General features: G+C 68.4%; 50 protein-coding genes and 2 pseudogenes (2 of these 52 only partly in view). 20 read left to right on the top strand and 32 right to left on the bottom strand.

The features are described from left to right. From E6G92_09205 to E6G92_09175, 7 genes are all read left to right on the top strand, one after another. Positions 1–667, top strand: the 3' portion of a protein-coding gene (locus tag E6G92_09205; GenBank protein TMJ20775.1) for a TonB-dependent receptor. Its footprint begins 2,345 nt before the window's first position; only the last 667 of its 3,012 coding nucleotides appear in the window; its start codon lies off the left edge, out of view; the stop codon is at positions 665–667. 62 nt (positions 668–729) lie between these two features. Continuing rightward, the gene (gene lysA / locus E6G92_09200) at positions 730–2,004 is read left to right on the top strand and encodes a diaminopimelate decarboxylase (protein ID TMJ19919.1); all 1,275 of its coding nucleotides are present in this window, start codon (positions 730–732) and stop codon (positions 2,002–2,004) included. After that, complete coding sequence (locus tag E6G92_09195; GenBank protein ID TMJ19918.1) at positions 2,001–3,134, top strand: DSD1 family PLP-dependent enzyme; 1,134 nt, start codon at positions 2,001–2,003, stop codon at positions 3,132–3,134. The genes lysA and E6G92_09195 overlap by 4 nt, the downstream gene beginning before the upstream one ends. Next, complete coding sequence (locus tag E6G92_09190; protein ID TMJ19917.1) at positions 3,131–5,494, top strand: penicillin acylase family protein; 2,364 nt, start codon at positions 3,131–3,133, stop codon at positions 5,492–5,494. The genes E6G92_09195 and E6G92_09190 overlap by 4 nt, the downstream gene beginning before the upstream one ends. Positions 5,495–5,592: 98 nt before the next feature. Then, a complete protein-coding gene (locus E6G92_09185) occupies positions 5,593–7,656 on the top strand; it encodes a malate synthase G (protein TMJ19916.1) in 2,064 nt (687 codons plus the stop codon). A gap of 8 nt (positions 7,657–7,664) precedes the next feature. Beyond that, the gene (moaA, locus tag E6G92_09180) at positions 7,665–8,636 is read left to right on the top strand and encodes a GTP 3',8-cyclase MoaA (GenBank protein ID TMJ20774.1); all 972 of its coding nucleotides are present in this window, start codon (positions 7,665–7,667) and stop codon (positions 8,634–8,636) included. Continuing rightward, positions 8,636–9,376 (top strand): sulfite exporter TauE/SafE family protein, encoded by a 741-nt coding sequence (locus E6G92_09175; GenBank protein TMJ19915.1) that lies wholly within the window; start codon positions 8,636–8,638, stop codon positions 9,374–9,376. The genes moaA and E6G92_09175 overlap by 1 nt, the downstream gene beginning before the upstream one ends. On the opposite strand, the gene E6G92_09170 is transcribed toward E6G92_09175, so the two are convergent. From E6G92_09170 to puuE, 14 genes are read right to left on the bottom strand one after another with little or no spacing between them, the layout of a single operon-like run. Next, entirely contained in the window at positions 9,373–10,524 is a 1,152-nt protein-coding gene (locus E6G92_09170) for a molybdopterin molybdotransferase MoeA (protein ID TMJ19914.1), read from the bottom strand. The two genes, E6G92_09175 and E6G92_09170, sit on opposite strands and share 4 nt — an antisense overlap. Beyond that, positions 10,521–10,994, bottom strand: coding sequence for a cyclic pyranopterin monophosphate synthase MoaC (gene moaC, locus E6G92_09165; GenBank protein TMJ19913.1), 474 nt, complete (start codon positions 10,992–10,994; stop codon positions 10,521–10,523). The genes E6G92_09170 and moaC overlap by 4 nt, the downstream gene beginning before the upstream one ends. Next, positions 10,991–11,524: a molybdenum cofactor biosynthesis protein gene (locus E6G92_09160; GenBank protein ID TMJ19912.1), complete on the bottom strand. Its 534-nt coding sequence runs from the start codon at positions 11,522–11,524 to the stop codon at positions 10,991–10,993. The genes moaC and E6G92_09160 overlap by 4 nt, the downstream gene beginning before the upstream one ends. Further along, positions 11,524–11,985, bottom strand: coding sequence for a molybdenum cofactor biosynthesis protein MoaE (locus tag E6G92_09155; GenBank protein TMJ19911.1), 462 nt, complete (start codon positions 11,983–11,985; stop codon positions 11,524–11,526). Before E6G92_09155 ends, E6G92_09160 begins: the two co-directional genes overlap by 1 nt. Position 11,986: 1 nt before the next feature. Further along, complete coding sequence (locus E6G92_09150; GenBank protein TMJ19910.1) at positions 11,987–12,211, bottom strand: MoaD/ThiS family protein; 225 nt, start codon at positions 12,209–12,211, stop codon at positions 11,987–11,989. After that, positions 12,208–13,494: a guanine deaminase gene (guaD, locus tag E6G92_09145; GenBank protein ID TMJ19909.1), complete on the bottom strand. Its 1,287-nt coding sequence runs from the start codon at positions 13,492–13,494 to the stop codon at positions 12,208–12,210. The genes E6G92_09150 and guaD overlap by 4 nt, the downstream gene beginning before the upstream one ends. Then, positions 13,491–14,420, bottom strand: a complete 930-nt coding sequence (gene xdhC, locus E6G92_09140) for a xanthine dehydrogenase accessory protein XdhC (protein TMJ19908.1) — start codon at positions 14,418–14,420, stop codon at positions 13,491–13,493. Before xdhC ends, guaD begins: the two co-directional genes overlap by 4 nt. Next, complete coding sequence (gene xdhB / locus E6G92_09135) at positions 14,413–16,647, bottom strand: xanthine dehydrogenase molybdopterin binding subunit (GenBank protein TMJ19907.1); 2,235 nt, start codon at positions 16,645–16,647, stop codon at positions 14,413–14,415. The genes xdhC and xdhB overlap by 8 nt, the downstream gene beginning before the upstream one ends. Then, positions 16,640–18,007 carry a xanthine dehydrogenase small subunit gene (gene xdhA / locus E6G92_09130; protein ID TMJ19906.1) on the bottom strand — a complete coding sequence of 456 codons (1,368 nt, stop codon included), beginning with the start codon at positions 18,005–18,007 and terminating at the stop codon, positions 16,640–16,642. The genes xdhB and xdhA overlap by 8 nt, the downstream gene beginning before the upstream one ends. Then, the gene (locus E6G92_09125; protein TMJ19905.1) at positions 18,004–19,164 is read right to left on the bottom strand and encodes a urate hydroxylase PuuD; all 1,161 of its coding nucleotides are present in this window, start codon (positions 19,162–19,164) and stop codon (positions 18,004–18,006) included. The genes xdhA and E6G92_09125 overlap by 4 nt, the downstream gene beginning before the upstream one ends. 3 nt (positions 19,165–19,167) lie before the next feature. Next, positions 19,168–19,503, bottom strand: a complete 336-nt coding sequence (uraH, locus tag E6G92_09120) for a hydroxyisourate hydrolase (GenBank protein TMJ19904.1) — start codon at positions 19,501–19,503, stop codon at positions 19,168–19,170. Continuing rightward, the gene (uraD, locus tag E6G92_09115) at positions 19,500–19,940 is read right to left on the bottom strand and encodes a 2-oxo-4-hydroxy-4-carboxy-5-ureidoimidazoline decarboxylase (GenBank protein TMJ19903.1); all 441 of its coding nucleotides are present in this window, start codon (positions 19,938–19,940) and stop codon (positions 19,500–19,502) included. Before uraD ends, uraH begins: the two co-directional genes overlap by 4 nt. Further along, entirely contained in the window at positions 19,937–20,923 is a 987-nt protein-coding gene (gene alc / locus E6G92_09110) for an allantoicase (GenBank protein ID TMJ20773.1), read from the bottom strand. The genes uraD and alc overlap by 4 nt, the downstream gene beginning before the upstream one ends. Positions 20,924–20,942: 19 nt before the next feature. Then, positions 20,943–21,809 carry an allantoinase PuuE gene (puuE, locus tag E6G92_09105; protein ID TMJ20772.1) on the bottom strand — a complete coding sequence of 289 codons (867 nt, stop codon included), beginning with the start codon at positions 21,807–21,809 and terminating at the stop codon, positions 20,943–20,945. Between the two features lie 106 nt (positions 21,810–21,915). Here puuE and E6G92_09100 point away from each other — a divergent pair, with 106 nt between their 5' ends. Beyond that, positions 21,916–22,410: an ureidoglycolate lyase gene (locus E6G92_09100; protein TMJ19902.1), complete on the top strand. Its 495-nt coding sequence runs from the start codon at positions 21,916–21,918 to the stop codon at positions 22,408–22,410. A 54-nt stretch (positions 22,411–22,464) separates the two neighbouring features. Here E6G92_09100 and E6G92_09095 read toward each other — a convergent pair whose 3' ends face one another. Then, complete coding sequence (locus E6G92_09095; protein ID TMJ19901.1) at positions 22,465–26,133, bottom strand: calcium-binding protein; 3,669 nt, start codon at positions 26,131–26,133, stop codon at positions 22,465–22,467. Positions 26,134–26,439: 306 nt separating this feature from the next. On the opposite strand from E6G92_09095, the gene E6G92_09090 reads away from it, so the two are divergent. Next, positions 26,440–29,001, top strand: a complete 2,562-nt coding sequence (locus tag E6G92_09090; GenBank protein TMJ19900.1) for a TonB-dependent receptor — start codon at positions 26,440–26,442, stop codon at positions 28,999–29,001. Positions 29,002–29,317: 316 nt separating this feature from the next. Here the strand turns inward: E6G92_09090 and E6G92_09085 are convergent, their stop codons facing one another. Genes E6G92_09085 through E6G92_09060 form a run of 6 tightly spaced genes read right to left on the bottom strand, consistent with a single transcriptional unit; the run spans position 29,318 to position 35,147 of the window. Continuing rightward, positions 29,318–29,890, bottom strand: a complete 573-nt coding sequence (locus E6G92_09085; protein ID TMJ19899.1) for an alpha/beta hydrolase — start codon at positions 29,888–29,890, stop codon at positions 29,318–29,320. Positions 29,891–29,907: 17 nt separating this feature from the next. Beyond that, entirely contained in the window at positions 29,908–30,912 is a 1,005-nt protein-coding gene (locus E6G92_09080) for a putative sulfate exporter family transporter (GenBank protein TMJ19898.1), read from the bottom strand. Beyond that, positions 30,912–32,207, bottom strand: coding sequence for an MFS transporter (locus E6G92_09075; protein ID TMJ19897.1), 1,296 nt, complete (start codon positions 32,205–32,207; stop codon positions 30,912–30,914). Before E6G92_09075 ends, E6G92_09080 begins: the two co-directional genes overlap by 1 nt. 6 nt (positions 32,208–32,213) lie before the next feature. Beyond that, positions 32,214–33,272 (bottom strand): 3-keto-5-aminohexanoate cleavage protein, encoded by a 1,059-nt coding sequence (locus E6G92_09070; GenBank protein TMJ19896.1) that lies wholly within the window; start codon positions 33,270–33,272, stop codon positions 32,214–32,216. A gap of 34 nt (positions 33,273–33,306) precedes the next feature. Then, positions 33,307–34,155: a taurine dioxygenase gene (locus E6G92_09065; GenBank protein TMJ19895.1), complete on the bottom strand. Its 849-nt coding sequence runs from the start codon at positions 34,153–34,155 to the stop codon at positions 33,307–33,309. Between the two features lie 14 nt (positions 34,156–34,169). Further along, a complete protein-coding gene (locus E6G92_09060; GenBank protein ID TMJ19894.1) occupies positions 34,170–35,147 on the bottom strand; it encodes a quinone oxidoreductase in 978 nt (325 codons plus the stop codon). Between the two features lie 117 nt (positions 35,148–35,264). On the opposite strand from E6G92_09060, the gene E6G92_09055 reads away from it, so the two are divergent. Beyond that, positions 35,265–36,269, top strand: a complete 1,005-nt coding sequence (locus E6G92_09055) for an AraC family transcriptional regulator (protein TMJ19893.1) — start codon at positions 35,265–35,267, stop codon at positions 36,267–36,269. Positions 36,270–36,480: 211 nt separating this feature from the next. On the opposite strand, the gene E6G92_09050 is transcribed toward E6G92_09055, so the two are convergent. Beyond that, positions 36,481–37,143, bottom strand: a complete 663-nt coding sequence (locus E6G92_09050) for a response regulator transcription factor (protein TMJ19892.1) — start codon at positions 37,141–37,143, stop codon at positions 36,481–36,483. 434 nt (positions 37,144–37,577) lie between these two features. Between E6G92_09050 and E6G92_09045 the strand changes: the two genes are divergently transcribed. After that, entirely contained in the window at positions 37,578–38,327 is a 750-nt protein-coding gene (locus E6G92_09045) for a sensor histidine kinase (protein TMJ19891.1), read from the top strand. 128 nt (positions 38,328–38,455) lie between these two features. Continuing rightward, entirely contained in the window at positions 38,456–39,250 is a 795-nt protein-coding gene (locus E6G92_09040; protein ID TMJ19890.1) for a DUF2092 domain-containing protein, read from the top strand. A gap of 82 nt (positions 39,251–39,332) precedes the next feature. On the opposite strand, the pseudogene E6G92_09035 reads toward E6G92_09040, so the two are convergent. Both E6G92_09035 and E6G92_09030 read right to left on the bottom strand, forming a co-directional pair. Further along, positions 39,333–39,440: pseudogene (locus tag E6G92_09035) on the bottom strand (DUF2497 domain-containing protein). Between the two features lie 1,148 nt (positions 39,441–40,588). Continuing rightward, a pseudogene (locus E6G92_09030) lies at positions 40,589–40,672 on the bottom strand (lipoprotein Hlp). A gap of 1,131 nt (positions 40,673–41,803) precedes the next feature. On the opposite strand from E6G92_09030, the gene glsA reads away from it, so the two are divergent. From glsA to E6G92_09010, 4 genes are all read left to right on the top strand, one after another. After that, positions 41,804–42,964: a glutaminase A gene (gene glsA, locus E6G92_09025; GenBank protein ID TMJ19889.1), complete on the top strand. Its 1,161-nt coding sequence runs from the start codon at positions 41,804–41,806 to the stop codon at positions 42,962–42,964. Positions 42,965–43,134: 170 nt separating this feature from the next. Beyond that, positions 43,135–44,094 carry an amidohydrolase gene (locus E6G92_09020; protein ID TMJ20771.1) on the top strand — a complete coding sequence of 320 codons (960 nt, stop codon included), beginning with the start codon at positions 43,135–43,137 and terminating at the stop codon, positions 44,092–44,094. A gap of 452 nt (positions 44,095–44,546) precedes the next feature. Further along, positions 44,547–45,674: a hypothetical protein gene (locus E6G92_09015; GenBank protein TMJ20770.1), complete on the top strand. Its 1,128-nt coding sequence runs from the start codon at positions 44,547–44,549 to the stop codon at positions 45,672–45,674. 10 nt (positions 45,675–45,684) lie between these two features. Further along, positions 45,685–46,203, top strand: a complete 519-nt coding sequence (locus tag E6G92_09010) for a TIGR00645 family protein (protein ID TMJ19888.1) — start codon at positions 45,685–45,687, stop codon at positions 46,201–46,203. Here the strand turns inward: E6G92_09010 and E6G92_09005 are convergent. The 5 genes from E6G92_09005 to E6G92_08985 form a co-directional block, all read right to left on the bottom strand. Next, a complete protein-coding gene (locus tag E6G92_09005) occupies positions 46,156–46,824 on the bottom strand; it encodes a hypothetical protein (GenBank protein TMJ19887.1) in 669 nt (222 codons plus the stop codon). The two genes, E6G92_09010 and E6G92_09005, sit on opposite strands and share 48 nt — an antisense overlap. Next, positions 46,821–47,753, bottom strand: a complete 933-nt coding sequence (locus tag E6G92_09000; GenBank protein ID TMJ19886.1) for an MCE family protein — start codon at positions 47,751–47,753, stop codon at positions 46,821–46,823. Before E6G92_09000 ends, E6G92_09005 begins: the two co-directional genes overlap by 4 nt. Then, entirely contained in the window at positions 47,753–48,544 is a 792-nt protein-coding gene (locus tag E6G92_08995; GenBank protein ID TMJ19885.1) for an ABC transporter ATP-binding protein, read from the bottom strand. Before E6G92_08995 ends, E6G92_09000 begins: the two co-directional genes overlap by 1 nt. After that, positions 48,541–49,656 (bottom strand): ABC transporter permease, encoded by a 1,116-nt coding sequence (locus tag E6G92_08990; protein ID TMJ19884.1) that lies wholly within the window; start codon positions 49,654–49,656, stop codon positions 48,541–48,543. Before E6G92_08990 ends, E6G92_08995 begins: the two co-directional genes overlap by 4 nt. 175 nt (positions 49,657–49,831) lie before the next feature. Further along, the gene (locus E6G92_08985; protein ID TMJ19883.1) at positions 49,832–50,584 is read right to left on the bottom strand and encodes a sulfite exporter TauE/SafE family protein; all 753 of its coding nucleotides are present in this window, start codon (positions 50,582–50,584) and stop codon (positions 49,832–49,834) included. Between the two features lie 32 nt (positions 50,585–50,616). Between E6G92_08985 and E6G92_08980 the strand changes: the two genes are divergently transcribed. Next, positions 50,617–50,805 carry a hypothetical protein gene (locus E6G92_08980; protein TMJ19882.1) on the top strand — a complete coding sequence of 63 codons (189 nt, stop codon included), beginning with the start codon at positions 50,617–50,619 and terminating at the stop codon, positions 50,803–50,805. Here E6G92_08980 and E6G92_08975 read toward each other — a convergent pair. The 3 genes from E6G92_08975 to E6G92_08965 form a co-directional block, all read right to left on the bottom strand. Then, positions 50,739–52,025, bottom strand: a complete 1,287-nt coding sequence (locus tag E6G92_08975; GenBank protein ID TMJ19881.1) for an MFS transporter — start codon at positions 52,023–52,025, stop codon at positions 50,739–50,741. The two genes, E6G92_08980 and E6G92_08975, sit on opposite strands and share 67 nt — an antisense overlap. 14 nt (positions 52,026–52,039) lie before the next feature. Further along, the gene (locus tag E6G92_08970) at positions 52,040–52,837 is read right to left on the bottom strand and encodes a 2-keto-4-pentenoate hydratase (protein TMJ20769.1); all 798 of its coding nucleotides are present in this window, start codon (positions 52,835–52,837) and stop codon (positions 52,040–52,042) included. Between the two features lie 77 nt (positions 52,838–52,914). Further along, entirely contained in the window at positions 52,915–54,414 is a 1,500-nt protein-coding gene (locus tag E6G92_08965) for an altronate dehydratase (protein TMJ19880.1), read from the bottom strand. Positions 54,415–54,491: 77 nt separating this feature from the next. Here E6G92_08965 and E6G92_08960 point away from each other — a divergent pair, with 77 nt between their 5' ends. From E6G92_08960 to kduD, 3 genes are all read left to right on the top strand, one after another. Continuing rightward, complete coding sequence (locus E6G92_08960; protein TMJ19879.1) at positions 54,492–55,541, top strand: LacI family DNA-binding transcriptional regulator; 1,050 nt, start codon at positions 54,492–54,494, stop codon at positions 55,539–55,541. 61 nt (positions 55,542–55,602) lie between these two features. Continuing rightward, positions 55,603–56,445, top strand: coding sequence for a 5-dehydro-4-deoxy-D-glucuronate isomerase (gene kduI, locus E6G92_08955; protein ID TMJ19878.1), 843 nt, complete (start codon positions 55,603–55,605; stop codon positions 56,443–56,445). Between the two features lie 129 nt (positions 56,446–56,574). Next, positions 56,575–57,188 carry the 5' portion of a 2-dehydro-3-deoxy-D-gluconate 5-dehydrogenase KduD gene (kduD, locus tag E6G92_08950; GenBank protein TMJ19877.1) on the top strand. It continues 142 nt past the right edge of the window, so the window shows 614 of its 756 coding nt (coding positions 1–614); the start codon lies at positions 56,575–56,577; its stop codon lies off the right edge, out of view.

The raw sequence follows: 57,188 nt of genomic DNA, 5'->3' as shown, positions 1-57,188 counted from the left end.
ACGCGAGGACGTCTGCACCGCCATCACCCAGGATCCGGCCAACGCGACCCGCGTCCTGATCAAGACCCAGCCGTTCAACTTCCAGCGCAGGCTGGTGCGCGGCATCGATTTCGAGGCGACCTACCGGCTGCCGCTGAACCGGGTCTGGGCGGAAGCCCAAGGCAGCTTTACCCTGCGCGGCATGGCGACCCACTATCTCGAGAACATCATCGACACCGGCATCGTCGGCGCGGCCGTGCTCGACACGACCGGGGTGAACGGGGGCCAGTTCAGCACGCCGAGCTGGATTTACCGGGTCAGCGCCGGCTATGATTCACCGCAGGGCTCGATCACCGTCGTCGGGCGCGGCGTGAGCTCCGGCCGCTATGCCGCCAACGGCATCGAATGCGCGCCCGGCACCTGCCCCGCCGGACGAACGGCCGCGGAGGCTTCGGCCTTCCCGACCTACGACAACAATCATGTATCGGGGACATTCTACGTCGATCTCAACGCGACGGTGAATTTCGATGCCCTGGGCCGCGGTAACGGACAGTTTTTCGTCAACGTGACGAATTTGTTCGACGCCGATCCGATCGTGCTGCCCGAGACCGGACTGGCGGCTAACCCCACCTTCAGCGACATGCTCGGAACCGCGTTCCGCGTTGGCGTTCGCTTCGACATCCGTTAGCGGGCACATCTCCGGCGGCGCGGTTCCTTCCCGGAGCCGCGCCGCTTTTTTCGGGTAGAGCGATGAGCCATTTCCACCTTCGCGCCGGGGTCACCCATTGCGAGGACGTCGCCCTGCCGGACATCGCGGCGGCTGCCGGCACGCCCGTCTTCGTCTATTCCGCCAACGCGATGCGGAGCCAGGCGCGCGCCTTGCGCGCCACCTTGTCCCCGCTCGAGGACCCGCTCGTCGCCTTTGCCGTCAAGGCCAACCCGAATATCGCCGTCCTCGCGACGCTGGCGGCGGAAGGGCTGGGCGCCGATGTCGTGTCCGGCGGCGAATATCGCCGCGCTCGGGCGGCCGGGATCGCGCCCGACAGGATCGTCTTCTCGGGCGTCGGCAAGACCGCCGAGGAGATGAGGGCCGCGCTTGGCGAGGGGCTTTGCCAGTTCAACCTCGAATCCTTCCCCGAGGCCGAAATGCTGTCGCAGGTCGCGCTGTCCATGGGCCGGACGGCGCCGGTCGCCTTTCGCGTCAACCCTGACGTCGACGCCGGCTCCCACGCGAAGATCTCGACCGGGGCCGCGCACAACAAGTTCGGTATTCCGGTCGACGAGACGCTCGCCGCCTGCGCGGCGCTCCGGGGGCTGCCGGGCCTGGAGCTCAGGGGCCTTGCGGTGCACATCGGCAGCCAGCTCACCAGCCTCGCCCCGCTGGAGAAGGCGTTCGCCAAGCTGGGCGCGGCGATCGCCGAGCTCAGGTCGAGTGGCCATGAAGTGTCCACGGCCGACCTCGGCGGCGGCCTCGGCGTTCAATACGATCCCTCCGCCCCGCCGCCGCCCAGTGTGAAAGATTATGGCGCGATGGTGGCGCGCGCGACTCGCGGCTGGGACGTGCGGCTGATTTTCGAGCCGGGGCGGCTCATCGCCGGCAATGCCGGCGTGCTTCTGACCGAGGTCGTGCGCGTCAAGCCCGGGGTCCACAATCCCTTCGTCATCGTCGATGCCGCGATGAACGATCTGATGCGGCCGAGCCTCTACGACGCCTGGCACGATATCGGCGCGGTCTCGCCCAGCGGCGATGACATGATCGCGGACGTGGTCGGCCCCGTCTGCGAGAGCGGCGACGTGTTCGCCGTGGCGCGTCGGATGGACCGGGTGGATGCGGGCGACCTCGTGGTGATCCGCACCGCGGGCGCCTATGCAGCCACCATGGCGGGGACCTACAATTCGCGCCCGCTCGCCCCCGAGGTGCTCGTCGACGGCGCCAATTGGGCGGTGGTCCGGCCGAGGCGCGAAACCGACGCCTATCTCGCCGAGGAACATGTGCCCACGTGGCTCGAAGGAGCCGCACGATGACCGATGCCGGGGTCAATGCGCATCTCGTCGGTGTGCCGGGCGGGCGATGGCGGCTCAATACGCCGAGCGTGATCGTCGACCTCGACCTGCTCGAGGCGAATATCGCGAAGATGGCGCGCCTTTGCGCGGAGAGCGGAATTGCGTTGCGGCCGCACGCCAAGACCCACAAGTCGATCGAGATCGCCAGGCGCCAGCTGGGCGCCGGCGCGATCGGCATCTGCTGCGCGAAGCTGGGCGAGGCCGAGATCCTGGCCGGCGGGGGGATCGAATCCATCTTGCTCACCTCGCCGGTGGTGAGCGCGGAGGGCTGCCGGCGTCTCGCAGCGCTCAACCGGCGCTGCCCGGAGCTGATGGTCGTCGCCGATTGCGCCCCCAACGTGGCGATGCTCGCCGACGCGGCCGCGGACTCCGGCAAGCCGCTCAAGGTGATCCTCGACCTGGACGTCGGGCAGCACCGCACCGGAATCGCGCCGGGTGACGGCGCGGTCGCGCTCGCCGCGAGGATCGCGGCCGCGCCGGGCCTCGGCCTCGCCGGCATCCAGGGCTATGCCGGGCATCTGATGCACGTTCACGACCGCCGGGAGCGCGAGGCGGCGACGCTGGCCGTAATGGCCGCCTTGGCCGACATGCGGGATGCGCTGGAGGCGCGCGGCCTTGCCTGTCCGATCGTGACCGGCGGCGGAACCGGGACCTTCGACCTGGACCCGTCCGCCGCGGTGCTCACCGAGCTGCAGGCAGGGTCCTACGTCTTCATGGACGCCGAATATGAGGATGTGTGGGAGGGCGAGCGCGCGCCGTTCGAAACGGCGCTGTTCGTGCAGACGACGGTGATCAGCGCCAACCTGCCGGGCCGAGCGACGACCGATGCCGGGCTCAAGGCCTTCGCCACCGACGCGGGACCGCCGCGGATCGTGCGTGGGGCGCCCGAGGGCGCGCGCTACGTCTTCTCCGGCGACGAGCAGGGCAGGCTGGAATTCAGCGAAGGGGGCGCAATGGAGGTCGGTGCGATCGTCACTTGCGCCGTGCCGCACTGCGATCCGACGGTAAACCTCTATGACCATTACCACATCGTCCGCGGCGACACGGTGATCGACATCTGGCCGGTCGACGCCCGGGGACGCTCGCAATGACGCTCGACCGCCGCTCATTCCTGCTCGGCTCGGCCGCGACGGTTGCACTTTTGCCGGCCGGCCAACTCGCCGCCGCGGCGGCCGTCTCGCGCACGCGCCAGGTGGCGGCCGCGGGCCTGTCGGCGCCGGTCGAGATCGTCGACGACCCCTACGGCGTCCCCCATATCCGCGCCCGATCGATCCCCGACGCCTTTTTCGGCCAGGGCTATGCCGTCGCGCGCGACCGCCTGTTCCAGCTCGACCTCGCGCACCGGCGCGAGCTCGGGCGGCTGGCGGAGGCGTTCGGGGCCGAGTTCGCCGCCCATGACGCCGCGGCGCGGCTGTTCCTCTTTCGCGGCGACCTGGACTCGGAGCTGGCTGCGGTGCCGGCACATCTCGTCGCCTGCGCCCGCGCTTATGCGGCGGGGATCAACGCCCGGATCGACGAGGTTATGGCCGATCCGGCGCTGCTGCCCCTCGAATATTCCATCCTGGGCGTGAGCCCGCTCCGGTGGGACGTGCGCGACATGGTGCTGGCACGCGGCGGCTCGTTCAGCGTCGAGGCCGAGGTGCGGCGCGCGCGGCTCGCCGCCATGGGGCTGCTCGGGCTGGACGCGGTGATCGCTCCGCTGCAACCGGCGTGGGACCTCGCCGTGCCCGAAGGGCTCGACGCCGCCGCAGTGTCCGAGGCCGATCTGGGGGTGCTGCGCCTGGGCGGCCTTCCGTGGAACGCGCTGGTCCCGGCTCCCGAGGCTTCGGCCTCGTCGGCCGCGAACGCCGGAAGCAACGCCTGGACCGTCGGCCCGGGGCGCAGCGCGACGCGCCGGCCGATCCTGGCCAACGATCCGCATCTTGGCATCGGCGGCTTCGATCCGCGCCACGTCGCCCATCTGACCGCTCCCGGGCTCGACGTGATCGGCGGCGGCTCCCCGGGCCTGCCGGGGATCATGCAGGGCCACACCGATCGCTTCGCCTTCGGCCGAACCAATTTCCATATCGACCAGGAGGACCTGTTCGTCCTTGAGCTTCACCCCGACGATCCGGAGCGGTACCGCCACGGCGAGGGGTGGCGTCCGTTCGAGCGCGTCGAAATCTCGATCCCGGTCAAGAACGGGCCGCCAAGGCAGGCGACTTTGCGCTATGCCGCCCAGGGGCCGGTGGTCTCGCACGATCCGGCCCGGCGCCGCGCCACCGCCCTCGCCGCCGTCGAGCTGCAGCCGGGCGCCAGCGGCGCCTTCGCGATGATCGCGATCAACCTCGCGCGGGACTGGTCCGAGCTTCGCGAATCCGCCTTCCGCTTCCACCCGTCGCCGACCAACTTCCATTACGCCGATGTCGACGGCAACCATGGCTGGCAGGTGATCGGCTACGTGCCCGTTCGGCGCAAGGGCGACGGGCTGATGCCGGTGCCCGGCGACGGGCGCTACGACTGGACCGCCATGCGCGATTTCCGCGCGCTGCCGAGCGAATATAATCCGGCCAAGGGCTGGTTCGCCTCGGCCAACCAGAACAACCTTCCCCAAGGCTGGCCGCGCGACCGCATTCCAGCCTTTTCCTTTCGCGATCCCTATCGCTACCAGCGCATCGCCGATGTCCTGTCCGCGCAGCCGAGGCACCGCCTCGCCGACAGCGTCGCCCTGATGCACGATACGCTCTCCACCCCGGCGCGGCAGCTCGTCGCGCTGCTGCCGGCGAGCGGATCGGCGGGCGCGGCGCCGGCGCTGGCGATGCTGCGCGGCTGGGACGGGCGGCTGGAGGCCGACAGCGCCCCGGCGGCCCTCTACGAGATCCTCTGGCGGGAGCTGGGCAACCGGATGCTCGCGGCGATCGTGCCGGAGCGGGCGCGTGAGCTGGTCAAGGAGATCGCGCCATCGGTGCTGCTCGGGCTGCTCGCCCACCCCGACCAGCGGCTCGGGCCGGACCCGGCCGCAGCCCGCGACGCTCTTTTCGGCGCCGCGCTCGCCTCCGCCTGGGCGCAGGGCCTCGAGCAACTGGGGCCGGATCCCGCCGCCTGGCGCTGGGGCACCTTGCACCAGGTACAGATCCGGCATCCGCTATACCGCATTCCGGCCATCGCCGCGGCCTTTCCGGCGATCGAGGGCGAGGGGTCGGGGGGCGATTCCTACACCGTCATGGCGCGCTGGCTGCGGAGCGCTCCCGCCTGGCAGGTCAGCGGCGGAGCGAGCTATTTGCAGGTGATCGACGTCGGCGCCTGGGACAATTCTCTGATGCTCAATTTCCCGGGCCAGTCGGGCGATCCCCGTTCGCCTCACTATCGCGATCACTATGCGCCCTGGATCAACGGCGCGATGCAGCCGATGCTGTTCAGCCGCGCAGCCGTCGACGCGAGGGCCGCGGGCCGCACCATCCTTCATCCCTGACGCCCGGCGCTGAACGAGCGTCGCGCGTTCGCCATTTGCCGGACTCGCCCCGAACCGCCGGTTGACGAAGGTCGGCGCCGCGCCGAAACAGCAAGGCGATGGCCGACAGGATCGAAAAGGCGGGGCTTCGGGTCGCCGCGACTTTGGCGCGCTTCCTCGAGGAGGAGGCGCTGCCGGGAACGGGAATCGAAGCGGACGCCTTCTGGCGCGGCGCGGCGGATATCTATGCCCGCTTCGCGCCGGAGAACCGCGCGCTGCTCGAGACTCGCGATGCGCTACAGGCGAGGATCGACTCCTGGCACGAAGCGCAGCCGGGGCAGCCGGACCCCGTCGCTTATCGGGAATTCCTGCGCGAGATCGGCTACCTCGCCGACGAGCCGGGCCCGTTCACGATCGACCCCGAAAATGTCGACGACGAAGTGGCGCGCCTCGCCGGCCCCCAATTGGTCGTCCCGGTGCTCAACGCGCGCTTCCTGCTCAACGCCGCCAACGCCCGCTGGGGGAGCCTTTACGATGCGCTCTACGGCACCGATGCCCTGCCGGGCACGCCCCGCGGGCCGGGATACGATCCGGAACGCGGCGCACAGGTGGTCGCCCGGGCGCGGGCCTTTCTCGACGAGACCCTGCCGCGATGGGAGGCTGCGGTCGAGGGCGGAGAGCATCCGGCGCTGATTGCGCGCGCACCGGGCGCGGTGCTGTTCCGCCACAACGGGCTCCATATCGAGATCGTCGTCGACCCCGCCCATCCGATCGGCCGGGACGATCCGCTCGGTATCGCCGACATATTGCTGGAAGCGGCGCTGACCACGATCGTCGATCTGGAAGACAGCATCGCGGCGGTGGACGCCGAGGACAAGGTGGCCGCCTATTGCAACTGGCTCGGACTGATGAAGGGCGATCTGGAGGCCAGATTCGACAAAGGCGGGACAACCATGGGCCGGTCGCTCGCTGGCGACCGGACTTATGGCGACTTGACCCTTCCGGGCCGCAGCCTCCTCTTCGTGCGCAACGTCGGGCATTTGATGACCACGCCGGCCATCCTGCTCGCCGACGGAAGCGAGGCGCCGGAGGGCATTCTCGACGCGATCGTGACCAGCCTGATCGGCGTTCACGACCTCAGAGGCCTCGGCCGCTTCCGCAACAGCCGCGCGGGTTCGATCTATATCGTGAAGCCCAAGATGCACGGGCCGGACGAAGCAGCCTTCGCCAATGCCTTGTTCGATGCGGTCGAGGACCTGCTCGGCCTCGCCCGCTACACGATCAAAGTCGGCCTGATGGACGAGGAGCGGCGCACCTCCGCCAACCTCGCCGCGTGCATTCACGCGCTGCGACACCGCATCGTCTTCATCAACACCGGCTTCCTCGACCGCACGGGCGACGAGATTCACACATCGATGCGCGCCGGGCCGATGATCCCCAAGGCGAAGATGAAGGGGAGCGCCTGGATCAAGGCCTATGAGGACCGCAACGTCCGCATCGGCCTTGCCGCCGGCTTTTCCGGCAAGGCGCAGATCGGCAAGGGGATGTGGGCGGCGCCGGACCTGATGGGCGACATGCTCGCGCAGAAGATCGCCCATCCCGAGGCCGGGGCGAGCACCGCGTGGGTGCCGAGCCCGACCGCGGCCACGCTCCACGCGCTTCATTACCACCAGGTCGACGTGTTCGAGCGCCAGCGCGCGCTTGCCGGGGAGGCGGTACCGCCGCTCGACGACTTGCTCAGCATCCCTTTGGCGATCGGACGCAACTGGTCTTCGGAGGAGATCAGCCGGGAGCTCGACAACAATGCCCAGGGAATCCTCGGCTATGTCGTGCGCTGGATCGATCAGGGCGTCGGCTGCTCCAAGGTGCCCGACATCCACGACGTCGGCCTGATGGAGGATCGCGCCACGCTCCGAATCTCCTCCCAGCACATGGCCAACTGGCTGCTGCACGGCGTGTGCACCGTCGAGGAGGTCGATGCCGCGCTGAGGCGGATGGCGGCGAAGGTCGATGCGCAGAATGCGGGCGATCCGCTCTACCGGCCGATGAGCGGCAACGAGGAAACCAGCCTCGCCTTCCAGGCGGCGCGCGCTTTGGTGTTCGAGGGCGTCGCCCAACCCAACGGCTATACCGAGCCGCTTTTGCACAGCTTCAGGCGCCGGCTGAAGGAGGGGACGGCGTGATGCCTGCCATGATCGATTCGTTCGGCCGCCGAATCAGCTACGTGCGCATGTCGGTCACCGACCGCTGCGATTTGCGCTGCCGCTACTGCATGGCCGAACGGATGCGCTTCCTGCCCAAGAGCGACATCCTCTCGCTGGAAGAGATCGCGGCGCTTGCCGACATCTTTATCGCCCGCGGAGTCACCCGGATCCGGCTGACCGGCGGCGAGCCGCTGGTGCGGCGGGGAATAATCGCGCTGGCGGAGATGCTCGGCGCGCGGATCGGGCGCGGGCTCGACGAGCTGACCATGACGACCAACGGGACGCGGCTCGCCGCTCATGCGCGGCAGCTCCGCGAGGCGGGAATCGAGCGCATCAACGTGAGCCTCGACAGCCGGCGCGCGGAGCGCTTCCGGCACATCACCCGGCATGGGGATTTGGACCAGGTGCTCGCCGGGATCGACGCCGCGGCGGCGGCGGGCCTCGCGATCAAGATCAACATGGTCGCGCTCAAGGGGCTCAACGAGGACGAGATCGGGGACATGCTCGTCTGGTGTGCGGGCCGCGGCTTCGACCTCACGCTGATCGAGACCATGCCGCTGGGCGCGGTGGAGGAGGACCGGACCGCTTATTATCTGCCGCTGAGCGAGGTCAGACAGCGGCTCGAAACGCGCTTCGGCCTGATTCCCTCGCTCCACCGCACCGGCGGGCCGGCGCGCTATTACGAAGTGGAGGGCATCCGGCTCGGGCTCATCACCCCGCTGACCGGCAATTTCTGCGCCGGCTGCAACCGCATCCGCGTCGCCGCCACGGGGACGGTCTATGGCTGCCTCGGCCAGGATCAGAAGGTGGAGCTGCGGGAGCTGCTTCGCGCGGGCGGGTCGGACGCGGTGAACGGCGCGCTCGACCGGCTGATCGCCGGCAAGCCCAAGGGACACGACTTCGCGATCAACGCGCCGCGGCCCGCCGTCCAGCGACACATGAGCGTCACCGGCGGCTGATGGACGGCGCGACCCTCGCCTGGATCGCCCTGTCGATGGCGGTCGCGGCGGCGCTCTATTCCTCGGTCGGGCATGGCGGCGCTTCGGCCTATCTCGCGATCATGGCTTTGTTCGCGATCGCGCCCGAGACGATGCGGCCGACCGCGCTCGCCCTCAATCTCGTCGTCGCGGGCTTCGGTGCGCTGCGCTACGGGCTCGAGGGGCAGACCAATTTGCGGCTGCTCCTGGCTTTCGCCGTCACCGCGACGCCGGCCGCGTTCATCGGCGGCGCCATTCACCTTCCGGGCGAATATTACCGGCCGCTCGTGGGTCTGCTGCTCTGGGCTGCCGCCGCGCGCCTGTTCTGGCAGCCGAAGACGCTGGCCTACCAGGAGGTCAGGACGCCCTCGCTCGCGATCGCCCTTCCCGCGGGCGCGGGCCTCGGCCTGCTCGCCGGGCTGACGGGGACCGGCGGCGGCATCTTCCTCTCGCCCCTGATCATCCTGTTCGGCTGGGAGACGCCCCGGCACACCTCGGGCGTGGCGGCGGGCTTCATCGTCCTCAACTCCGCCGCCGGGCTCGCCGGCAATCTCGCCGCGGTGCGCGGCCTGCCGGCGGAGCTGCCCTGGCTCGCCGGAGCGGTATTGGCTGGGGCCTTGATCGGCACCTGGCTGGGCGTCGAGCGGCTTCCGCGGGAGAGGTTGCTGCAGGCGCTCGCCCTGGTGCTCGCGGTCGCGGGCGCCAAGCTGCTCTTCGCCTAGAAATCCAGGATTTCGACCACCTCACCCTTCGCGGCCGCCGGAGCGCCAAGCCGCCGCCGGATCAGCAGGTCGGCGTCAGCCAGCATCTTCTGCGCGCCCGAATCCTGATTGCGGAGCGGACGCGCCGTCTCGCCGTCATAGCGTGCGCGGACGAAGGTTTCCCGATCGCCGCAGGGGCCGAGCCCTTCTGCCAGCGGCGCCGAGCGCCAGCGCAGCGCCTCGGCCGGCGCGCGCCCGGTGAGCCCTGCAAGCAATGGCGCGAGCAGCAGACGCGCGGTCACCATCGCGGACGTGGGATTGCCGGGCAGGCCGATGACCAGCCTGCCGCCGGCCCGGCCGAGCCAGGCCGGCTTGCCGGGCTTGATCGCGACCTTCGAGAAGATCAGGTCGAGCCCGTCGAACATCGCCCTGGCGAAGTCGCGCTCGCCGACCGAGGCGCCGCCGGTGACGACGAGGAGATCGGCCGGCTCGCCCGCGGCCCGGCGCATCTCGCCCGGATCGTCGCGGAGCCGCCGCCGAGCGCTCACTTCACCGCCCCAATCGGCGAGCAGCGCCGCGACGCCGGGCGAAACGCTGTCCGGCAGCCCGCCGCCCTCGCCCGGTTCCACCAGTTCGTCGCCGGTGGCGAGCAGCGCGACTAGGGGCCTGCGGAAGACCTCGACCTCGCCAATGTCCGCGGCCGCGACGACGACCAGGGCCCGCGCATCGAGGCGGCGGCCGGGCTCGAGCAGGAGATCGCGGGCCGCGAAGTCCGAGCCGCGGCGGCGGATGTGACGCGCCTCGCCCGCTGGCGCGGCGAAGCCGGCGAACTCACCCTCGCGGCTCACGTCCTCCTGGATCACGACCCGGCCGGCGCCGGGGGGCAGCGGAGCGCCGGTGAAAATGCGTACGCATTCGCCGGCGTGCATGGTTCCGGCAAAGCCGCGCCCGGGGAAAGACTCTCCCGCCACGCGCAGGCGCCCGGGAAGATCGGCTTCGCGCACTGCATAACCATCCATCGCCGAGACGTCGGCCGAAGGCGCATCGCGGCGCGCCCGCATGTGTCCGGCCAGAACCCGCCCGTGCGCCTCGTCCAGCGGCACAGTCTCGCGCCCCAGCGGGCGAGCGGCCTCGGCGATCAGGGCGACGGCCTCGTCGAACGAAATCACTTGCGCCAGTCGCCGGATCGGCCGCCGCTCTTGGCGGTTACCGCGATGCCGCCGATCTCCATCTCCCGGTCGATCGCCTTCAGCATGTCGAACAGGGTGAGGGCCGCGACCGAGACCGCGGTCAGCGCTTCCATCTCGACTCCGGTGGGGCCGGTCGTGCGCGCTTCGGCGTGAATGCGGAAGCCCGGCAGGCTTTCGTCCATGGCGACAGTCACCGCGACCTTGGTCAGCGGCAGCGGGTGGCAGAGCGGAATCAGCTCGGCGGTGCGCTTCGCGGCCATCACTCCGGCCAGCTCAGCCGTCTCGATCACCGAGCCCTTCGGCGCGGCGCCGGCACGGACCTCGGCGAGCGTCTCGGGCCGGCATCTTAGGTGGCCTTCCGCGGTCGCGACGCGGGCCGTCGCCGGCTTGTCCGAAACGTCGACCATCCGCGCTCGGCCGGACTCGTCGAGATGGCTGAGCCTAGTCACGCGAGCAGATGCCTGAGGCGCGGCACCTCGCCGGCGAGTGAGCAGGGGCGGTGGCGGCTGTCTATCAGCGGGCCGATCAGCGCCCAGCCATCGCGGCAGGCGCCGTTCGAGCCGGGCAGGCAGAAGACGAACGTGTCCCCGATCTGGCCGGCGAAGGCGCGCGATTGCATGGTCGAGACGCCGACCGTGGCGAGGCTCGCCTGGTGGAAGGCGACGGAAAAGCCGTCCATCTCGCGTCGGAACAGGGGCCGCACAGCCTCGGGCGTCACGTCGCGCGGAGCGAAGCCGGTGCCGCCGGTGGTCAGCACCAGGTCGACGCCCGGACCGTCCGCCCAGGCCTGAACCTGGCTGCGGATCGCAACGATATCGTCGGCGACCATGGCGCGGCCTGCAAGCGCGTGCCCGGCGGCCTCGAGACGCTCGACCAGCAGGCGACCGGACGTGTCCGTCTCCTCGTCCCGCGTATCGGAGATCGTCAGCACCGCGATGCGCAGCGGATGGAAAGCGAGGCTCTCGTCGATCCCGGCCATCAGGCGCTCCAGCGGGCGCGGGCCGCGCGGTCGGCCTCGGTGGGCTCGATCCATCGAGGGCCGCCGGCGCCCTCCTCGCGCTTCCAGAAGGCCGCGTCGGTCTTCAGCCGGTCCATCAGATAGTCTGCCGCCTCGAACGCGGCGCGGCGGTGCCGCGCGGCGGCTGCTGCGAAGACGATCGCCTCGCCCGGGCCGATCCGGCCGCAGCGGTGGACGACGCTCACCGCGCTCACCTCGAAGCGCTCCAGAGCGTCGCGGGCGATGCCTTCCAGCGAGGCTTCGGTCATTCCGGGATAGGAATCGAGAAACAGGCCGGTCACCGCCTGCCCCTCGGCGCCGGCCGGGCGCGCCAGGCCGGTGAAGCTGACCACCGCGCCGTCACCCTCCAGGCCGGCGATGAAGCGGGCCAGCTCCTCCTCGGGGCGGAGCGGGTTTTCGGTGAGGCGAGTGTCGATGCGCATCTCAGCCCCCCGACAGAGGCGGAACGAAGGCGACTTCGTGATGCGGCAGCACCCGGGCGCTGTCGGCGACGATCACCCGGTCGATGCAGGCGCGCACCCCCGGGCTGGACACCGCGCCGGCAAGACGGCCCCGAAGCTCGGCGACGGTGCAGCCGGTCTCGGGAACGTCCAGCTCCAGCTCGCGCCCGAGGCTGTCCGCGAGGCGGCCGAAGAAGAGGATTTTCATCGCGCCTCCCTCCCATAAGCGCGGCGGCCGCGCAAATAGGTGGCGGCGACGGCGCGGTCGTCGCCCAGCACCTGAAGCGCGAACAGCCGGTCGTGGAGCGAGGCGCCCGCGCAGCGGCGGGCGAGCAGAGGCGTGCAGCGTTCGTCCAGAACGACGAAATCGGCCTCCTGGCCCGGAAGCAGCGCGCCGACGCGGGTCGCGATGCCCATCACCCGTGCGCCGCCCGCGGTGGCGAGATGGAGCGCGCGGAAGGGATCGAGGCTCGCGCCCCTCAGTTGGCAGGTCCGGTAGGCCTCGCCGAGCGTGTGAAGGATGGAAAGCGTCGTTCCCGCGCCGATATCCGTGCCGATGCCGATGCGGACGCCGTGGCGGTCGGCCTGATCGAGGTCGAACAGGCCGGAGCCGAGGAACATGTTGCTCGTCGGGCAGAAGGCGATGCCGGCGCCCGCCTCGGCCATGCGCGACAGCGCCCTCTCGCTCATGTGGACGCAATGGGCGAAGACCGAGCGCGGGCCGACCAGGCCGAAGCGGTCGTAGACGTCGAGATAATCGGCGGCGTCGGGGAAGCGTTCGGCGACGTGCGCGATCTCCCCCTGATTCTCGGAAAGATGCGTGTGCATCAGCACGTCGGGATGTGTGGCGACCAGCGCGCCGGCGTCGGCGAGCTGTCCCTCGCTGGACGTGGGAACGAAGCGTGGGGTGACCGCATAGCCGAGCCGCCCGCGCCCGCGCCACCGGGCGATCAGCGCCTCGGTGTCGGCGCGGCCCGAGGCCACGCTGTCGCGAAGCCCCTCCGGCCCCAGGTCCATCAGCACCTTGCCCGAGACGATCCGCATGTCGCGCGCCAGCGCGGCCTCGAACAGGGCATCGACCGAGCCGGCATGGACGGTGGCGAAGACGAGCGCGCTGGTGGTGCCGTGGCGAAGCAACTCGTCGAGGAAGAAGGCCGCGACGGAATCCGCGTGCGCGCGGTCAGCGAACCCCTTCTCGGCCGGAAAGATATGGCGCTCGAGCCACTGCATCAGCTGCTCGCCGTGCGAGGCGATGCATTCGATCTGCGGATAATGGACGTGCGCGTCGACGAAGCCGGGGACGACCAGGCCTTCCAGCCGCTCGGCGGGCACGCTGGCGAAGGTCCCGGCAAGTTCGGCATGAGGCCCGCAGGCGAGGACGAAGCCTTCCTCGACCACCAGCAGACCGTCCTCGAAATGGCGAACCGCCTCGGCCCCGGCGGTCGCAGGATCCTCGGGAACGCTCAATATCTCGCCGCGAAAGGCTTTCATTCGGCGTCTCTCAGCATGAGCAGTTGGGCGAGGACGGCAATCGCGATCACCTCCGGCTCCCGCCCGCTTATGCCCGGCAGCCCGATCGGACAGGTGAGGCGTGCGGTATCGACGCCGTCGACCGCGAGGCGCGAAAGGAAACGGGCGCGCTTGGTCTTCGAGCCGATCAGGCCGACGAAGCGCGCGCGGCCGGCGAGCGCCGCCGCGGTGAGGCGGTAGTCGAGGCCGTGATCGTGGGTGAGGATGACGATCGCCGCATCCTCCCCCGCCGCGGCAGCCTGGGCGGTCATCTCCTCTTCGCCGGCGAGGACCACGCCTGCGGTCTGCGCCATTTCGGGCCGGCTGTCATACCAGGCGAGAGCGAGCGGCAGGCCGGCGGCGCGGGCGCCGATGGCTCGGCCGACGTGGCCGGCGCCGAAGAGGAAGACGGGAAGGGTCTCGGTCTCGGCGATTTCCACGAAACGGGCGCCGGCCGCAGGGAGCGGACCTCTGGCACTTACTGTTCCCCGGCGAAGGCCGGGGTCCAGGACTTCGTCCTGGCCTGGGCCCCGGCCTTCGCCGGGGAACAGGGTGCGCTCGAGGCGATCCGACAGAATGACCTCGAACGGGCCGTCGCCATTGGGCACGCTCTCCAGCCGCTCGACCAGCAGCCGAACCCTCCCGCCGCAGCATTGGCCGAGCAGCGGCCCGAGCGGATAATCCTGCACCCGCCAGCTGCCCGGCGGATGCGCAAGGATCGCCCGTGCCTGCTCGGTCGCCTGATATTCGAGCTTGCCGCCGCCAATCGAGCCCTTCAGGCCCTTCTCCGTCACCACCATCCGCGCCCCCGGCCCGCGCGGCGCGGAGCCCTCGACGGCGAGGATGGTGACCAGCGCCGCGGGGCCTTCGCGCAGCGCCTGGCGGGCGTGTGCGGTCCAATCACCCATCGCGTGCTCGGAGCTCGCCTATCGCGGCGAGGATGCGTTCGGGCGTGGCCGGCGCGTCGAGCTTCGGCAGCCCCTTGCCGGGCGCGGCGGCGGCCACCGCTTGCGTCAAAGCCGAGAAGACCGAGATGGCCAGCATCAAGGGCGGTTCGCCGACCGCCTTGGAGCGTTGGATCGTCTCCTCGACATTCTCGCCGCGCTCGAAGATGCGGATGTCCATATGCGACGGGCGGTCTCCGGCGGTCGGGATCTTGTAGGTCGAGGGGGCGTGGGTGAGCAGCCGGCCGCGATCGTCGAACACCAGCTCCTCAATGGTCAGCCAGCCCATGCCCTGGATGAAGCCGCCTTCGATCTGGCCCAGGTCGATCGCCGGGTTGAGCGAGCGGCCGACGTCGTGGAGGATGTCGACCGCGACCACGCGGTGCTCACCGGTGAGCGTGTCGATCACCACCTCGCTGAGCGCAGCGCCGTAAGCGAAATAGAGGAACGGGCGCCCGCGGTGCGTGGCGCGGTCGTAGTGGATCTTGGGCGTCACGTAATAGCCGCTCGCCGCGAGCGAAATGCGGGCGAGATGGGCGCGGCGGCAAAGCTCGGGGAAGGTCCAGTTCGCGGAGTCCGGGTCGGTGGCGGCGAAGGCGTCGAGGCGCGCCTTGATCGTCTCGGCCGCGTTCTTCGCCGCCATGCCGTTGAGGTCCGAGCCCGAGGAGGCCGCCGTTGCCGACGTGTTCGGGACCTTGTCGGTTCGCGTCGCGCTGACCTTCACGGCGTCGATCGGCACGCCGAACACGTCCGCCACCACCTGGGCGACCTTGATCATCAACCCCTGCCCCATCTCGGTTCCACCATGGTTGAGGTGGATCGAGCCGTCGGCATAGACCAGGACCAGAGCGCCGGCCTGGTTGAGATGGGTGGTGGTGAAGCTGATCCCGAACTTGACCGGGGTGAGGGCAAGGCCCTTCTTGAGGATTCGATGCCGGGCATTGAACGCCGCGACCGCCTCGCGCCGCGCTTCATAGCCGGCGCTCTCCGCCAACTCGGCCATGATGTCGGGGACGACATTGTCCTCGACCGTCATGTGATAGGGCGTGACGTCGCGGCCGGGGCCGTAGAGATTGGCCCGGCGGACGGCGAGCGGATCGAGGCCGAGATGCGCCGCGATGGCGTCCATCACCCGCTCGATCGCCATCATCCCCTGCGGTCCGCCGAAGCCCCGGAAGGCGGTGTTCGAGACGGTGTGGGTCTTGAAGCGGCGGGAGACGATCTCGACCGCGGGCAGGTAATAGCAATTGTCGGCGTGGAACATCGCCCGGTCGTTGATCGCCAGGCTGAGGTCGACGGTGGCGCCGCAACGCGAGGCGAGGTCGATGCGGATGCCCTCGATCCGGCCCTCGCCGTCGAAGCCGACGTCGTAGTCGGCGAGGAAATCGTGGCGCTTGCCGGTCATCGCCATGTCGTCGTCGCGGTCGGCGCGGATCTTGGCCGGCCGGCCGGTCTTGGCGGCGACGAGGGCGCAGGCAGCGGCGTAGGCGGCGGCCTGGGTCTCCTTGCCGCCGAACGCGCCGCCCATCCGGCGGACCTCGACCGTCACGTCCGCGCTGCGGAGGCCGAGCAGCGCCGCGATCAGGTGCTGGACCTCGCTCGGATGCTGGGTCGAGCTGACGACATGGAGCTGCCCGGCCTCGCCCGGCGTCGCCAGCGCGGCTTGGCCTTCGAGGTAGAAATGCTCCTGCCCGCCCATCTCGACGCGGCCCTGGAGGCGGTGCGGCGCCGATACGAGCGCTTCCCCGGCGTCCCCGCGGACCATTCTCTGCGGCGGCTCGAACTCCTCCCGCGCCTCCGCGATCGTGACCTGGGCGGGGAGCGGCTCGGCCTGGACCTTCGCCAGTCTTGCCGCGGCGCGGGCGGCCCGATTGCTCTCCGCCGCGACGACGAACAAGGGCTGGCCCGGATAGAGGATCTCCCCTTCCGCGAAGAGCTTGTCGTCGTGAAACACCGGACCGACATTGTTCTCGCCCGGAATGTCGGCGGCGGTGAAGACCGCGACCACGCCCGGCGCGGCGCGGACTTCGGCGAGGTCGAGCCCGGCGAGCCTTGCGTGGCCGTCGGCCGCGAGGCCGAAGGCGAGATGCAGCGTTCCGGGCGCCTCGGGCAGATCGTCGACATAGCGCGCGCCGCCGGAGACATGGCCCTCGGCGCTGTCGTGGCGAAGCGGGCGGGCGACCTCAGGCATCGGCGAGGCTTTCGGGCTCGAGCCACAGGCCGCGAAGCAGGTTGGCGGCGGCGGCGAGGCGATATTCGGCCGAGCCGCGAAGGTCGCTGAGCGGCCGGTAATCCTGCGCCAGCGCTCCCGCCGCGGCTTCGATGGTCTCCTCGGACCAGGGCCTTCCGGCCAGCGCCGCCTCGCAGGCCGGAGCGCGCGCGGGGATCCCGGCCATGCCGCCGAAGGCGATCCGCGCCTCGACGATCCCGCCATTCTCAACCCTGATGGCGAAGGCGCCGCACAAGGCGGAGATGTCGCTGTCGAAGCGCTTCGAGAGCTTGCGGACGAGAATGCGGGTGGAAGGCGCGGGGCGGGGAATGCGGACGCTCTCGACGAACTCGCCCGGCGCGCGGTCCTGCTTGCCGTAGGCGAGGAAGAATTTCTCGAGCGGCATGGTTCGGCGCTCGTCGCCCCGGCGCAGCACGAGCTCGGCGCCGAGCGCGATCAGCGCCGGGGGCATGTCGCCGATCGGGGAGCCGTTGGCGATATTGCCGCCGATCGTGCCCGCGTTGCGGACCTGGAGGCCGCCGATCCGGCGGACCAGCTCGCCGAGGTCTGGGTGGAGGCGGGCGAGCGCGTCCTTCGCCTCGGAATAGCGGACCCCCGCGCCGAGCCTGAGACCCTCGGGGCTCTCCTCGATGATCCTCAAATCGGCGATGTCGCCGATGAAGACGACGCGACCGAGATCCCGCAGGCCCTTGGTCACCCACAGGCCGACATCGGTCGCCCCTGCGACGATGCGGGTCTCCGGATGCGCGACGAGGAGGTCGGCAAGCTCGTCGGCGCTGGCCGGATGGCCGAAAGCGGGGGCGAGCGCGCGGAGCAGGGCGGCGACGTCTCCGTCGTCGGCGAGCCCCGGGGGGTTCGCCTCGCCCGCCTCCAGGATAGGGCCGTAGCCGGTGCAGCGGCAGAGATTGCCGGCGATGACGTCCTTGACTGGAGTCCCTTCGGTGCCGAGCGCGCCAATGCTCCGCCCATAAAGCGACATGACGAAGCCCGGGGTGCAGAAGCCGCATTGCGAGCCGTGGCCGTCGGCCATCGCCCGCTGAACGGGGTGAAGCGCGCCGCCTTGCGACAGGCTCTCGACCGTCTTCAGCGCCTTGCCGTCGATCATCGGCAGGAAGAGGATGCAGGCGTTGAGGGCGCGCCAGCGGACCGCGCCGCCGTCGAGCTCCCCGACCAGCACGGTGCAGGCCCCGCAATCGCCCTCCGCGCAGCCTTCCTTGGTGCCGGTGCGGCGCAGCGTGTAGCGCAGATAGTCGAGGACGGTGACGGTCGGATCGGTCTCTTCGACCTCGATCACCGCGCCGTCGAGGAGGAAGCGGATCATCGCGGGGTCCCCGCGGCGATCCACGCGCCAAGCCGCTGCCGCTCGGCGGGAGTCATGTGGGTGGGATTGCCCAAGGGCATCACCTGCGTATCGACCGCCATCGCCTTGATCCGCGCCGAGGCCGCGCGAACATGCTCGTAGCTGTCGAGCGCCACGCCGCGCGGCGGGTTCGGGACGTTGTGGCACGATGCGCAGTGGGTGGCGAGGACCGGCTGGATCTCGGCGAAAGTGCCGGCCGGGCCGGTGGCGGGCGTGAGGGCGCTCTTCTCCCAGGTGACGTAAGTCACGCTGGCGAGCGCAAGAACCGCGGCCACGGCGATCGCCGCCGGCGTCGGCCTTCCCCGACCGCGCAGGTTGAAGACGTGGCGGATCGCAACTCCGGTGAGGCCGAGCAGGGCGAGGACGAGCCACGGCCTCTGGGCGCCATAGGTCATCGGATAGTGATTGCTGATCATGATGAACAAGACCGGCAGGGTCATATAATTGTTGTGCAGCGAGCGCTGCTTGGCGGCCGCCCCAAGCGCCGGATCGGGCGTGCGGCCGGCGACCAGGTCGGCGACGACCTTCTTCTGGTTCGGGATGATGATGAAGAAGACGTTGGCGACCATCACCGAGCCGACGATCGCCCCGACGTGCAGATAGGCCGCGCGGGAATTGAACAGGCTGTCGAGCAGCGAGGCCGCGAACAGCAGGCAGACGAACCAGACGAGGCCGAGCGCAAGATTGTTCGATCCCACCGGCGATCGGCACAGGGCGTCATAGACCAGCCAGCCGAGCGCCAGCGAAGCGAGGCCGATGCCGATGCCCAAAGCCGGGCTCAGCGCCGCCTTGGCCGGATCTACGAGGAAGCTCTGCGCGCCGACATAATAGATCAGGACGAGCAGCGAGAAGCCGCTGATCCAGGTGAAATAGGCCTCCCATTTGAACCAGTGCAATTCGTCCGGCATCGCCGTCGGCGCCACCTGGTATTTCTGGTTGTGGTAGAAGCCGCCGCCATGCACCGACCAGAGCTCGCCCGAGGCCTCGCCGGCGGTCGGCTTCTTCAGGTGATTGTCGAGCCAGACGAAATAGAAGGACGAGCCGATCCAGGCGATCCCGGTGACCAGGTGAAGCCACCTGAGCGCCAGGTTCAGCCATTCGGACCAGTCGATCGCCATCGATCAGCTGCCCCGGTAGGTGGAGTAAGCGAAAGGCGAGACGAGCAGGGGCACGTGATAGTGGCCGCCGTCCGCCGCGACGCCGAAGTCCACCGCGACTTCGTCGAGGAAGGGCGGATCGGCGAGGGCGAGGCCGAGGCTCCGGAAATAGTCGGCGACGGCGAAGCGCAGCGTGTAGCGCCCCGGCGGGAGCCCGCCATGCGCCAGATCGGGGCAGCGCCCGTCGGCGTTGGTGGCGCCGCGCGCGATCTCGCCGGCCGGACCGCTCAGCGCCACATTCATGCCCCCCGCGGGCCGGCCGTGCATCGTGTCGAGCACATGGGTGCTGAGGCTGGTCATGCGATTGTCTCCAGGCGGAGGCGGACGATCTCGCCGACCTGCTCGATCGCCGCCTCGATCTCGGTCTCGCGGTCGTTGGCGAGGCGGCGCTCCATCGCGGCGAGGATGCCCGCTTTGTCGGTCAGCCGAACGCAGATGATGAACGGAAAGCCGAATTTTTGCGCGTAGGCGGCGTTGAGCGCGTGGAAGCGCTCGAACTCGGCGGGCGTGAGCCGGTCGAGCCCGGCGCTGGCCTGCTCGGCGGCGCTCGCTTCGGTAAGGGCGCCGTCGATCGCCGCCTTGCCCGCAAGCTCGGGATGGGCCCGGATCAGGGCCAGTTGCTCCTCCGGCGCCGCCTCGCGGACGACGGCCATGAGGTCGGCATGCCGGTCGCCGGAGGAGGGGCGGGCGTCGGCGCGCGCCTCCACCCACGGGGAATGTTCGAACAAGGCGGTCATCGCTCGACCCGCCCGATCAGCCGGAGCCGGCTGACCCCGCCGTCGGGGACGATGTTCAGCCGGACGAAGCGAATTGCGCCGAGATCGGCGAGGCCGTCGCGGAAGACGTGCACCTTGTCGGCCTCCAGCTTCACTTCGGGCAAGAGCAGCGGCCAGCTTTCCGATTGCGCCGCGATCTCCTCCGGCGATCCGGCCGCCTGCGCGGCCGCCTGGAGGAAGCAGCGGTCCGGATAATTGCCCTTGAAGTGGGCGGTATCGACGACGACCTCCTCGATCCGACCCGCTGCGCCGAGCTTCAGCACCGCCCAGTCGTGCCCGGGCTGGCGCCGCCGCCTCGTCTCCCAGCCGTCGCCCATGTTCGCTCCTCGGCCCGGGGCGGTGAGGTTCTCGACCCGGCCGTAATGCTCGTCGTTGGCGATGATTCCGCGCCCGCCATTTTCCATCGCCAGCAGGTCCAGCCTCTCGTCCGCGCCGACTCTCGACCAATCCTTGGCCACCGCTCCCCAGACGCGAAGCCGGGCCACTCCCCCGTCCGGGAAAATGTGCAGCCGGACGTGCGTCACTGGCTGTTCATACCAGATCGGGAAATAGGTGCGATGATCGCCCTGGAGCGGCAGCCGTTCGGTGACTCTGGTCCAGCCCGCATCGTCCGCGGGTACTTGCTCGTCGCTCCGGCAGACCTCGACCTCCGCGAACGGCGGATAATTGCCGGTGAAATGCCTGGTATCGATCTCGAAACCGGCGACGATCCCGGGAACGCCGAGGCGGACGACGCACCAATCGTGGCCCGGCACGCGCTTGCGGCGGCTCTCCCAGCCGTCCATCCACTTGCCGTTCTCGTCATATTTGCCGGGGATGAAGACGGGCTCGGCCGGATCGATCAGGCGTGCCTTGTCGGCGAAGAAATCGTCGGTCGCGAAGACGACCTCGGCCCCGAGCCGGGGCTGGGCGAGGTCGACGTAAAGCTGGCGCAGCTGAGTCATCGAGCCTCCGGCGGGCGTATCAGGATTCATCGGGGTGCGCCTCCCGCCAGTGGCGGGCGATCTCGATTCGCCGGCAGAACCACACGTCCTTGTGGCCGAGCGCGTGCTTCAGGAACCTCTCCAGCCCGGCAAGCTTGCCCGGGCGCCCGGCGAGCCGGCAGTGGAGCCCCACCGACATCATCTTCGGCCGCTCCTCGCCTTCCGCGTAAAGCACGTCGAACGAATCGCGCAGATATTCGAAGAACTGGTCGCCGGTGTGCATGTTCGCGCTGGCGAAGCGCATGTCGTTGGTTTCCAGCGAATAGGGGACGATCAGCTGGCTCCTTCCCGCCGCCTTCGTCCAGAAGGGCAGATCGTCCGAATAATCGTCGGCATCGTAGAGGAAGCCGCCCTCCTCGGCGACCAGCCGCCGCGTGTTGGGGCTGGTCCGGCCAGTATACCAGCCGAGCGGGCGCTCGCCGGTCAGCTCCCGGTGGACCTCGATCGCCCGCTCCATGTCCGCGCGCTCCTCGGCCTCCGGCACATATTGGTAGTTGATCCACCGCCAGCCGTGCGAGGCGATCTCGTGCCCGGCCTCCAGGAAGGCGTCCACGACCGCCGGATTGCGCTGCATCGCCAGCGCCACGCCGAACACGGTGAGCGGAAGATCGTAGCGCTCGAACAGCCGAAGCAGCCGCCACACCCCGGCGCGCGCACCATATTCGTAGATCTGCTCCATGCTCATGTGCCGCGCCCCAGCCACGGGCGCCGCATTGGGAATGTCCGACAGGAACACCTCCGAGGAAGGATCGCCGTCGAGAATATTGGCCTCGGCGCCCTCCTCATAATTGAGCACGCACTGGATCGCGATGCGCGCGCCGCCCGGCCACGCGGCATGCGGCGGCATCCGGCCGTAGCCGGTCAGGTCGCGTGGGTAGCTGGTCTCAGTCAAATGCACCGCCTATCAAGCAGGGCAGGATGAAACGGAGCCGTGCGGTGCACAAGGGAGAAAGATGCGCGAGCTAAACCCCGAGCCGTTGACCGCCGAGGCCTTCGCGCCTTTCGGCCGCGTGATCGAGGCGTCGGACGCGGGGGTGAAGCTGGACATCAACCAGGGCCATGCGGTGCGCTACGACCGGCTCGCCGAGATCGACGTCGCGGACGGTGGCGGCACCGGCGCGATCAGCCTGTTCCGCGCCAGGCCGCTCGCCGAGCCGGTGCTCAAGACGTTCGAGCGCCACCCGTTGGGGAGCCAGAGCTTCGTCCCGCTGAGCGGCCGGCCCTATCTGGTCGCAGTGGCGCCGCCAGGCGATTTCGACCCCGCCGCCATCCGCCTGTTCCGGGCGGAAGGGCACCAGGGGGTCCACTATGGCAAGGGCGTCTGGCACCATTTCCTGCTGGTCCTTGACGCCGATAGCGATTTCCTCGTCGTCGATCGTTGCGGTGCTGGCGACAATTGCCAGGAGATCGAGCTGGCGCCCGCCGACCGGATCCAGGTGCGCCGGTAGACGAGGCCGCCCTTGCGCCAAGCCGAGGCGCGCGGCTGGCGGGAAGGCAGCGACCTACGACATGATGAGGAAGTCGGTAGCCGCCAGCGGCGGAACGCTGCTGAGCGTCGCCACCAGCACGGCGGCGCCTCCTCCCGTTCCGTCCTCGTCCCAAAGCAAACGCCCGTCATCAATGTCATAGAGGAATTGCCCCGTCGCGCCCGATGCTGTCGGATCCGACCCGGAGACAAGCGATACGCCGCCGCCTTCGCTCAAGCCCCCGCCGAAGCCGCTTGCCGAAACACGGATCAGATCGGTTCCGCTGAGGAAGTCGGTGATCTCGTCCGGGCCGTTCGAAGGGAAATCGAAGTTGAAGAAGTCGACGCCCGCGCCGCCGGTCAGAATGTCCGAGCCGTCGCCGCCCGCGAGGGAGTCGCTGCCGTCGCCGCCGTCGAGGCTGTCGTCCCCATCGCCGCCCGACAAGATGTCGTCTTCCAGTCCGGCGGCAAGGACGTCGTTGCCCGCATCGCCGCTGAGATTGTCCTGACCGTCTCCCCCCGTCAGTTGGTCGTTGCCATTTTCCCCGAAAAGGAAATCGTTTCCGGCTTGACCGGACAACTGGTCATCGCCCTCGCCCCCGGACAAGGCATCGTCATCATTGCCGCCCTCGATGACGTCGTTGCCGTCGCCGCCGTTCAGATTGTCGAAGCCGTCGCCGCCATGAATGAGGTCGTCGCCAGCCTGACCGAACACCGAGTCCGCGCCGCCGAGCCCATCGATCGTGTCGCCGCCTACGGTACCGACCAGCACGTCGTCATCGGCGGTGCCGACAATCGTCTCCCCCGGCGGAACGCCGCCGCCGGGAGGATAAGCGGGCAAGAAATTCGCCTCCGTGAAGTCCCCGGCGGTGGTGTTCTGGAAGACGATCAGCGTTTCCCAATTCGCTCCGCCGGCCGCCCCGTCCTGGTCCCATTGCAGCCAGGTGTCGGAGCCGGTTTGAAGAAGCCGGAGAAAGCCCGACCCGAACGGATTGGAACTGCCGTCCCACCCGGAAAGCTGGTCCAGAAGGGCGCCCTCGTAGCCTTCGAGCCGGAACGTGTCGCCGCCTCCGCCGGTCGTGAAATCGCTGACGATTATCGCTGCCAGGCCAAGATTCGCATAAGAGAGCTCGATCGTGTCGCTGCCGCTTCCAGTCGTAATCGTGCTGGCGGAGTAACGATAATAATGGCGGATCGTGTCGTTGCCGTCGCCGCCGTCGATCGTTTGGATGCCGTCCGAAGAATCGGCGATGATGGTGTCGTCCCCGAGACCGCCGGCGAAGCTGTTAACCCCGGTGGAGCCGAACAGAAAATCGTCGCCGTCGCCCCCGTCGAGAATATCGTCGCCCGCCCCGCCCGACAGGGTGTCCTGGTCGTTGCCGCCCTGGAGACTGTCGTTGCCGTCGCCGCCGTCCAGGTAGTCGGAGCCGTCGCCGCCCGACAGATCGTCCGTCCCGGCCAGGCCTAAAATCTGGTCGCTGCCGGCACTGCCGGACAGGCTGTCGTCGCCCGCGCCTCCGTCGATCTGGTCGTCCCCGTTACCGCCGTCGATTGTATCGTTTCCAGCCTCGCCGTTGAGGAAATCCGAGCCGTCTCCGCCATTAATGACATCGTTGCCCGCCCGCCCGAAGACGACGTCATTGCCGCCGAGAGCATTGATCGTGTCGTCGCCGATCGTGCCGGTCAGCGTCTCGCCGCCGGCGGTGCCGGTGATCGTCTGGCCCGCCGGAGCGGATCCGTCGGGCGGATAGCCGGGCGCGAAGTTCGCGCCGGTGAAATCGCCCACGGTCGTGTTCTGGAAGACGACGAGCGTCTCCCAATTCGCGCCGCCCGCGACGCCGTCCTGATCCCATTGGAGCACGGTGTCGGCGCCGGTCTGCTGCAGCCGCAGGAAGCCCGAACCGAACGGATTCGTGCTTCCGTCCCAGCCGGAGAGCAGGCTCAGCAGGGCGCCGTCGCCGGTCTCGAGCTGGACGACGTCTCCGCCGCTGCCGGCGGTGAAGTCGGTGATGACGATCGCCGCGGCGCCGACGTCGGCGTGGAGGATCTCGATCGCGTCGATTCCACTTCCGGTGGCGATCGTGCTGGCGGACGAGCGGTAATTGACTCGGATCGTGTCGTTGCCGCCGCCGCCGTCGATCGTCTGGGCGCCCTCGGAGGAATCGGCGGTGATATCGTCGTCGCCGAGGCCGCCCGTCAGGCTGTTGGTCCCGAGGCCGCCGAACAGGAGATCGGCGCCGTCGCCCCCGTCGAGGCTGTCGTCGCCGTCGCCGCCGTTGAGGCTGTCGTCGCCGTCGCCGCCCGAGAGAACGTCGTCGCCTTCGTCGCCGAACTGGGAATCGCTGCCCGCCTGACCGAGCAACTGGTCGTTGCCCTCGCCGCCGGACAGGAAGTCGCTGTCATTGCCGCCCTCGACCAAATCGTCGCCCGACCCGCCGCTGAGGAAGTCGAAGCCGTCGCCGCCCGACAGATGATCGTTGCCGCTGTCGCCCTCGAGGGTGTCATTGCCCGCCTGGCCGAGCAGGGTGTCGTTGCCGGCCTCTCCGTTCAGCAGGTCGTCGCCGTCGCCGCCGTCGACGAGGTCGGCGCCGCCCTGGGCGAACACGGCATCGTTCCCGCCGAGCGCGGTGATGACGTCGTCGCCCGAAGTGCCGGTCAGCGTATCGTCATCGGGAGTGCCGACGATCACCGCGCCCGGATCGTCCTCGCCCTCGACCGTGATCTCGATCGTCGAAACCGACTGGGCGCCATGCTCGTCCTCGATAGTATATTCGACGGTGACGACCGCGCTCTCGCCTTCGCCGAGATAGTCGAAGTCGGTGCCCGGATCGAACTGGACCTGGTTGCCGACGACCGAGGCGGTGCCCTGGCCGGCCGGAGCGGAGGCGGCGGTCACTGTGAGGATCGCGCCGTTGTCGACGTCGCTGTCGTTGGCGAGCACGTCGATCAGGATAATTTCGTTCTCGCCGCCCGTCGCCTCGTCGGGATTGGCGGTCGGGGCGTCGTTGACCCCGGCGATGTGGATCACGAGCGTGCCGGTGTCGCTGCCGTCATTGTCGGTGACGACGTAGTTGAAGCTGTCCTGGACGTTCTGGCCCTGGGCGAGCGCCTGGTCCGACGCGAACAAAGTATAGCTGTAGGTGCCGTTCGAATTGAGCGTCAGCGTGCCATAGGTGCCGGTGAAGGTGCCGCCGGTCACGGTCAGCGGGTCGCCGTCGAAATCGAAATCATTGTTCTTCACGCTGGCCGCGCCGCTGCTGTAGGTGCCCGCGTTCTCGTCGATGAAGACATGGTCGTCGCCGGCGACCGGCGCGTTCTTGCCGCTGCCGATGTCGATGATCCGGTCGGCGAAGACCAGACGCTCGACGTTTCTCACCCGGTCGTGGCCGTCGGCGCCGCCGCCGCCGAGATGCAGGATGTGCAGATAGCCGGCCGCGGAGAAGAAAGAATATTCTCCGATCGCCCCGGAATAATAAGCGGTGTCGAAACCGAGCAGGCCGTCGATCAGGTCGTCCCCGGCGCCGCCGTTGAGATGGTCGGCTCCGTTGTCGCCGGAGAGCTGGTCGTTGCCGTCCTCGCCGAACAACGTATCGACGCCGTTGCCCCCCGAGAGGATGTCGTTGCCGCCGCCGCCGTAGATGATGTCGACGCCGTTGCCGCCGCTGATCGTGTCGTCGCCATTGGTCCCGGTGATATAGGTCGGCATGTCGAATCCCTCCCGCTCTGGACGATCAGGCGCGCGCACCCCGCATTTCTCGCGAGAACTGAGAGAAAAGAGGCTGTAATGCGCTGGTGCTGCCGCTCCCGATCGAAATCCCGTCGTGCAGAGCCGATCGAGCCCGAAAAAGCGGAACGAACCTGTATCCGCCGTTGACTTGTCGCGATGCGACTCGGCCCCATGACGCTACTTTGACGGGCCAGAGTGACTCGCCGGGAGGCAGGTGTCCAGAGGTCACGGCCAAATGGATCAGGCCAACCTTCCCGCCCGCCGGCGGCGGCATCCTGTCACGAAATGCCAAAGTGCTGGCATCAGATGCGCAATGGGATCGGCACCCTGCCGCCAAGCTCCCCGCCGAAAGCTTATAGCGGGGAGAGGTTCATGATTGCTCGGGTTCGGTCGGTAAATTTTGTCAGTGCGATGGCGCTCTCGGTGGCGCTGATGGCCGCGCCGGCTTACGCCCGCGACGGCGCGGCGGGCGAGGCCGAGGCGACGCAGAACGACGCCGCGCCGGCGCCCGATGCGGCCGCCCAACCCGCGGCCGAGGCCGGCGACGATTCGACGATCACGGTCACCGCCCAGCGCCGCGCCGAGAATATCCAGGACGTGCCGATCTCGATCGCCGCTTTCTCCGGCGACACGCTCGCCGCGGCCAATGTCGTGACCGTCCAGGATCTCGGCCGGATCGCGCCGAACTTCCAGGCGACCAAGGGCGTCCAATCCTCCTTCCTCCGCCTCAACATCCGCGGCATCGGCGCCGCCGGCAACACGACGATCGAGCCGAGCGTCGCGGTGTTCGTCGACGGCATCTACGTGCCGCGCGCGGGCGCGATCGTCGGCGCGCTGATGGACATGCAGAGCGTCGAGGTACTCCGCGGCCCGCAGGGCACTTTGTTCGGCCGGAACGCCAGCGTCGGGGCGCTCTCGCTCCATACCGCCACCCCGGTGAACCACTTCGCCGCCCAGCTGACCGGCGAGATCGCCAATGGCGACCGCTACCGGGCCGAGGGCTTCGTGAACGTGCCCATCACCGACAATGTCGCCCTTCGGGTCGCCGGAATGAGCCAGTGGTTCGGCGGCTATTGGACCAACCGACTCGACGGCCATCAATATGGCGGAGTCGACGAGCAGGCGCTCCGGGCGACCCTTCGCGCCGATTTCGGCAATGTCGAATGGATCGTCCGCGGCGACTACAACCATTCGTCGGGCGACGGCTTCGTCAACCTGGACTTCGATCCGAACACGGTGAGCCCGGCCACGCTCGCGGCGCTCCAGACCCGCCTCGGCGGCCAGCTTCCGGACACCAACCTCAACGATCGGCTCCTCAACCAATATGTCACCGCCGACCTCAGCGACCGGCAGTGGGGCGTTTCGAGCACGCTCTCGCTCGACCTTCACGGAAGCACCGTCCGCCTGATCAATTCCTACCGCGACTGGGACAACGACCAGCTCGACGGCGACGTGATCTTCACGCCGTTGCCGATCGCCTCCCGCACCGGCGACTACCGCTCGAAGAGCCAGAATCACGAGCTTCAGTTCGTCTCGCCGACCCGGACCTGGCTGAACGGCCATTTGGACATGGTCGCCGGCCTCTATTATTTTTCGGAGGACTACCGGCTCGACGAGCAGCTCCACATGAACGCGCAATATTGCAACGCGCTGGTCGCGGCCGGCCCGGGCCGCACGGCGTGCAACAGCTTCCTCGCCTCCAATGGGGGCCACAACGCGGCCGATCAGGACGTCTTCCAGTCGGTCGAATCCATCGCCGCCTACAGCCAGGCGACGTTCCACCTGAACGACTATGTGTCGTTCACGGCCGGGGGCCGCTGGACCCGCGACGACAAGAGCGGCTCCTACGCCGAGCGCGTGAGCAACCCGTTCATCGTGCCCTTCCGCGCGCCAGAGGTGCTGACCTTCCCCGATCTTTCCGAGGAACGCTTCACCTACCGCTTCAGCCTCGACTGGCAGCCGAACCGGGACATGATGTTCTTCGCCAATTATTCGACCGGCTACAAATCGGGCGGCTACAATTCGGGCGGGGGATCGCCGGCGCTTTCGCGCTTCGATCCCTCGGGCAACCTCATCTCCACCCAGCGCCTGTTCGGCCAGGAGACCGTCGACAATTACGAGCTCGGCGCGCGAACGACGTGGCTCGACCACAAGCTGACCGCGAACATCACCCTCTACCGGATGGACATTGCCGGCTACCAGGACCGCGCGTTCGACGGCACGAGCTTCACCATCCGCAACGCCGGCAATCTGCGCCAGCAGGGCTTCGAGCTCGACCTCGTCGCCGCGCCGACCCGCAACCTGACCTTCACCGGCTCGCTCGCCTATCTCGATTCGAGCTTCACCGATTATCACAACGCTTCGGGCCTTCCGGGCTGCGCGATCCTCGGTCCGGGGGTCCCGGCGGCCTGCACGGCCGTGGGGCTCGGCGCGACTCAGGACCTGACCGGAAAGCCGGTGACCTTCTCGCCGGAATTCCAGGGCCGCCTGGCGGTCGACTGGACGGGCGAGCTGGGTTCGAGCGGCCTGACCTGGGCGGTGAACGGCAACCTGTCCTATATCTCGGACCAGTATATCGGCCTCGTCACCGATGCGAACCCGCAGACCCTTCAGGACGGCTACGCCCTGCTCGGCGCGCGCTTCACGCTCAACGGCGCCAATGACCGCTGGTCGGTTTCGCTGTTCGGCAATAACCTGACCAACGCGAACTATTCGCTCGGCGATCTCTACCAGGTGCTCGATTCTGCGCTCGGGCTTCGCAACAGCGTCTTCCCGGGAAGCACGGCGGTCCGCCGCCTGCACAGCGATCCGCGCACCTACGGAGTCTCCGGGACGATTCGCTTCTAGTCTCGGGAGTCGCGCCGCGGCCGCACGCGGCGCGACTCCCGCCGGAGGCCGCTGTCGGCCTCCGAGCCGGCGGTGCGGGGGCGTGCCGCCGGCTTTACAGGCTCCGACCGTGCAGGGTCGGGAAAAAAGAGGCCGCCATGTCACCCCAAGGACATGGCGGCCTCGTTTTTTACGGCCCTCCCGCTCATCCTGAGGAGCCGCTGAGCCTGTCGAAGCGGCGTCTCGAAGGACGGTCCTTCGACACGGGCCTTCGCCAAGCTCAGTCCCTACTCAGGATGAGCGGGTAGGGCTAAACTGCAGAGCAGGTCGAGCCACCTCACCCGATCCGCGAGATCATCCCGTTCCACAGCGCGAGGCCCTCGGGCCAAGGGCCGTAGCCCGCGGCGGGGTTGAGGTGGCCGACCTCGCCGGCGTCGTGAAGGTCCGCGCCCCAAGCCTCGGCCAGAGCCGCGACCTTCCCGTAATCGGCCAGCGGGTCGTTGCGGCTGACGATCACTGTCGCGGGGAAGGAAAGATGGCTGCGGGGGATCGGCAGCCAGCCGCCCGCGGCGAGCTCGGCGAAGGCGGGATAGCCTTCCGGCAGCGGCGCCTCGACGTCGGCCGGAGTGACGAGCAGCGCGCCCTGGATTCGGCGCGTCGGCGCCATGTCCCAGAAAGCGGTCATCAGCACGCCTGCGCTGTGGGCGACGATGACGACGTCGCCCGCGATCGCCTGGAGCGCGGCATCGAGCTGGGCCACGCGCGCCTCGCGGCTGAGCCCGTTCTCCGTAATCGGCTCAACCGTGACCGATCCCGGGATCCGGGCGGCCATGTGGGTTTGCCAATGCTCGGCGACGTGGCCGCGAAGGCCGGGGACGAACAGCGTGGTGATCGCGCGATAGTTGGCCATGTTGCTCCCGGGCCGGATCAGACGAGGCCGGCGTAGAGCGCGGCGAAAACGATGAGGGCGATGAACGCCGTCTCGGCGATCATCAGCAGGACGGGCTTGAAGCCGACCGCGAGCACGTCGCCGAGCCGGGTCTTGACGCCGATCGCGGCCATCGCCGTGACCAGGCACCAGCCCGACAGCGCGGATCCGGCGGCGCGAAGGCCGTCCGGGACCGGAGCGAAGCTGCCGACGACGACCAAAGCGACGAAGGCGAGGACGAAGCCCGGCAGCAAAGGCGGGCGCTTGCCCGTTTCAGTCACCCCGTAGCGTCTGGCGACGAGGCCGGCGACGAGCACGGCCGGCACCAGCATCGCCACGCGCATCAGCTTGACCAGGGTCGCGGCGTCGCCCGCCTCGGGCGAGATGCCGTAGCCGGCGCCGACGACCTGGGCGACGTCGTGGATCGTTCCGCCGATGAACATGCCGGCGTGGACTCCGTCGAAGCCGGCGAGCGCGACGATCGTCGGATAGAGGATCATCGCCAGGGTCGAGAGGGTCGACACGCCGACGATGGTGAACAGGGTCGCGCGCTCCTTGAGCGGATGGGCCGGGAGCGCCGCCGACAAAGCGAGCGCGGCCGAGGCGCCGCAGATCGCCACCGCGCCGCCTGAGAGAAGCCCGAACAGGCGGTTGAAGCCCATCGCCCAGGCGAGGAGCACCGAAAAGACGATCGTCAAAGTGACTGCGCCGACGACCAGGAAGACCGGCCCGGCGCCGAGCGCCGCGACCTGCCCGAGCGTGATCCGGAAGCCCAGGAGTGCGACCCCGATGCGAAGCAGCCTCTTGCCGGCGAGATCGAGGCCGGGACGGCAATTGTCCTGCTCGCCAAGAAAGTTCATCGCCATTCCGAGCAGCAGGGCGAACAGCATCACCGGCGCGCCATAATGCTGCGAGAGGAAGGTCGCGGCTGCGGCGATGATCAGGCTGGCAACGAGGCCCGGCGCCAGCCGGCGCGGCTTTTCGAGCAATGCGGAGATGGGCATCAGGCCCTCGCGGCGCTGGAGGCGAGGTCGGCCGGATAAGAGCGCCGGCCGATCCAGAAGATGATCGCGGCGGCGATACAGGGAATGGGCAGCACTGCAAATGCTCCCGACAAGCCCCAGGCGTCGGCCAGCCGGCCGGTGAGGATCGGCCCGGCAGCGAGGCCGAGCGCATTATTGGCGACCGTGAGGGTGGCGAAGGCGCTGCCGTGGATTCGCAGCGGCGTCAGATTGGCGACCATCGCACCGGCGGGGCCGCTCGTGGCCGCGGCGAAGAACATTCCGGCCGCGAGCGCCGCGAGCTGCAGGGGCCCCGGGGGCAAAGCGAAGGCGAGCGCAAGCACGCCGGCGCATATCAGGCTGCAGCAGATCGAGAGCTCGTATTTGGCTGTCGGCCGGCGCTTCGACAGCCTGTCGCTGAGCATGGCGCACAGCACCATGCCCGCCCCGCCCACGAGCAGAAACAGCGCCGCGCGCGTGCCGGCCGCCGCGATGCCGAGACCGTAATAGTCGTGGAAATAGGTCGGCAGCCACGCCGGCAGCGCGCCGCCGACATAGAGTTGGAGGCCGCTTGCGACATAGGCGCAGACGAGGGCGCGCTTCGCAAACAGGAGCTTGAGCGAGGGGCGCGCGCCTTCGGATATGCCGGGAGCGTTGCCGAGGCGCTCGGCCAGAGCGTCCGTCCGCCGCTGCTGCACGACGAGCGGGTAGATCAAGGCGAGGGCGAGGCCGGCGAGCGCGATGGCGAGGAACGCGGTCCGCCAGCCGTAAAGCCCGGCGATATGTCCGCCGAGCCCGACGCCGAGCACCTGCCCGACCAGGCCGCCGGCCATGAAGGCGGCGGCGAGAGTCGCGCGCATGGACTTGGGAAAGACGCTGACGACGACGGCGATTCCGACGCTGCCATAAGCGGCTTCGCCGATGCCGACGAGCAGCCGTCCGGCGAACATCGCCTCGTAGGATTTGGCCATGCCGCAGATGAGGGTGGCGATGCTCCACAGGATGGCCATCATCGTGATCGAGCGGATCCAGCCCCAGCGGTCGGCGAGAAGCGACAGCGGGAAGGTGAGCAGGCCGACCGTTAAAGCGACGACCCCGCTCAGCGCGCCGAGCTGGGTGTCGCTGAGCGCCCATTCCGCCTTGAGCAGCGGGAAGACCGCGTTCAGCACCTGGCGGGCCATGTAGTCGGAGATGAGCAGGCCGAAGGTGAGGGCGAAGACCACCCAGGCATAGGCGGCCGGACGGGCGGGCTCGCCCCTCCGGTCCGCGCCCGCTTGCTCGAGAGGTATGGCGGTCATTCCGCCCTAGGCCGCGTAGCGCACGGGCAGCCCCCGCTGCCCTCGCTCGCGGTTCGGCGCCATGCCGTTCTTCGCCAGAGTCTCCTCGACGCTGTTGTACTGGACTCCGATCTTGTAGATTTCGCGGGCCTCCTTCGCCGTCGCGACCCCGCGGCCGAGCTCGCCGGCGATGCGGACGAGCTGCTCGATCTGCTGGACCGAGGTGATCTTGCCGCCGTCGGGGCCATAGAGTGTGTCCTCGTTGCCGCAGCGGGTGTGCATGCCCATCGCCATCGCCATGACGTTGATGGGGAGGACGTTGCGCATCACCGATTCGGCGGTGATCGTCGCTCCGTCCGGAGCGCGGCGAATGAACTCCATGAAGTTGTTCGGATTGGGCCCGTCGAAGCCGCCGCCGATGCCGATCCAGGTGAGGTTGAGCGGCCCCTTGTAGTGGCCGCGGCGGACGAGCCGGTCGACCGTCTCGAGATCGGGCATCTTGGTCAGCTGGAAATGGGGCTGGATGCCGGCGCCGGTCAGCCGGCGCAGGTGCTCCTCCACCCACTCGGGGCCGGCCGGAACGATCATCTCGCGATAGGCGCGATAGGTCGCGGGATCGGCGAGGCTGGTCTTGCTGTATTCGTCCGCGCTCATCAGGTCCATGATGTTGAACTGCGACGTGTTGACGGCGATAGTCACCTGGTCGGGTTTGGGCTCCAGTTCGGCGAGCATGTGGCGGGTGTCGTCCGACAGCCACTTGGCCTCGGCGCCCTCGCCCTCGGGCGCGAAGGAGATCGAGCCGCCGACCTGAAGGATCATGTCGGGAAGTCGCGCGCGAATGAGGCCGAGCAATTCGTTGAACTTGGAAAGGCGCTTGGAGCCCTTGCCGTCCAGCTCGCGGACGTGGATGTGCAGCACCGTGGCGCCGGCATTGTAGCAGTCGACCGCCTTCTGCACGTGCTCTTCCATCGTCAGCGGAAGATCTTCGGGGAAATCGGAGATCTCCCATTCCGGCCCGTAGGGGGCGACGGTGATGACCAGCTTGTCCTGGGTCTCGGGGAGAAGGGAATCGTCGAGAAACTGCATTGGTGTTGCCTCCTACGAGGGTGAGATCGGGAATTTAATAGGGACGATCACCGATGATCCCGGCCCGTTCCATCTTCCGGACCGCGGGCCAGTAATCCATCACGGCGTAATGCTGGGTGCAGCGATTGTCCCAGATGGCGACGCTGTTCGGCTGCCAGCGCCAGCGCACCTGATATTCGGGGATCGCCGCGCGGCCGATCAGGTAGCTGAGCAGGTTGGCGCTGCCGGGCGCGAAATCCTGGCCGTAGCGCACGTTGTCGCTGGTGTGGAAATTGGTGAAGTGGGTGGTGAAGCCGCTGACGAACAGCACCTTCTCGCCGGTTTCCGGGTGCGTGCGGACAACAGGATGTTCCGCATCCGGATATTGCGCCTTGAGCGCGAGACGCTTCTCGATCGGCAGCCGGGCGCCAAAGGTCGCTTCGATCGAATGGCGCGCCCTCAGGTCCTGGATGGTCGCACTGATGTGGTCGGGCAACTCTTCATAGGCCCGAGTCATGTTGGCCCAGATCGTGTCCCCCCCGACGCTCGGCCCTTCGATGTAGCGCAGCACGGCGCCCATCGGCGGGCACTCGCGCCAGGTCGCATCGCAATGCCATGCATTCTCGAAATGGTTGGGAGGGGAATCGAGATCCTTGTAGATGCAGACGAGGCCCGGATGCTCCGGATCGCTGCCGACCATGGGATGGCTTTCCAGTTCGCCGAAGCGGCGGGCGAAGGCGACGTGGTCGGTCCGTTCGATCGCCTGGTCGCGGAGGAACAGAACCTTGTGCTTCAAAAGCTCGGCCTTGATCGCGCCGAACAGATCATCGTTACGCGCCGCCTCGGCCAGGTCGACATCGAAAAGCTCGGCGCCGATATGGGCGGTCAAAGGCTCGACACGCAACGCAACCTCCTTCGTCAGACTACAAAGATCGAGGAGCCGGTGGTCTTGCGCGCCTCGATGTCCCGATGGGCCTGGACCGCGTCCTCGAGCCGGTAGCGCTGGTTGATCTCGATCCGGATCCGCTCCGAGGCGACATGATCGAACAGCTGACCCGCGAGGTCGGCGCGCTCGGCCGGATCGGCGATATAGTCGGCCAGCGCCGGCCGGGTGACGTAGAGCGAGCCCTTCATCGCCAGCTGGAGCGCGTCGATCGGGGGCACTGGTCCGGAGGAGGTGCCCGCGCAGACGAGGAGGCCCCGCCGCTTGAGAGACGCGAGCGACCCCTCGAACGTGTCCTTGCCGACCGTGTCGATCACCAGCGGCACGCCTTCGCCGCCGGTCATTTCGCGGACCCGGGCCGGGACGTCCTCGTCGCCGTAAAGGATGATCTCGTCGCAGCCATGGGCCATGGCGAGCGCGGCCTTCTTTCCGTTCGAGACGGTGCCGATGACGCGAAGGCCGAGGATCTTCGCCCATTGGGAGACGATCAGGCCGACGCCCCCCGCGGCCGCGTGGAGCAGGATGGTGTCGCCGGCCTTGAGCCAGGGACAGATGCGCAAAAGAAGGTAGGAGGCGGTGAGGCCGCGCATGGTCATCGCCGCGGCGGTCTCGCAATCGATCTCGTCGGGCAGCTTGATCAGGCTGGCGGCCGGCATGACCCGCTCGGTCGAATAGGCGCCGAGCGGGCTGCCGGTATAGGTCACGCGGTCGCCGGGGACGAGATCGCTCACGCCTTCGCCGACCGAGTCGACGACTCCCGCGCCCTCGACGCCCATGCCATTCGGCACCGGCACCGGATAATAGCCCATTCGGAAATAGGTATCGGCGAAGTTGAGGCCCACCGCCTCGTGGCGGATGCGGACCTCGCCGGGGCCGGGGGCGCCGACCTCGACCTGCTCAACACGGAGCACCTCGGGTCCGCCGGCTTCATGAAATCGAATTGCGGTGGCCATCGTCATCCCGTTCCTCAGGAACTCGGGATTACCGCCGATTGCGGTTTCGGATTTAACCGTTCATGACACTAATTTCCGATCTCATGACCTTGGCTTGGAGGCTCGGAGGGACTGATCATGGCTGAGCTCGTGCGAGTCGCTGCGCTGACCGGCTATTTCGACGTTGCGGGGCAGCTTGGCCTCGACCCTTTGCCGCATCTTCGAGCGGCGGGCCTCAGCCGCGCCATGCTCCTCAGCCCGGAGCAGGTGATTCCCGCTCGGGGCGCGATCGCCCTGCTCGAATCCAGCGCGGCCGCGTCGGCCTGCCAGACCTTCGCGCTGCGCATGGCAGCCTGCCGTAGCCTCGCCGATCTCGGCATGGTCAGCCTGCTGATCGCCCACCAGCCGACGCTTCGTGCTGCGCTGGCGACCCTCGCCGAGAACCGCCACCGGATGAACTCGACGCTCGTTCTCGGCATCGACGAACGGCCCGGCGCGGTCGTGCTGCGGGAGGATTTCGCGCTCGATCCGCCCGTCTATTCGCGCCAGGCTTCCGACCTCGCTTTGGGAGTCCTGGCCCATATGTGCGCATCGGTGCTCGGACCCGGCTGGCACGCGGAGAGCGTCTGTTTCACTTATTCGCGTCCGGAATCGCGCGATCTGGAGGTCTACCGGCAGCTGTTCGGCTGCCCGGTCCATTTCGATGCCGAGCTCAACGGCCTCGTCCTCGACCCGGCCGATCTCGACCGGCCCAATCCGCGCGCGGAGCCCGCCCTTGCGCATCATGCGGGGACTCTGATCGCATCGGTCATGACGTCGGACCGGCGCACTTTGACCCAGGAGGTCGAGCACGCGATCCTGATGCTGCTTCCGGCGAGCCGCGCCTCCATCAAGTCGGTCGCTCTCGCGCTGGGAATGAATCTGAGAACGCTCCAGCGCGGCCTCGACGCCGACGGCACGAGCTTCACGGACGTGCTCGAAAGGATTCGCGCCCAGCTCGCGCAGCAGCATCTGGCCAATCCGCGGATGCGGCTGACCGACATTGCGGACGTGCTGGGCTATTCCTCGCTTGGGGCCTTCACGCGCTGGTACACGCAGACGTTCGGCATGGCGCCCTCACTGGCCCGGAAATCGCTGACGTGAGGGGTACGTACTCAATTAGGAAGTCGAGTGTCGCTGCAACTCCAGGGGAGTCACCCCGGCGAAGGCCGGGGCCCGTGAACCGAAGTGGCCGAGGTGCTGGCGGCGGCGATCTCGCTTCACCTCGAGGACCGTGTTCATGGGTCCCGGCCTTCGCCGGGATGACTCTGTAAATCAAACGAAACCGCCCAGGCTAACTGAGTACGGACCCCTATCAGATCTGAACCAGCCGGTGGCGCGCGGCGTAGAGGGCGAGGTCCGCGGCGGATTTCGCGCCGACCTTGCGCATGGCCGAGCCGCGATGGGTCTCGACCGTCTTGACGCGGACGCCCAGAATCGCGGCGATCGCCTTGTTGCTGTTGCCCTCGGCGACCAGCGTGACGACCTGCCGTTCGCGCGGAGTGAGCGGAGTCGCCGAATGATCGGTTCGGACGTTGAGATAGGATTCGAGCAGCCGCTCGGAGACATGGGCGGCGAAAAAGGGCTGGTGGCGGGCAAGCGCGCGCAGCGCCTCCATCAGCTTGTCGTCACATTCGGACTTGAGCAGATAGGCGCGTGCGCCGACCCGCAGGGCATCGGCGACGATCCGCTCATTGTCGTGCATGGTGAGAAACAGGATCTCCGCGTCCGGCGCGATCCTTTTCAGCTGGATGGCGACGTCGATCCCGCCGATCTTCGGCAGCGAGATATCGAGCACGACGATGTCGGGGAGCGTTTCCGCGGCAAGATCGAGGGCCTGGGCGCCGTCGTCGGCCTCGCCGCAGACGGCGAAGGCCGGATCCTCCGCGATCAGCGAGATGATCCCGCGCCGGACGATCAGGTGATCGTCGACGACCATCACCTTTTTCGGCTCGTGCGCAGGCGCAAGCTGGCTCATCACAGCCGTGCCGCGCGGCAGGTTGGGTATCCGTTGGCCGTCATCGCCCCCTGTCGCTGGAGCCACGCAATCGAACCGGCGCCCCACTTAGTGGGCTCACGCAAATCCATTGTCCGTATTCCGGGTCGCCCCGCTATCGGGGAATCACCCCAAGGCCCTGCGGCGAATCGGCGTATCGAGTCGCGGACGGCCCCATTTCCCGGGTGGCGGCCTCGGGGGGCGCCGATCCGAAGCCTGAGGGAGCCTACAGGGAAGCCGCCCGGAAATACCTAGGGGCTTACCCGAATACCCTAGGGACGAACCGCCACGCTAAAAACCCTTATCGGACCAACTGAGCAAAGGAGGTCGTGGACTGCTTGAGGGGGAGGGCAAGCCCGGACGCGAGGCGCGTATCATGCCTCGGCATCTGCCATGATCGGGAAGGGAATTGGCTGATGGAGCAAGGGTTTTCCGCACGTTTCGCGAACGACGCCAGTGGAGCGCCGCTCTTGAGACTGGTCGAATCGTCGATCGACGCCCGGGCCGAGAAGCGAGCCTTGTTCAGGCTGCTCGCCCGAGTCGAGGAGATGGAGCGGCATCGGATCGCACGCGAACTGCACGATACGACCGCGCAGGATCTCGTCGCGATCAATCTCAATCTTCGGATGCTGGGCCGGCGATGCCGCACCGACGCCACGCGCGCTCTGCTCGACGAGACCTGCGCGCTGATCGACCAGACCCAGAACGACCTTCGGACGATGAGCTACGTGCTTCATCCGCCGCCGGTCACCGACAGCGGGCTCGGCGCCGCGCTGGAGGCGATGGTTCGCGGCCTGGCCAAGAGGGCTCGGTTCCACGTCCGCTTCGAATCGAACATCCGGGACCGCCTTCCCCACGAGGTGGAAGAGGCGCTTTACCGGGTCGCCCAGGAGGCGCTGATCAACGCCGGGAAGCATGCCAGCCCCAGCGCGGTCACGATTCGCTGCAACCGGGTCGGCCAGCGGATCGAGCTGGAGATCGAGGATGACGGAGTCGGCTTCGATGCCGGCGGCGAGTCGGCGATGCTCGGGGTTGGCCTGCGCTCGATCCAGGCCCGAGTCAGCGACATCGGCGGCCGGGTGAGCATCAAGCCCGGCGCGGCGGCCGGGACTTTGATCCGGGTCAGCGTTTCCCTGGCCTGCGAACCGACGGGGGAGGCGGCCTAGGGACCCCTACCGGGATTCCCCATGCGTCTTCCTCCGGGTTTTCTCCTCGCGCTTGGGGGTTTCGCCCGATGGGACGCTCGCCGGGGACGTAGTCAAAGCTGAGCCGCACAACATGGGAGATTGGTCTGATGCGCCTTGCCACGGCTGCGCCGGCTTTTGCCGCTCTTCTACTCTTCGCGGGCGGCGCTGCCGCCCAGGCCCCTCGAACCACCGCGCCGGTCCCGACGGCGGCGCCGGCCGAACAGCGCGATCCCGAGGCGATCGCCGCGCTCGAGCGGATGGGAGACCATCTTCGCTCGATCATGACGTTCGGAGTCACCGGCGACATCACCACCGAGGAGGTGCTCGATACCGGGCAGACGATCCAATATACCGGAGCGATCGACCTGATCGCGCAGCGCCCGGGGCGGCTTCGCGCCAATCTCGATTCGTCGCGCAAGCGCCGGCAATATTATTATGACGGGCGGACCCTGACCATCTGGGCGCCGCGCCAGGCTTATTATGCCACGGTGCAGGCCCCGCCGAGCATCAAGGAGATGCTCGATGTCGCGGCCACCCGCCTCGGCCTGGTCATCCCCTTCGCCGACCTGTTCGAGTTCGGGGTCAATCCCGAGCTGACCCAGCGCCTGACATCGGCGACGGTGGTCGGGGTCGAGGCGATCGACGACAAGACCTGCACCCACTACGCCTATCGCCAGCCGGACGTCGACTGGGAGATCTGGATCGAGACCGGCGATCGGCCCTTGCCGTGCATGTACCGGATCACCGACCTGCGCGATCCCGCACGGCCCGATTACGAGGCGCGGCTGACCTGGGACCTCAACCCGACGATCACGCCCGAAACCTTCACCTTCGTCGCCCCCGAGGGCGCCGACCGCATTCCTGTGGAAACAACCGCGCTCGCGCAGGGAGACCGTCCATGAGCAAGTTCAAGCTTTCCAGCTTCCTGATCGCCACCGTCGGCGTTCTTTCGATTGTCGCCGCCACCACGGCCGACGCACAGCGCGGGGGCGGACGCGGCGGCGGAGGCGGACGCGGCGGCGGCGGCGGCGGCGGATTCAGCCGCGGCGGCGGCGGCGGTGGTGGCGGCTATCGCGGCGGCGGCGGCGGCGGGCGCGGCGGCTATAGCGGCTCCTCGCGCGGCATGAGCTCGGGCGTGCGCGGCGGATCGCGCAGCAGCATCAATTACGGCGGCGGCCGCGGCGGCGGGTCCTATGGCGGCAATCGCGGCGGCGGCACCTATGGCGGCAACCGCGGCGGAGGTTACGGGGGATCGCGTCCGTCCACGGCCGACCGCAGCTACGGCGCGGCCAGGGGCATGGGCAACCGTCCCTCCAACGGCGGGCCAACCACCGGCCGAGGCAATGTCGGCCGTCCCGGCGGCGCGGGCGGTGTCGGCGGAGTCGGCGGGGCCGGCCGTCCCGGTGGAGTCGGTGGTGTCGGCGGCGCTGGCCGTCCCGGCGGCGTTGGCGGCGTAGGCGGTGCTGGCCGTCCGGGCGGTGTCGGCGGTGTCGGAGGCGTCGGTGGTGTCGGCGGAGTCGGTGGCGTTGGCGGAGTCGGCGGTGTCGGCGGAGTCGGTGGAGTGGGCGGCGCGGGCCGGCCCGGAAACCGGCCCGGCGGCGGCAACAACGTCAACAACGGCAACATCAACACCGGCGACATCAACGTCGGCAACGGCAACGGCAATTGGGACAACGATTATGGCTGGGGCGACAACTGGTTCCCCGGCGCCGGCCTCGCCGTGGGGATGGCCACGGCGGCGATCGTCGGCTCCTATTACCCCTATCTGCCGGGCGGGTGCTCGCCTTATTATTACGGCGGCAGCCCCTATTACGGCTGCGGCGGCGCCTGGTATGCGCCGCAATATCAGGGCGACGACATCACCTACGTCGTCGTCGAGCAGCCGCAGGGCAATCCGGATCCCGGGGCGCCTCCGCCATTGCCGCCCCAACCAATGCCCTAGGGAGCCGGGGGCTATCCCTGAGAAGGGCGGCGAAGCTTCGGGCTTCGCCGCCCTTCTTCGTTGGCGGATGGGCGCGCCCGGACCGGCCCTGCGCTCTACGGGAAAAGACCCAGCCCGGAAGGAGGGGATTACCCGCCCTCCTTGTCGGGGATCACCCGGGGCCAAACCCGGGGATTGCCGGAGTGCCGCCCTGCTCCGGAAGCCCCAGAACGAGCCGGCAAAGGGTTTTCGCGGAAGGGGCTTATCATGAGCGAGGGATTGATTGCGGCGATGCTCGTGCTCGCATCGTCACCGGACGCGCCGGTTCAGGGACCGGTCGATCCGGCACCGGCGGCCGCCCAGGCGCCGGCCGAGGAGCAGGCGCGGGCCGCGGCGCCGGCCGTCGACCGGACCGGCGACTGGCTCAACCTCCAGGCCAGCACCAACGCCGACGTCCACCACCTCGAAATCTACGGCTTCGCCCAGTTCGACGCCATCCAGGATTTCGAGCGCGTCAATCCCGATTGGGCGGCGACCCTGCGGCCTTCGCGCATTCCGACGGTGGAAGGCCAGTTTGGAAGCGACGGCCAGTCGATCTTCTCGGTGCGCCAGTCGCGCTTCGGCGTTCGCGGCGACGGCGAGATGGCCGGGCGCGATTACGAGGTGAAGTTCGAGTTCGACCTGTTCGGAGTCGGCGGCGACGCCGGCCAGACCACGATCCGGATCCGCCACGCTTACGGGCGCTGGGGCCCGATCCTCGCCGGCCAGACCAACACGTTGTTCATGGACGGCGACCTCTTTCCCAATGTGGTCGACTATTGGGGCCCGGCGGGCATGGTCTTCCTGCGCACGCCGCAGCTTCGCTTCACCTTCGTCAACAGCGGCGGCTGGACCGCGGCGGTCGCTCTCGAGCACGCCACCGGCGACATCGATCCCGGCGGCATCCGCCTGATCGATTCCGAGCTCGCCACCAATATCAGGAACAACGAGGAGCTGCCCGATTTCACCGCGATGGTCCGCTATCAGGGCGATTGGGGCCACATCCAGCTCTCCGGCCTGCTGCGCAAGATCGGCTACGACACGCTCGGCACGGTCGACAACGAGCCGCACGGAAGCGAGCTCGGCTGGGGAATCATGCTCGGCGGCGCGTTCAAATGGGGCATCGCCACCTTGCGCCTCGGCGGAGTCTATGGCGAGGGCATCGCCAGCTACATGAACGACGGCGGCATGGACTTGGCGCCGAGCGCGGCGCTGCTGATCGCCCCGCCGATCTTCCCGCCGCCGCCGGTCCCGCTCCACCAGCTGGGCGAGGCCGAGGCCGTGCCCCTGCTCGGGATCACCGCCTATCTCGACCTGCAGTGGACGCCCACTTTGAGCTCGGCGATCGGCTACAGCATGACCGAGGTCGACAACACCAACTTCCAGGATCCGACCGCCTTCCACCGCGGCGAATATGCCTCGGCCAACGTCCTGTGGGCGCCGGCCGGGCGGATCCTGATGGGGCCGGAGATCCTGTGGGGCCAGCGCACCGACAATGACGGCGCCAGCGGAGACGACGTGCGCCTCCAATTCTCGTTCAAGATCTCGTTCTCGAGCGACCAGCTGTGGGCGAATTGATCCGATATTCCGGGGAGAAATTCAGATGAACGACATGACCATGAACCGCCGCGCGATGATCGGCGCACTGGCGACCGGCGCGGGAATTGCGGCAATGGGCCTGCCAACGGCCGCCGGCGCGCAGGGGTGCCGCACGGCGGCGGTCCCGGCCGCACGGCTCGATCAGGTGGTCCAGGGCGCGCAACAGCGCTACGCCGGCCTCGCCGAGGGCGCGAACGCCGATTACATCCCGGCGCTCGCCCAGGTGCCATCGACTCTATTCGGGGTCAGCCTGGTCGGCAGTGACGGCCGGATCCACGCCGCCGGGGATTCCGAGCAGGTCTTCTCGATCCAGTCGATCTCCAAGGTGATCAACGCCGCGCTCGTGATGAACGAATCGGGCGACCAGCGGATCATCGACAGCGTCGGAGTCGACGCCACCGGGCAGGTGTTCAACTCGATCACCGCGGTCGAGCAATATCGCGGCCGCGAGATGAACCCGCTGGTCAACCCGGGCGCGATCGCCACGGTCGGCAACATCCAGGGCGGCTCGCCCGAGGAGGTCTGGAACAAGATCCTCGGCATGCATTCGGCCTTCGCCGGCCGCCAGCTGGAGGTGAACCAGCCGGTCTACCAGTCCGAAGCGGCCACCAACCAGCGCAACCGGGCGATCAGCGCGCTGATGTCGGCCTATGAGCGTTTCACTATGGACCCGGCGGTGGCGGTCGACCTCTACACACGGGCCTGCTCGATCAACGTCTCGGCGCGCGACCTCAGCGTCATGGGCGCGACTCTGGCCTTCGGCGGGCGCAATCCGGTGACCCAGCGGCAGGTGATCGAGCGCTCGCACGTTCCCGGGCTGCTGGCGATCATGGCCACCGCGGGCATGTACGACGACAGCGGCAAGTGGCTGTTCCGCACCGGGCTTCCGACCAAGAGCGGCGTGGGCGGGGGCCTGATGGCCGTCGCTCCGGGCCGCTTCGGAATCGGCACCTTCGCCCCGCCGCTCGACGCCGCCGGCAACAGCGTCCGCGGGCAGCGCGCGATCACCGACATCGTTCGCGATCTCGACTGCAACCCTTACGCGCAGTTCGGCTGAGGCATGCGGACGTGAGGCACGCCGGCCTCGTCCTCGCGGCCGCCCTCGGCCTCGCCGCCGCGCCGGCGGGGGCGCAGCGCGGCGGCGACACCTATTTGTTCAACGACTCCCATTTCCACCTGACCAACTACATCCAGCAGGGGATCACGGTCCGGCGCTATCTGGAGATCATGGGCAATCGCGTGCGGCGGTCGACCCTGTTCGGAATCCCGCTGCAACAGACCTGGTCGTTCGGCAACACGGGCAATTTCGCGCCGACCTATTACCTCCACACCGACGCGCCGCTTTATTATTACTCGTTCACCGACGCCTATATCGCCCAGCAATATCTCTCGCTGGGGCCGGCCGACCGCGCCCGGCTCGATCCGATGATCACCGGCTTCAACCCCGCCGACATGTACGGCGTCGACCATATCCGCCGCGTGCTCGAAACCTTCCCGGGCGTGTTCAGCGGGATCGGCGAATTCTCGATCCACAAGGAGTTCGTCTCGGGCGAGATCGCCGGCGAGACGGCGAGCCTGACCAACCCGGCGCTCGACCGGATCCTCGATTTCGCCGGCGAGGCCGGGCTGGTGGTGATCATCCACTGCGACATCGACGTGCCGTTCGCGCGCAACGCGACGCTCCCGATCTACTTCACCCAGATGGTGGATCTGTTGCTGCGTCACCCGCGAACGACGATCATCTGGGCGCATACCGGGCTGGGGAGGGTGATCCAGCCGATCGCAATCCAGGCCTCGGGGTCCGGGACCCCGGGCACATCGGAGCGAGCGCTCAACCATCTCGATCTCATCTCGCAGATCCTCGCCGATCCGAGGATGCGGCACGTCTATTTCGACATTTCGTGGGACGAGGTCGTCAAATATGCGACCGCGACGCCTGAGATCGAAGGACGGGTGGCGGCCATGTTCGACCGCTTCCCCGACCGCTTCCTGTTCGGCACCGACAATGTCGCGCCGGCGGATCAGACCGCGGACCTGCGCGTGTTCAACCGCTGGGAATCGATCTTCGGTCGAATCCGCCCGGAGACCAAGGCGGCGATCACCATGGGCAATTACGACCGGCTGTTCGACGAGGGCCGCCGGCGGGTGCGCGCCTGGGAGCGCGAGCATGTGCCGGGGGGCAATTGATGTCGGGGAGGGATGTGATGCGTAAGGCAATGCTGTTCGGGGCAGCGATTCCGCTGTTGATGGTTTCGGGCGTGGCGCTGGCGCAGCCGGAGCCGGTCGTCACCGAGACTGCGCCGCCCGCGGCCGGCCCCGCCACGCCCGAGCAGGTGCTCGAGGAACTGCGCGCGCTGCGGGCCGAGCGCCAGCAGATGCAGCACGACATGAACGCCTTCGACGCGCGGATCGAGGCGCTCGAGACCCAGCTCGGAGTCGCCCCGCCGCAAAGCGAGCTGACGACGGCGCAGCCCGGGCAGACGATCGACCTCGGCCTCCAGACCGCCCAGGGCCAGCAGCCGGCCGGAACGGTGCCCGCCGCGGCGCATGACGACAACAATTCGGGCTGGGGCAGCCGCTACGAGCCCGGCCGGGGCTTCGTCCTCGTCCGAAGCGACATCGGCGAGCTCGGCGCCGGCGTGTTCAGCTATGCGCGCTATCTGAACCAGACCGCGCTCGATTCGACCTATACCGACAGCTTCGGCCGGGTCCTGCCGCTCAGCGACATCCGCAACGACATCCAGTTCCAGAAGGTCAGCTGGAACTTCAAGGGCTGGCTGTTCGATCCCGATTTCCGCTATTATTTCTTCTTCTGGACGTCGAACTCGCAGATGGGGGAGGGCGCGCAGGTCGTCATCGGCGGCTATTTCCAGTACCACTTCTCGGACCTGCTGACGGTCACCGCCGGCGTGATGCCGCTGCCGACCACGCGAAGCACCAACTACACCTTCCCCAACTGGCTTCGGAACGACAACCGCGTGATGGCCGACGAATTCTTCCGCGGCTCCTATTCGACCGGGATCGACGCCCAGGGCGAGCTTCTGCACGGCCTTCGCTACCGCGTGGCCATCGCCAACAATCTCGCCCAGCTCGGAGTCAGCTCGCAGGAGCTGGACGCGAGCTTCAACACCTTCTCCGGCGCCTTGTGGTGGATGCCGACGACCGGCGAGTTCGGCCAGACCGCGGGCTTCGGCGATTACGACAATCACCAGGAGGTCGCGACCCTGGTCGGAATCCACTACACCAGAAGCCGCGAGACGGCGCAAGGCCAGCCGGCGATCGACGATTTCGAGAACAGCCAGATCCGTCTGTCCGACGGCACCTTGCTGTTCAGCCCCGATCCGTTCGGCACCGGCGGCAAGGTCGAGCGGGCGACCTACCAGATGGTGGCGGTCAATGCCGGCATCAAATATCGCGGCTTCGCGCTGGAGGGCGAATATTATTTCCGCTGGGTCGACGATTTCGACGTCATCGGCACGATCCCCGTCACCGAGCTCTACGACGACGGCTTCTCGCTGCAGGCGTCGGCCATGGTCCTGCAGAACCGGGTTCAGGCCTACACGACCTATTCGCGAATCAACGGCCAATATGGCGACCCGACGGAATTCTCGATCGGGGTCAACATCTTCCCGTTCCGCAGGCGCGAGGTGCGCTGGAACTTCCAGGCGCTCAGGCTCGATCACTCGCCGGTGGGCGGGTCCTCGCTGCCGATGGTCGTCGGCGGCAACGGCTGGGTGTTCTCGAGCGACTGGATCGTGGCGTTCTAGGGCGCGCGCGATGAAACGGATCGAGGCCGGGCTTGAGCGGGTGCTGTTCGCGTCGCGCTGGCTGGCGGCGCCGATCTATGTCGGGCTGGTCTTCTGCCTGATCATGCTCCTGGTCGTCTTCGCGCGCTATCTGTTCTGGATCGGCGCGCAGATCTTCACGCTCTCGCTCCACCAGGCCGCGGTGGCGGTGCTCGCCTTCATCGATCTGGCGCTGATCGCAAACCTGCTGCTGATCGTCATCTTCGTCGGCTATGAAAGCTTCGTCTCGCGGCTCGACGTCGAGCATGACGACCGGCCGAGCTGGATCGGCGAGGTCGGCTATTCGGGGCTCAAGATAAAGCTGCTCTCGTCGCTCGTCGCGATCACCGCGATCGACCTGCTCAAGGCGTTCATGGAGATACAGAGCGACGAAGGGCACCCGCCGCACGAGCTGCGCTGGCTCGTCGGCATCCACCTCACGCTACTGGCGACCTTGGTCCTGTCATCGCTGGGAAACTGGCTGAACGGCGACACCGACGGCCATCGCTGAGGGGACATAGGTCTGCGCGACGGTTTGGCTCACCAGGTCGTTGACCCGCGCGGTCACCGCCGCGGTCGCCCGGTCGAAGGCCGCCACGATCGAGGTGACGCGATTGGCGTCGGCGGGCTCGCGTGCGGCGACCGGCCATTCGCCGACGATCGCCCGGTCCGAGCGGCGGATCAGGCGGACATTGGCTTCGACCAGGGCTTCGGGCGCCTCTCCCCCGAGGTAGACGGCCTCGAATCGGCGCACGTCGACCGAGAGCGTGAAGTCGGGCCGGGTGATGTCGCCCGGACGCACCATCCGGACCGCCGGAGAAAGCCGGCCGAGCGACCGAATCATCGCACCGTCGAACAATTCCGATGCGGGGGCGACCCAGCGCGCATCGGCCACGTAGCTGAGGCTTGCGCCGGTGGCGGTGAGGATCCGGTCGCCCCGGCTCTCGGCTTCGAAGTCGGCGCCGGGATAGGAGACCAGGATCGAGCGGCCCCTTTCCGGCGCCGCCGCATCGGGTGCAGCCGCGGCCGCGTCGCCGAAGCGGTATAGCTCGGCGGGACGGCCGCCGCCGAGCAGGCCGCCGCAACCCGCCAGGGCCAGCGGAAGGAGGAGGATCAAGTGCTTCCGGGTCATCGCGGTATCTCCACTTCGCGGCCGCTGCCGCGCCCCAGCGTGCCGCGCGGATCGCGGCGGATGTCGGCGGTAAGCGCGCCGAGCGAATCGGCGGCACGCTGAACGGCGACGAGCGAGGCGTTGAGCTCGGGGATGGTCGAATTCGACACGTCGTCGACCGAGCCGTTGACCCGGCCGATCAGGGTGCGCGTCTCGGCCACGGTGCGCTGAAGCTCGGCCGCGCTCGCGTTGATGCGGGCGAGCACGCCGTCGCGGCCGCCGATCCCGCCGCGGATCGAGGTTGCGGTCGCCTGCATCTCCGCCGCCGCGCGGTCGAGCCGGGCGAAGGTCGATTCGATGTTGGCGAACATCTGCCTACGGGAGCGGAGCTCGCCCGACACCGCGGCGACGTCGTCGAAGGTGCGCGAGATGTTGGCGATGTTGCCGTCGGAGAGCAGCCGGTTGACCCTGGCGATCGCCTCGGCGCCGTCGGCGAAGAGCTGGGTGGCGTTCTCCATCGCGGCGGCGAGCCGGCCCTGCCGGGCGGGGATCACCGGCGGCCGGTCCCGACTCGCCTCGCGCAGCAGCGGGCGCTGGGGGGAGCCGGGCGTGATCTGCACATATTTGACCCCGGTAATGCCGAGCGACGCGGTCTCCGCGGCGGAATCGACCCGCACCGGCGTGCCGTGCTCGATCTGGATATCGGTCATCACCTTGTTCGGATCGCGCGGATCGAGCGCGATATGGGTGATCTCGCCGACCTTGATCCCGTTGAACTGGACCTCCCCGCCGCGGCTGAGGCCGCTCACCGGTCCGCGGAAATTGATCCGGTAATTGTCGTAGGTCTGGTTGAACTGGAACTGGGCGAGCCAGACGATTCCGATGAGAGCGCCGACCAGCAGGACGACGCTGACGATCCCGACCAGGGCGAAATTTGCTTCCCGTTCCATCAGTGCCGAGTCTCCCTCGCCTGGGCGCCCTGCGCGGCGCGTCCGCGCGGCCCCTGGAAATAGGCGCGGATCCAGGGATGATCGGATTGCTCGAGCTCGGCGACCGGCGCGGTCGCGATCACCCTCTTGTCGGCGAGCACCGCAACCCGATCGGTGATCGTGTAGAGCGTGTCGAGATCGTGGGTGATCAGGAAGACGGTGAGGCCGAGCGAATCGCAAAGGCTTCGGATCAGCTGGTCGAACTCGGCCGCGCCGATCGGATCGAGGCCGGCGGTCGGCTCGTCGAGGAAGAGGAGATCGGGGTCGAGCGCGAGCGCGCGGGCGATTCCGGCGCGCTTGCGCATGCCTCCGGAAAGCTCGGACGGCATCTGGTCGGCGACTCGCCCGTGCAGGCCCGCGAGCTTGATCTTGAGCCGCGCCAGCTCGGAGACGAAGGAATCGGGCAAATCGGTATGCTCGTGGATCGGCGCCTCGACGTTCTGGCCGACGCTGAGCGAGGAGAAGAGCGCGCCGCCCTGGAACATCACTCCGGCGCGGCGCTCGATCCCCGCCTCGGCGGCGGGATCGTGGACGTTTCGGCCGAACAGCTCGACCCGGCCGCCGTCGGGCTCCTTGAGGCCGAGGATGGTATTGAACAGCACCGACTTGCCGGTGCCCGAGCCGCCGACGACGCCGAGAATCTCGCCCCGGCGCACATCGAGGTCGAGATCGTCGTGGACCAGATGGTCGCCGAACGCGCTGCGCAGGCCCTTGACCCGGATCGGCGCGGGGGGGGCGGCCGAGGCGGTCACAGGCTCAGCTCCATGAAGATGACGGCGAAGATCGCGTCGAACAGGATGATGACGAAGATCGCCTGGACCACCGCCATCGTCACCCGCTCGCCGAGGCTTTCGACGTCGCCGCCGACCGAAAGGCCGTGGCGGCAGCCAGCCATGGCGATCAGGAAGGCGAGCAAAGGGACCTTGCTCATCCCGATCCAGAAATGGCGGACGGAGACCGTTTCGCGCATCCGCTCGAAGAAGAAGATCGGGCTCATGTCGAGCGCCAGCCAGCTGACGATCAGCCCGCCCATGATTCCGGCGACCATCGCCGCGAAGACGAGCAGCGGCATCATCAGCAGCATCGCCAGCACGCGGGGGATGACCAAAGCGTCGATCTCGCTGACCCCGATCACCTGCATCGCGTCGGTTTCCTGGTTCATCTTCATCGAGCCGATCTGCGCGGCGAAGCTCGAGGCGGAGCGGCCGGCGAGCAGGATCGCGGTGATCAGAACGCCGAACTCGCGAAGCACGGCGACTCCGACGAGCTGGACGGTGAAGACCGCGACCCCGAGCGAGGCGAGCAGATTGGTGCCGACCAGGGCGACGACGGCGCCGATGAAGAAGTTCATGACGAAGATGATCGGCAGGGCCGACGTGCCGGCGGATTCCATCGCGTGGACCAGGCTCACCGCGCGGACCTGGCCGGGGTGGCGGATCGCCCGGCCGAGCGCGCAGACGACCTGGCCGGCGAAAATCGAAGCGCGCCACGCCTCTTCCTTGAAGGCGAAAAGCGCCCGGCCGATCCCGGCGAAGAAGTGAAGCAGGCCGGTGGAGCGTTGCTCGCGGGCCGCCTGCTCGTCGACCGCCGGACGGACCAGCTCCATCAGGCGGGCAAGGTCCGGGCGCGCGGCGGCGATCGCCCTCTCCAGCCCCGCCGGGGCCGAGCGAAGCATGGCATAGGCTCCGGCGGTATCGACCCTGCCGAGACCGGAGAGGTCCAGGCGCAGCCCTTCGGCCTCCGGGGGAAGCGCTTCGCCGAAGCGCGCCGCCTCGGCCCCGAGCGTCAGCGACGTCCAGTCGCCGGCGAGCGCCACGGTTTGGCCGGCGCCGGTCGCCACGATCCTGTAGGAAGCCGAGTCCATGCGCGCCTTTGCTCCGGTCGCGCAACAGTGCGGGCAAGCGAGCCTGCATGCCCATCAGGGTTAACCCGCGAATCTCGGGGCGATCGTCCGGGCAACCGGGATTAGGAGCCGGGGGTCTCCTCGAGCCATGCGCTACAAGACCTGGAATGCCCGGCGAAACCAGGTCTGTTTGTGGCTAGAGGCTCAGCCCGTTCCAGAGCAATTTGGCGCCCGCGACGACCATCAAGGCGTAGACCAGTGGGTAGAATCGTTCGGGCGAAACCTTGCGGATCAGCCACACGCCGGCCAGGGCGCCGAAGATGGCGAAGGGGAGAAGAGCGAGGGCCGCCAGAGCGTTGGGCCGGGTGAACTGGCCGAGCGCGGCATAGGCGGGGACCTTGATCCAGTTGAGCGCGGCGAAGAAGATCGCGGTCGTGCCGACGAAGGTGTCTCGCGGCAGGCGGCGCGGCATCACCCACATCTGGAAGGGCGGTCCGCCGGCATGGGCGATCTGGCTGGTGAAGCCGGTGGCGATTCCGAACAGGGCGCCGACCCAGCCGGGCGAGCGCGACGAGGCGGCGATCTTGCCGCCCCGCTCGGCCCACAGGCGGTAGAGGCCGAAGAGGAGCGAGATCGCGCCGACCGAGACGAGGATGCCGTTCGAGGAGACGGAGGCGGCCAGCCACCAGCCGATGACGACGCCCGCGACCGCCCCGGGCAGCATCACCGCGAGCACATAGCCGTCCCAGCTCTTGCGGAAGGCGGCGACCGAGACGGCGTCCTGGACGATCAGGATCGGAAGCAGGATCGCCGCGCCCTGAACGGGGTCCATACCGAGCGCGATCAGCGGCATGGCGAGCGCGCCGAGACCGGAGAAGCCGCCCTTGGCGAGGCCGATCAGAAGGACCGCGGGAATCGCGAACAGGTAGAAGGCGGGATCGGTCGGCATTGGCGCCTCAACGAGATTGGATCCTAATCGGCGTGGGCTCAGCCGCCATTGCGAGGAGCGTCGCGACGAAGCAATCCAGCGGCCTCGGAGTCAGCGCTGGATTGCTTCGCTACGCTCGCAATGACGACGAAAAAATTGGGGACCGTCCCCGATTTCAGCCGATGCTCGCCCGCTCCAGCCGGGGCGAGAGCAGGTGGACGATCGCCAGAGCGACGAAATAGGCGCTTCCGGCGACGACGAAGATCGGCGTGTAGCTGCCGATCTTGTCGAGGATCTGGCCGGTGTAGAGGGTGAAGATCATGCCCCCCACCGCGCCGACCGTTCCGCCGATCCCGATCACAGAGCCGACCGCGCTTCGCGGGAAGAGGTCGGAGGGCAGGGTATAGAGGTTGGCGGAGAAGGCCTGGTGCGCCGCGGTCGCGATTCCGATCACCAATACGGCGACCCACAGATCGTCATAATATTGGGCGAAGTAGATCGGGGTCACCGCGAAGGCGCACAGCAGCATCGTCATCTTGCGGGCGAAATTGACCGTCTTTCCGGCCTTGATCATCCGCGACGAGGCCCAGCCGCCGGCGACCGAGCCGATGTCGGACAAAAGGTAGATGGCGACGAGCGGCGGGCCGAACTGGAGGATGTTGAGCTGGTAGCGGACGGCCAGGAAGCCCGGCAGCCAGAACAGGAAGAACCACCAGATGGGATCGATGCAGAACTTGCCGAGCGCATAGGCCCAGGTCTCGCGCTTGGCGGCGATCCGGCGCCACGGCAGCGGAGTCACCGGATCGACCGGATCCTGCTCGATATAAGCGAGCTCGGCCGCGGAGACCCGTTTGTGCTCCCGCGGCCGTCTATACATGGCGAGCCAGGCGATCACCCAGACCGAGGTGGCGATTCCGGTGATGACGAAGGCGGCCCGCCAGCCATAAGCGACGACCAGGAAGGGCACCACGAGCGGCGTGACGATCGCGCCGATGTTCGCGCCGGCGTTGAACAGGCCGATGGCGAAGGCGCGCTCCTTCACCGGAAACCATTCGGTCACCGCCTTGATGCCGGCCGGGAAGTTGCCCGCCTCGCCGATGCCGAGGCCGAAGCGGACCATCGCGAACTGGGTGACGCTGTGAACCCCGCCATGGGCGATATGGGCCAGAGTCCAGATGACGAAGGCGGCCGCGTAGCCGAGCCGGGCGCCGATCAGGTCGACGATCCGGCCGAAGCCGATATAGCCGATGGCGTAGGCGGTCTGGAACCAGAAGACGACGTTGGCGAAGTCGAGCTCGCTCCAGCCGAGATCGGCCGAGAGCGTGGGCTTGAGCACGCCGAGCATCTGGCGATCGATGTAGTTGATGACCGTGGCGAGGAAGAGCAGGCCGACGATCACCCAGCGATAGCGTCCGACTCGCGCGGCCGCCCCTTGAACCGCGCCATTGCCTGCGTCCGACATGATCTTCTTCCCCCTTATTCCGGCTCGGCGGCGACCAGGCGGCACGCGACCGTGAGCCCGTCGCGGAACCGCGCCTCGACACTCTGGCCCGGATGGGCGCGATGGACGCCGGTGACCGCGCCGGACGATATCCACTGGCCGGGCTCCAGGGCGATGCCGCGCCGGGCCATCAGCTCGAACAGGAAGCGCGCCGCGCCGACCGCTCCGTCGGGAAAGGCGGAGGCGCGGCCGCGGCCGGCCTCGACGCCGTCGATCAGGGTCGAAACCTCCCAATCCTCGAAGCCGCTCTTGCGCCAGTCCGGAATCTCGGGGCCGATGACGAGGCCGTTATTGTTGCCGAAATCGGAGACCACGGCGATCGGCCCGATTTCGTTGATCGCGGCGAGCGGCGAGCTCGCGATTTCGATCCCGGCATGAACGGCGTCGATCAAGTCCGCGGTCTCGGCCAAAGTGAATGTGGTTTTGCCCTCGGGAGGCGCGGCGCCGATCCGCAGCAGAAATTCGGATTCGCCGGCGGCGAAGCCCTCCGCGAAGACCGGCATCTCGAGCGAGGGCGTATTTTGCGAGGCGACCGCGCGGGCGAAGATCGGGCCGCCGAGCCGGTCCGTGCCGTAAAGTTCGGTAAGGGGCGGGAGGATTCGGCCGACCTTCCAGCCGATCGCCGGCCGCCCCCAGGCGGCGATCGCCTGGTCCTGGATGGCATAGGCCTCGTCGAGCGAAGCGGGGAGATCGCCGGGATAGGATCGGAGCCCCGACGCCGCGCGGCGCGCCGCGAGGAATCGGCCGGCGATCCGGCTGCTGTCGTCGATCAGGCTCAATCCCGCTCTCCAGGTGCTTTTCTTTCAGGGCTAACGGAAACCGGTGTCATAAGCAACGGGGTCCGGCGGGATCAAAGCGTGACGCCGCGCTTCCAGATGGCGATGTCGCGCTCGCCGCTGCGTTCGGCGGCGGTTTCGGCGCCCGAGGCGATGGCGGCGATGCGGGCGACGAGCGCCTCCTCCGCCGCCTCGAATCCTTCGGCGAGCACGCTGCCGGCGTCGAAATCGATCCAGCCGGGCTTGCGGGCGGTGAGCGCGCTGTTGGTGGCGATCTTCACCGTGGGGACCGGGAAGCCCATCGGCGTGCCGCGGCCGGTGGTGAACAGGATCATGGTCGCGCCGGCCGCGGCGAGGGCCGTCGAGGAGACCGCGTCGTTGCCCGGCGCTTCCAGGATCGTCAGGCCCTTGCGGCGAAGCCGCTCGCCGTAGCGCAGAACGTCGGACACCGGCGCGCGCCCCGCCTTCTGCACCGCTCCCAGGCTCTTCTCCTCGAGCGTGGTGATCCCGCCGGAGATATTGCCCGGGGAAGGGTTCTCCGACACCGGCTGTCCGTGGGCGATGAAGTAGCGCTTGAAGTCGTTGACCAGGCCGACGAGCCGATCGAACGTCGCGCCGTCGCGCGCCCGCGCCATCAGCAATCGCTCCGCGCCGAAAATCTCGGGGATTTCCGTCAGGATGGCCGATCCGCCCGCGCCGATTACCCGGTCCGCCAGGCGGCCGACGAGCGGGTTGGCGGTGAGACCGGAAAAGCCGTCGGAGCCCCCGCACTTCAGGCCGACGGCCAGCTCGCCGAGCGCGACCGGCTGGCGCGTCGCAAGCGCGGCGCGGGCGGCGAGGGCCTCGACGGCGGCGAGACCGGCCTGGATCTCGTCCTCCTCGCTCTGCGCGCGAAGCGTCCGCACCCGGCCGCGCAGCGACTCGGGAATTTCCTCCAGCAGCCGGTCGAGCTGGTTGGATTCGCAGCCGAGGCCGATCAGCAGCACGCCGCCTGCATTGGGGTGGCAGGCGAGCGCCGCGAGCAGGGCGCGCGTTCCATCGAGGTCTTCGCCGAGCTGGGAGCAGCCGTGCGGGTGGCCGAAGGCGTAGACTCCGTCGACCGTGCCGGCGTGGCGGGCGTGGGCGATGGCGGCGATCCGGTCGGCGGTGCGCGCGACGCAGCCGACCGTCGGCAGGATCCAGATCTCGTTGCGCGTGGCGACCCGGCCGTCCGGCCGCCGATAGCCCATGAAGCGGGTTTCGGTGTCGGGCGTGATTGCCGCGATGGGCGCTGGCTCGAAAGCATAGCCCTCGACGCCGCCGAGCAGGGTCGCGAGATTGTGGCTGTGGACGTGCTGCCCGGCGCGAATCGGCTGGGTCGCCCGGCCGATCGGCGATCCGAATTTCCGAACCGTCGCGCCGGCCTCCAGATCGGCGAGCGCCACCTTGTGGCCGGTGGGAACCGCCTCTGCGATCGGCAGGGATTCGACCCGCTCGCCCGCCGCGAGATCGCGCAGCGCCACGGCGACGTCGTCGCCCGGATCGAGCTTCAGCAGGGCCGGCGCATCGGCCGGAAGAGGATCGGCTTGTGACATTGGGAAACCGGTGTCAGACTAATCGCGCTCGCCTAATCGGGCAAGCACGCGCTAATCCGGCGGGCGGAGTTTCAGGCTTGAGCAAGAACGACACCCAAAATGGCGGCAGCCGGACGCCGAAGCCGACGATCAACGACGTCGCGCGCCTCGCGGGAGTCTCCAAAAAGACCGTCAGCCGGGTGATCAACCGCTCGCCCCTGCTCAACGAGGAGACTCGCGAGAAGGTCGAGAAGGTGATCCGCGAGGTCGGCTACGTGCCCAATCCCCAGGCGCGCGCGCTCGCGCTTGGCCGCAACTTCCTGATCGGGCTGATCCACGACAATCCCAACGCCCAGATGGTGCTGAACATGCAGCAGGGCATATTGGAGGCGCTGCAGGGCACCGAGTTCGAGATGGTCGTTCGCCCGGTCGACCGCAACAGCACGATGATGCTGGAGGACGTGCGCCATTTCCTCGAGCGGCAGCGCCTGTTCGGAGTCGTGCTTCTGCCGCCGATCAGCGAGAACGACGCGCTGGCGCGCCTGTGCGACGAGGTCGGCTGCCGCTATGTGCGGATGGGCTCGGCCCAGCTCGACGACGACGATCACATGGTCGCCTCGAACGATCGCGAGGTGGTGCGCGAGGCGACCGCGCACCTGATCCAGCAGGGCCACCGGCTGATCGGCCTGATCGAGGGGCCCGACGGCTTCCGCTCTGCGCGCGAACGGCGGCTGGGCTTCGAGGACGCGCTGAAGGCCGCGGGCATAAAGCTGCCGCGAAGCCTGATCGCCGGAGGGAATTACACGTTCGAGACCGGGGTCACGGCCGCGGGCCGCCTGCTCGATCTCTCGCCGCGGCCGACCGCGATCTTCGCCTCCAACGACGAAATGGCCGCGGGCGTCATCTTCGCCGCCCGCGAGCGGGGAATCGCCGTGCCCGACGAGCTTTCCGTGATCGGCTTCGACGACACGCCGATCGCGGCCCATATCTGGCCGCCGCTCAGCACCGTGCGATGGCCGATCGTCTCGATGGCCCGCGCCGCGGCGCGCAAGCTGGTGTCCGACATGGTCGGCGGGCTCGGCGAGCAGCCCGCGATGCTGCCCTCCCGCCTGATCCACCGCGCCTCCGTCGCGCCGCCGCCATCTTAGGATCGCCTTGCCCGACTCGCTGACACCGGTTACCGCTGTCGCCAAAGCTTTGGAGAAGACGATGTTCGAGAGGACCTATTACGCCACCCATCCGGACATGATGGAGTGCGTGTCGAACGAGGAATTGCGCGACCGCTATCTGATCCAGGACCTGTTCCGCGAAGGCGAGTGCGTGCTCAACTACACCCATGCCGACCGCTTCGTGATCGGCGGCGTGGCGGTGGGCGCGACTCCGGTGAAGCTGCCCGCGCAGACCGAGCCGGCCTCGGCGGCCGGTCATCCCCTCCTCGAGCGGCGCGAGCTGGCGATCGTCAATGTCGGCAAGGCCGGCGGCAAGGTGACGGTCGACGGCGAAACCTTCGATCTCGGCAACAAGGACTGCGTCTACGTGACGATGGGCGCGAAGGACCTGACCTTCGAAGGGGAGGGCGCGCGCTTCTATCTCGCCTCCTGCCCGGCGCATAAGGCCTGCACCACGCGAAAGCTCTCGATCGGCGAGGCCAATGCGCTCGAGCGCGGCAGCCTCGAGGAATCGAACGAGCGGACCATCTACCAGCTCGTCATCCCGGGCGTCTGCGACAGCGCGCAGCTGGTCATGGGCCTCACCGTGCTCAAGCCCGGCAGCGTCTGGAACACGATGCCGCCGCACATTCACGAGCGCCGCAGCGAGATCTATTTCTATTTCGAGCTCGACGATCTCGACAAGGACCGGGTCTTCCACTTCATGGGCGAAGGCGAGGCGACGCGGCATCTGGTGGTCAAGAACGAGGAGGCGGTGATCTCGCCGGTCTGGTCGATCCACATGGGAAGCGGCACCAAGGCCTATGCCTTCATCTGGGCGATGGCCGGGGAGAACCAGGACTATACCGACATGAACGTCCTCGACATCTGCCAGTTGGCGTGATGGCCGCAGCGCTCGCCATCTCTCCTTCCGTCATCCCCGCGAAAGCGGGGATCCAGCTTCTCTTCGGGAATCGCTTTCGAGGCAAAAGCGGGATTCCCGCTTTCGCGGGAATGACGAGAGAAAGCTGACATGACCAATCTCTTCGATCTTTCCGGCAGGGTCGCCATCGTCACCGGCGCAAACACCGGCATCGGCCGGGCGATCGCCGTGGCTCTGGCCGAGGCCGGAGCGGACGTCGCCCTGGCCGGCCGCTCGCGCGCCGAGGAGACGGCGGAGCAGGTGCGCGCGGCCGGGCGCCGCGCCGCGTTGATCGACGCCGACCTTTCGACTTCCGCCCCCGTGCAAGCGGTTGTCGAAGAGACGCTGGCCGCGCTCGGCGGGCTCGACATCCTCGTCAACAATGCGGGCATCATCCGCCGCGCGGACGCGACCGAGTTCAGCCAGGAGGATTGGGACTCGGTGATCGACACCAATTTGAAGTCGCTCTTCTTCCTGTGCCAGGCGGCGGGCCGGCACATGATCGCGCAGGACAGCGGCAAGATCGTCAACATCGCCTCTTTGCTGAGCTTCCAGGGCGGGATCCGCGTGCCGAGCTACGCGGCGGCCAAATCGGGCGTCGCCGGGCTGACCAAGGCGCTCGCCAACGAATGGGCGGGCAGGGGCGTCAACGTCAACGCGATCGCGCCGGGCTATATCGCCACCAACAACACCGCCGCGCTCCAGGCCGACGAGACCCGCAACCG

Source organism: Alphaproteobacteria bacterium, assembly GCA_005883305.1.
Classification (GTDB): Bacteria; Pseudomonadota; Alphaproteobacteria; order Sphingomonadales; family Sphingomonadaceae; genus Allosphingosinicella.
The sequence above is the reverse complement of the archived record's forward strand: the minus strand, read 5'-3'. Positions and strand labels throughout refer to the sequence as shown.

Excerpts from the sequence above, each read along its gene's own strand:
- lysA (TMJ19919.1), top strand. The coding sequence starts at position 730 with ATGAGCCATTTCCACCTTCGCGCCGGGGTCACCCATTGCGAGGACGTC.
- E6G92_09195 (TMJ19918.1), top strand. The coding sequence starts at position 2,001 with ATGACCGATGCCGGGGTCAATGCGCATCTCGTCGGTGTGCCGGGCGGG.
- E6G92_09190 (TMJ19917.1), top strand. The coding sequence starts at position 3,131 with ATGACGCTCGACCGCCGCTCATTCCTGCTCGGCTCGGCCGCGACGGTT.
- E6G92_09185 (TMJ19916.1), top strand. The coding sequence starts at position 5,593 with ATGGCCGACAGGATCGAAAAGGCGGGGCTTCGGGTCGCCGCGACTTTG.
- moaA (TMJ20774.1), top strand. The coding sequence starts at position 7,665 with ATGATCGATTCGTTCGGCCGCCGAATCAGCTACGTGCGCATGTCGGTC.
- E6G92_09175 (TMJ19915.1), top strand. The coding sequence starts at position 8,636 with ATGGACGGCGCGACCCTCGCCTGGATCGCCCTGTCGATGGCGGTCGCG.
- E6G92_09160 (TMJ19912.1), bottom strand. The coding sequence starts at position 11,524 with ATGGCCGGGATCGACGAGAGCCTCGCTTTCCATCCGCTGCGCATCGCG.
- E6G92_09155 (TMJ19911.1), bottom strand. The coding sequence starts at position 11,985 with ATGCGCATCGACACTCGCCTCACCGAAAACCCGCTCCGCCCCGAGGAG.
- E6G92_09150 (TMJ19910.1), bottom strand. The coding sequence starts at position 12,211 with ATGAAAATCCTCTTCTTCGGCCGCCTCGCGGACAGCCTCGGGCGCGAG.
- guaD (TMJ19909.1), bottom strand. The coding sequence starts at position 13,494 with ATGAAAGCCTTTCGCGGCGAGATATTGAGCGTTCCCGAGGATCCTGCG.
- xdhC (TMJ19908.1), bottom strand. The coding sequence starts at position 14,420 with ATGGGTGATTGGACCGCACACGCCCGCCAGGCGCTGCGCGAAGGCCCC.
- xdhB (TMJ19907.1), bottom strand. The coding sequence starts at position 16,647 with ATGCCTGAGGTCGCCCGCCCGCTTCGCCACGACAGCGCCGAGGGCCAT.
- xdhA (TMJ19906.1), bottom strand. The coding sequence starts at position 18,007 with ATGATCCGCTTCCTCCTCGACGGCGCGGTGATCGAGGTCGAAGAGACC.
- E6G92_09125 (TMJ19905.1), bottom strand. The coding sequence starts at position 19,164 with ATGGCGATCGACTGGTCCGAATGGCTGAACCTGGCGCTCAGGTGGCTT.
- uraH (TMJ19904.1), bottom strand. The coding sequence starts at position 19,503 with ATGACCAGCCTCAGCACCCATGTGCTCGACACGATGCACGGCCGGCCC.
- uraD (TMJ19903.1), bottom strand. The coding sequence starts at position 19,940 with ATGACCGCCTTGTTCGAACATTCCCCGTGGGTGGAGGCGCGCGCCGAC.
- alc (TMJ20773.1), bottom strand. The coding sequence starts at position 20,923 with ATGACTCAGCTGCGCCAGCTTTACGTCGACCTCGCCCAGCCCCGGCTC.
- puuE (TMJ20772.1), bottom strand. The coding sequence starts at position 21,809 with ATGCCGCCGCATGCCGCGTGGCCGGGCGGCGCGCGCATCGCGATCCAG.
- E6G92_09100 (TMJ19902.1), top strand. The coding sequence starts at position 21,916 with ATGCGCGAGCTAAACCCCGAGCCGTTGACCGCCGAGGCCTTCGCGCCT.
- E6G92_09095 (TMJ19901.1), bottom strand. The coding sequence starts at position 26,133 with ATGCCGACCTATATCACCGGGACCAATGGCGACGACACGATCAGCGGC.
- E6G92_09090 (TMJ19900.1), top strand. The coding sequence starts at position 26,440 with ATGCCAAAGTGCTGGCATCAGATGCGCAATGGGATCGGCACCCTGCCG.
- E6G92_09085 (TMJ19899.1), bottom strand. The coding sequence starts at position 29,890 with ATGGCCAACTATCGCGCGATCACCACGCTGTTCGTCCCCGGCCTTCGC.
- E6G92_09080 (TMJ19898.1), bottom strand. The coding sequence starts at position 30,912 with ATGCCCATCTCCGCATTGCTCGAAAAGCCGCGCCGGCTGGCGCCGGGC.
- E6G92_09075 (TMJ19897.1), bottom strand. The coding sequence starts at position 32,207 with ATGACCGCCATACCTCTCGAGCAAGCGGGCGCGGACCGGAGGGGCGAG.
- E6G92_09070 (TMJ19896.1), bottom strand. The coding sequence starts at position 33,272 with ATGCAGTTTCTCGACGATTCCCTTCTCCCCGAGACCCAGGACAAGCTG.
- E6G92_09060 (TMJ19894.1), bottom strand. The coding sequence starts at position 35,147 with ATGGCCACCGCAATTCGATTTCATGAAGCCGGCGGACCCGAGGTGCTC.
- E6G92_09055 (TMJ19893.1), top strand. The coding sequence starts at position 35,265 with ATGGCTGAGCTCGTGCGAGTCGCTGCGCTGACCGGCTATTTCGACGTT.
- E6G92_09050 (TMJ19892.1), bottom strand. The coding sequence starts at position 37,143 with ATGAGCCAGCTTGCGCCTGCGCACGAGCCGAAAAAGGTGATGGTCGTC.
- E6G92_09045 (TMJ19891.1), top strand. The coding sequence starts at position 37,578 with ATGGAGCAAGGGTTTTCCGCACGTTTCGCGAACGACGCCAGTGGAGCG.
- E6G92_09040 (TMJ19890.1), top strand. The coding sequence starts at position 38,456 with ATGCGCCTTGCCACGGCTGCGCCGGCTTTTGCCGCTCTTCTACTCTTC.
- glsA (TMJ19889.1), top strand. The coding sequence starts at position 41,804 with ATGACGGCGCCAGCGGAGACGACGTGCGCCTCCAATTCTCGTTCAAGA.
- E6G92_09020 (TMJ20771.1), top strand. The coding sequence starts at position 43,135 with ATGGGCAATCGCGTGCGGCGGTCGACCCTGTTCGGAATCCCGCTGCAA.
- E6G92_09010 (TMJ19888.1), top strand. The coding sequence starts at position 45,685 with ATGAAACGGATCGAGGCCGGGCTTGAGCGGGTGCTGTTCGCGTCGCGC.
- E6G92_09005 (TMJ19887.1), bottom strand. The coding sequence starts at position 46,824 with ATGACCCGGAAGCACTTGATCCTCCTCCTTCCGCTGGCCCTGGCGGGT.
- E6G92_09000 (TMJ19886.1), bottom strand. The coding sequence starts at position 47,753 with ATGGAACGGGAAGCAAATTTCGCCCTGGTCGGGATCGTCAGCGTCGTC.
- E6G92_08990 (TMJ19884.1), bottom strand. The coding sequence starts at position 49,656 with ATGGACTCGGCTTCCTACAGGATCGTGGCGACCGGCGCCGGCCAAACC.
- E6G92_08985 (TMJ19883.1), bottom strand. The coding sequence starts at position 50,584 with ATGCCGACCGATCCCGCCTTCTACCTGTTCGCGATTCCCGCGGTCCTT.
- E6G92_08975 (TMJ19881.1), bottom strand. The coding sequence starts at position 52,025 with ATGTCGGACGCAGGCAATGGCGCGGTTCAAGGGGCGGCCGCGCGAGTC.
- E6G92_08965 (TMJ19880.1), bottom strand. The coding sequence starts at position 54,414 with ATGTCACAAGCCGATCCTCTTCCGGCCGATGCGCCGGCCCTGCTGAAG.
- kduI (TMJ19878.1), top strand. The coding sequence starts at position 55,603 with ATGTTCGAGAGGACCTATTACGCCACCCATCCGGACATGATGGAGTGC.